Source organism: Kiritimatiellaceae bacterium, from assembly GCA_013141415.1.
Taxonomy (GTDB): domain Bacteria; phylum Verrucomicrobiota; class Kiritimatiellia; order Kiritimatiellales; family Tichowtungiaceae; genus Tichowtungia.
Genome location: JABFQY010000003.1, coordinates 1 through 57,671 on the forward strand (window position 1 = coordinate 1; position 57,671 = coordinate 57,671).

The window sequence follows — 57,671 nt, forward strand, 5'->3', positions numbered from 1 at the left end:
TGTTGCTCAGCTCCATCGCCACCAGTAACGTATCGCTGTTATGTGAGTTGTCCGTCATGCTGTCCTCCTTTTGTTGTTCCACTAAGGATTATAGCGATTGCGGCAACTCACATAGCATCTACAGTTTTTCTGATTCCGGTTTTGTAGGCCGGGGGCCCTCCTTGTCCGCCGAAGGAGTAACCCGGCGGATACGGTTAAATACCGAATTTCTTACGGAAATGGTATGATACATAAACCGCATAACATTCGGTTTATAAGCAAGGCAACCGGGACGGTTGCGATACGTACCGCCGCCGTCCCGGCGGCCTTGAATAAATGCCGAACCGGTATGATCCGGAAAATAAAAAAGCCCGTCGAGTGACGGGCTTTTCGTGGAAGCGGTGACCGCTTATTCCACGGTGACCTTGTAGTAGATCACCGGCAGATTTGCCCGTTCCGCATCGGTATCTGTGTAACTGGAGAAGTTGTCATCGCGGTACAGCAACGTCCAGCCGCTTAACAGATCTGTGGTGTACAAGACCGTGTAGGTACGGGGAAGATTATCGTCGGCTTTCGGCCACGAGATCGTTCTGGAACCGTCCGGGCTTTGCACAACACTCATTCCGAAAACGGAATCCGCACTGGCTTCATCGGTTCCTGCCAGCACCTCCGCTACATCGCTCATGCCGTCTTCGTCGCTGTCCAGCGAGGAAAACACGCTTTCCACACTGTTGGTGGCGATAAAGAGAACTGAAACGGGAGTGCTTGTGGTTTTAATAACAAGATTCGTTGTGATATTCGTTACTCCGCCGACCACATTGGTTGTGATATTCGTACCGGGAAGCAGACCCAGATGATAAATATCGAACGTGGTGTTAACAGGAACATTATTTGATCCGTCTGGAGATAGACTACGGGCATCACCGAAAATCTCAATCACCTGTGTGCCGCCGACTGGAAGAGCTCCGGATGTTGGATCCGCAGTGATTACAACCCGGTTGGACGGCTGGAGATAGAGCGCCTGTTCGCCTATTGTTTTGCGGTACAATGTTACAAAGTTGGTTGCAATAACATTGGTAACGATCGTGTCATACACATTGGTGACCGTGTAGGTGTATACCTTAAAGAGGGCGGTTGTGGTGTCATTACTCAGCGAGGCAGGCTGTGTAAAGGTGGACGTATTACGAACACCGATTACCGTGGAGGGCCAGATATCGCCCGTCAGATACTGGTATTGGAAACGAATCGACCCATCCCGGTTCAGGATAGCTTGAAAGGTGAGATTGCTTCCGCCGCCGGACTGGTTCATGTTTTCCCATGTAACCACGAGTTGACTCGAGTTACCCCAATAACGAACAGACGTACTGGTCGCAAGAAACAGGTCGCCCCAGTATGGTGCAATGAAATTATTGGGAACCGGATTGGTGAAGGTCGTACTGTTGGAATACCCTCTGAACAAAAACGAACGATCCGCTGTCGCAAGTGTATTGGTGAAGGCAATTGTATTTGTGATGCCTCCGGTTGTGTTCGTCTGGTATTCAATCTGGTGAACCTCCATCGGGCGGGCTTCGCCCAGCGAAATTCCGCCATTCACACCGATTGAAAAATTGGTATAGACCTGGCCGTAGAACGGGAAGGAGAACCCGATCGGAAGCAACTGACTGTAGCCTTCATCGGTTCCGCCGGTCCACACGATGGCCGGATTGGCGTCCAACGGAAGCCTCGTATTCCAGACATAATTGGTTCCGCGCCATTTGTATCCGCCCGTTTGAGCGCCGGTATCGGTGATCGTATAGTCCAGCGCAACATCGCCGGTATTCGTGATCGTCATGGATGTTTTGGTGATGGCTCCGGCCGGCCCGGCAAATGTGACAGAAGGCGGGGCTCCAAGGCTCGGATGAGATAATTCAACCACGACCGTCATCGCAACGACACTGGTCGATCCGTCGCCCCAGGTGACGGTCACGTTATAGGTATTCGTCCCGGCAGTCTGTCCGGTTGCGTCCGCTGTGTAGGTAATCGTTTGATAACTTATCGCGCTCAGGGTTCCGTTGGTTGCGTTGGAGGTAACCCACGGCCGACTTTGAGGCGTCAGAAGGAGGCTTTCAGTTTCACTGCCGGACGGGGTATAGGCGGTATTTAGCGCGTTTGAGCCGCTTTGGATACCCATCGCGCTGCCGCTCCATGAACCGTACTCATAAACATACCGGATGGCTCCATTGGTATAGAGCCAAGCCTGAAATTCATGTCCGGTCCGGTTGCCCCATGAAACAACCAGTTTGTCGGCCTGTTTCATGTAACGCACGCTGTTGGTGCTTACCGCAGTTCCCCAGAAGGGGGCGACGATCGGGTAAACGTAATGATTTGTCACATTTGCGACGATTACAGTGTTTGTAGAGGGCAGGGCAGGCGGGGTATTTGCGTTGGCACCGGCGGACGCACCGAATCCAATATTGCCAAACCGGCTGACTGAAAAGTTGGTATAGACCGTTCCGTAAAGCGGGAAACTGAAGCCGATATTCATTGCGATCGTGTCGTTACTGCCCCAGTTGGTAAACGTGGTGCTTGGATCCGGCGCATCATAGAGATTAAAGGAGACCAGCGAAGCGGTCTGAGTCGAAACCGAATAGGTGACCGGCCACGAGCCGTTGTCGCTCAGCGCGAAGGTCGTACTCTGATTGCCGGCGTTGGTCAGCGTGATGCTTCCCGACGCGGTTCCGTCCGCGGGTACGGTAATCGTCAGCGAGGAGGACACCGACGGCACCGCCCGGTTGAAGACCTGCAGACTGAACGAAGCCGTCCACGGGCCGCTTCCGCTACCCGTGTTCGTTGCAGTAAACGTATAACTGCCATCCGGTGTTCCGGCGGCAATCACCACCTGATAAGTTGTTGAGGTGGCCGAGCCGACCGTCATGGAGTTATAGTTCGCCGCGTTGCTCACTGCGGTAATAGTGAAATAGGCCGGATTGGCCGACAGAGTATGCAAGATGTTGGTGGCGGTAATGGCCCCGTTGTTGGTGCTGGGGATTGTGATATAGAGTGTTTCATTCGGTTCATACGCACCGGGGAGAATCCCGCCGCTGATTTCGGCGATGACCATTCCGTTGGTTAACGGCGTTACTCTCGGACCGACATCCAACGTAACAGCGAACGAGGTTCCATTGGTCACCGGCAGACTGTACGTCGCGCTGACCGTTCCCGAAAGCTGCCCTTGCGTGGCAACCGGTCCGGCAATCAGGCTGATGTTGCTGGCGCTGTGCGGCGCAATCGTAATCGAAGCGGGCGAAACGCTCAGCCAGCTGGCGTTATCGGTGAAAGAGGCATAGAGAGGAATCGTTGCGCTGTTGGAGACCACCAGCGAAGAATTGGTTGTTACCTGGTTCACATCCGCCGCCAGAGAAAAACTGGCAGGCGCGGCAAATACCGCTTGATAGACCTGAACCGTAAAGGAACCACTGGTTGCCACGGACGGCCCGTTGGTGACGGTAATGTTCGTCACGCTAAAGGTATAGTTTCCAACCGGTGTATTGGTTGCAACGGTAAGCACGAAAGGCGTGCTATTGCTTCCGCTGGCGGCTCCGGCAATGGTGCCGAAGGTGCTGTTTGTTACTCGGGAAAAATAAGACGCGGCGGCACCCGTTGGGATAATCACCGCCTGCACTCCCTGAGCAACCGTTCCGCTGTTATTCAGTGTCACAAACGCATTCAGCGTTTCTCCGGGTTCGGCTTTAGCATCTCCATCAGCATCCAGAACGGTTGAAGAAACGTAGGCTAAAATCGGGTTGGTTATGGCTGACGCAAATGTTCCCAGAACAATAAATTCCTGAAGTCCATTGCCGAATCCGGGGATACCGTCGTCAGCTAGATTAGATCCGCTGACAGTGCTCATGAACCCCATAGCCACAAAGTTTTCTACCAGAGTCGATCTCCAGCCGTAGATGCGGTAATAAACCGTGCTGCTGTTTACGCCATTGCCTGCCAGATCACAAGTTATGATCGGGAAAAGTGAGGGGCCTGCCTGAGCTGAAACCACAGGAGATTGCCAGGCTGTTAAGAATGCCGTATCCGTATTTACCGAGCTGACTTTGACGACCCAGTTGGTCGGGACATTCCCATTATTGCCAGTTGCGCGGAACAGAATGTTGGTCAGATTTACAGTGCCGTTTGTTGAAGAGACAAAGCCCGCAAAATAGTCATTCGAGTTCACGGCACCGTTTAAGGTGAAGTCCGAGTTATTCCAGTGGGTAGAATAAAATCTGTTGGTTACTCCATTGACGTTAAGTCCTGATCCGCGAGTCAGGTTGTTTGAGGTAACTCCTGCTGACTGAGTGGAAAAAGAATAACTTTCTGTCGGCGGAGTCGGGTTCCCCGGCGCGCCAAACCAGTTATATGAGACAAGCACATCTGCACTCGCCGTGCCAGCCAGCAAGAGGGCTGTCGTCAAAATCAAAATCAGTTTTTTCATAAATCACCCCAGTCGTTCTCAATCCGCATAAAAGCTATGCATCTATGACTTCCCGAAAAAAGGGAGGGGCCGGATTAACAGCGCCCTCCCTTGGATTAAGCACAGTATCAGCTTATTCGAAGGAGCGGGCGGTGTTAATCCGTCCCGAAGGCGTCACCTTTTTGGCGGTCACGAAGATCATCAGATTACGCTTAACCGCACGTTCCCCTTCGTTGCGGAAGAGCCGTCCGATCAGCGGAATGCTGCCGAGCACCGGCACCTTGTCTTCGTAGGATTCGACCTTTTCGTTGATCAGGCCGCCCATACCGATGGTGGCGCCGTCGGCAATGGTGACTTCGGTTTTAATTTCACGCTTCCGGAAAATCGGCAGTTGCGCCGTGATGGGATCGTGCGTAAAAGCCAGACCAATGCGGTACTGATACCAGGTATAAGCCGAATCTGCTGGCGCGATGTCGTAAGACTGCATGCCTTCGAGTTCGAGCAGTTTCGGGTTCAATCCCAGCTCGATCTGGTCGCCGTCAACCGTCGGGGTTACATCCAGCTCAACACCCAGCAGACGCTCGTTCCAGTCTGCGTATTTTACATGGACAATGTTACCGCCGCTTGCACCGGTTTCGTACACATCGGGATAATAGTGAAGCTGACCGACGCGGATGGTAGCTTTCTTGCCGCTCTTAGTGACAACGCGGGGAGCAGACAGCATGTCAGCGCCTGAGCTCTGATCCAGCGCGCTGATCAGGATGTCTAGCGGGGTGGATCCGCCTTTGCTTACTCTCATGTTGGCAGGGGTTGTGCTGAATGTATCTTCCATCCGGAAGGCAGTCCAGTCGCCGGAAGCAGGGGTGACACCTTGGCCTGCTGCATTATTGAATGGAAGACCGGGGGTCGCATTGCCTGGTCCGCCGCGCAGGGCGTCGTCAAATAGATATTGTCCGGCGGGGATGTTGACTCCGCCAACGGTGGAAATGGGCTGACCGACGATACTACGCCATTCAAAGCCGAGCTGTTCCAGTGTGCCTTCGGACACTTCGATAAACTTGGCTTCGATTTCAACCTGAGCCACCTCGGAGGAAACTTTGGAGACATCCATCGCAACCAGAATTTCTTCGATCACGGCCAGATTTTCACGGGTATTGCGAACGAAGAGCTTTTCAAGTTTCGGCTGGTAAACAGCCGAAGCGCCCTTCGGGAACGTCACTTCCGGGAACTTGCCGGTCACGTCCATGGCTTTGGCTGCATTTTTCATCTCCATCTTTTCAGCCGCTTCGGCGGAGATGGGGTAGGAGCGGAGGATCAGATCGGTCTTCCATGCGCCGGTCACATCTTTTATCGCGGAAACTTCCGTCTTGCGGGCATCGCGTTCCAGCAATTTACGCAGATACATCCGTGCAATCAGATTTTCCGGGTCTTTCTTGATGACGGCTTCAAATCCGCGCTGAGCGCGTTCGAATTCGCCGCCGACATACAGATCGCGGCTTTCTTCAACCATTGCTTTAACGTCAGCCGGATTGGCGGCAGGAGCTTCTTTGACGGCTTCCACTGCTGCAGGTGTTTCGGCGGGAGCGGCTGCTGCAGGTACTTCAGCAACTACCGGCTTTTTATCGGCTTTGTGCCAGAATTTCCATCCTTTGGATTCTTTGGCAACGACCGGTTTGGCTTCTACTGCGGGAATTTCTGCAACCACCACCGGAGCGGGGGCCACAACGGCAGGAACAGGTTCAACAACGACCGGGGCAGTTACCGCCGGAGCGGCAACAACCGGAGCCGCCTTGTAACCGCCGAGTTCTTTAACGATACCTTCAACGCTCTCAGACTTGTCCTGAGCGAACGCCGCGCACGCGGTCAGCGCGCCGACCATTAAAATTTTCAGTACATTTCGCATGATTTTACTCCTTAACTTAAAGATTACTTGTTCAGGGCCAGATCCGAGGCTTTGCGACCGTTTACATCCACCTGTGTGGCAGTTACAAAGATCATCAGGTTGCGCTTGACGCTCTTTTCGCCTTCCGACCGGAAGAGGCGACCGATCAGCGGGATGCTGCCCAGCACCGGAACTTTATCTTTAAAGGTTTCCAGTTTGTCGAAGATCAGGCCGCCCATGGCGACCGTGCTGCCGTCCGCTACCGTGACCTGTGTATTAATTTCACGCAGACGGTAATAGGGAATCTTGGCTGTGAGGGGCAGGAGGGGTATTTGGATTGGGCTGTCAACAAAGCCGCTAGGAAACCATGACAGGGGAAGCCACGATCCAATTGTAGAGCCCGATGCGACAGAACCGCTTACACCAGCGCCCTGCACCGGAATAATTTTTGCATCGGTCGGTGTGGACTGGTAGGGATCGTAGCCAACCAGATCAACCACTTTGGGTTTCAGGTCGAGGTCGATCAGCTTGTCAGCGCGGATTTTCGGGGTCACTTCAAGCTGAACGCCCATCAGCATTTTTTCGAGGTCGTTCTGAACATAGAGACTGCTGTCGGAGCTTTTTACATCGTAACCCTTCGCAATAACACGGTCTTCGCCGACCATGATCGTCGCTTTGTTGCCGTCGCGGGTGGTGATGCTTGGAGCGGAGAGAACATCGGTGTCATCCGACTGTTCCAATGCGTTAACAACGAGCGTCCAGTCTAGTCTTCCATCCCGGACAAATGTGAGAGTGTCTGAGGCTACGCCGGAACCGATGGCACCAGCCGTTGTGCGAAGGCCGGAACTCAAGAGGGGCTGACCCGCTGGGATGGAAATTGCATCCATAATGTGAAGATCGCCACCTTTGAAATTATCAAACGTCCACTTAAAGCCCAGTTCGTTAAGGGTGCTCTGGTTGACTTCCACAAATTTTGTTTCGATCTGAACCTGTTTGCCCATCAATTCGCGTACGGCACTGCTTTGTTCGGCCAGTACGTCTTCCATGGAAAGAACATTGCCAAGAGTCTGGCGGACGAAGAGGCGGTTGAATTCGGGGCGGAAGAAAGCGGAGGTTCCTTTTTTAAACTCGATGCCGCTGAAAAAACCGCTTACGTCAACGACGGTACCAGGGGCAGCTTCTGCGCCGCCGGTCAGTTCTTTGCCGACTTTGTCGGATACCTTATAGGAGCGGAAGACGATGTCGTTCGAAGAATCCCAGGCGCTGGCGATTTCAAGTGCGGCGGTTTTTTCCGTCTTATCAATCGGATTGGATTTGAATACGGCTTTAACGCCGTTGACGGCGGTTATCGTCTCATCGGAGACGAACTTAACTGTATCGCCGACCACGTTTACGGTGTCGCGCGGAGCGGATTTGATTTCTCTTACCGCGCTTTCCAGAACGACATCGCTGTCGACTGCGTAATCCTGAGCGGTGATGATCGTTTCAGCCGGAGCGCTCTGAATGAGCAATAGGGCTGTGATTCCTGCCATTACCTTTCGCATGCCTGACTCTCCTGTTTGTTTTTTCTGTTCCGAACCCCTAACACGACACAGTTAGCTGTAGCCCCCAGGCCACCCTAATCAAAAACTGTTGAATAATCCAGACAACCGGCGTTCCTGTCAAAGCAATAAGATGAATTGTTAAAATTCAGCATAATCCTGCCGGATTGACAGGCGAAATCATGATTTTTAAGGAATGACTTGTTCTGCCGGAGCCGTTTCTCCATCTTTACCGGCATGCTTGATTTGATTTATCCGCGCAACTGTGTGCACTGCGGGGCTTCCGCTCCGGAACCGATGAGGCATATCTGCTGGGATTGTCTGTCGGACACACCCAAAGTCGAACCGCCGTTCTGCACTCTTTGCGGCGATCCGGTGGCAGGCGACATCCAGCACGACTACACCTGCTTCGCCTGTTCCCGCGAAACACCGTCATTTGATCGCGCCCGTTCCGCCGTCCGCTATGAAGGCGGCATAGGCACTGCTCTTCGGGAGCTTAAATATAAAAACTCACTTTGGGTTGTTCAGGATTTAACCGACCTGCTGCTTGCCTGTGTGCAGGCCGAATATCCCGAAGCCGAATTCGACTGGATCACTTCCGTACCGCTTCATCCGCCGCGCCGCCGCGAACGGGGGTTTAATCAGGCGGCCTTGATCGGCGGGGCGCTGGCCCGCCGGATGCACCTTCCTTTCCGCGAAAACCTGCTCCGGCGCGTCCGTCCGACTGTTACCCAAACAGGTTTGACAGCTCCCCAGCGTGCCGCTAACGTGTGCGGCGCTTTTCGGGTCGGGTTTTTTGCCCGGCCGACCGGCAAAAGGATTTTACTGGTTGATGATGTGATGACGACCGGTGCCACCGTAAATGCCTGCGCGGGTGTTCTGAAAAAAGGCGGGGCGGCTTCGGTGTATGTGGTGACGGTCGCGAGAGGATGAGAACAACGATGGAGTGATGGAATGATGGAGTAATGGAATTCTGCTTTTCCAAATACTCCAATACTCCAATACTCCAATTATTCCAAAGGATGTTCCTATGGCTTTACGATTCGGTAAGAAAAAATATTCGACGGTTCAGGTGCGCAAACGGGATGTTCCGGACGGCTTGTGGGAAAAATGCCCCGGCTGCAATGAAATCCTTTACGCCAAACAGCTCGAAGAGAGCCTTCAGGTCTGTCCGAAATGCAGTTTCCATTTCACCCTTGGCCGCCAGAAGCGCATCGAAATGTTTGCCGATGAAGGTACGTTCGTTGAATGGGATGCAGATATTACCTCCGCCGACCCGCTTGGGTTTACCGGCAAGGATTCTTACGTCGCCAAGCTCGAAGCCAACCGGAAAAAGACCGGCTTCAAAGACGCTGTCACCTGCGGTGCCGCTCAACTCAATGGACGCGACATCGGACTTGGCGTAATGGACTTTTCTTTTCTCGGCGCCAGCATGGGCAGCGTGGTTGGTGAGAAAATCACCCGCCTCATTGAGCGCTGCACCGCCGAAAAGCGGCCGTGCATCATCGTTTGCGCTTCCGGCGGCGCCCGCATGTATGAAGGACTTTACAGCCTTATGCAGATGGCCAAAACCAGCGCCGCGCTGGCCCGCCACGCCAAAGCCGGTCTGCCGTACATTCCGGTGCTCACCCATCCGACGATGGCCGGCGTCATGGCCAGTTTCGCCACGCTTGGTGATGTCATCGTTGCCGAACCCGGCGCACTGATCGGCTTTGCCGGACCACGCGTTATTAAGGAAACCACCCAGCAGGATCTGCCGGAAGGCTTCCAGCGCGCCGAGTTCCTTGAAAAGCACGGGCTCATTGACATGGTCGTTCCGCGCCCGCAACTCAAGGCGCGTCTGGCTCTGGTTCTCGACTACATGGCCGATAATGCTCAATGAGCAATATTCAATACGCAATGCTCAAGGACTTTGAAAATGGGAATTGAACATTGAATATTGAAAATTCTCTCTCGTCCCTGTTTGCGCGGACAGTGCACGGCATCCAGCCTGAGCTTGATGTGACGGTTGCGCTGCTTGAAAAGCTCGGCAATCCTCACAAGAGCCTGAAATGCATCCACGTCGCCGGAACCAACGGTAAAGGTTCGGTCTGCGCCATGATGGAATCGGTTCTGCGCGCTTCCGGATTTAAAACCGGACTCTACACCTCGCCGCATTTGTTCCGCTTCAACGAACGCTTCCGCGTCAACGGGCGTGAAATTCCCGATCCGGCTTTGGCTCAGCTTATTGCCGACGTCGAAGCCGCCGCGCAAAGCCTGACAACGCGCCCGGCCACTTTTTTTGAAATCTCCACTGCCATGGCGTTTGAATATTTTAAACGCGAAAAGGTGGACTATGCTGTCATCGAAACCGGTATGGGCGGACGCTGGGACGCCACCAATGTTATTCAGCCGCTTCTTTCTGTTATCACCCGTATTGATTTCGACCACGCCGAATATCTCGGAACCGAAATCGAAAAAATCGCCGGGGAAAAAGCCGGTATCATCAAATCCGGCGCGCCGGTGATCTGCGGCCCGATGCCGGTCGAGGCCGAAGCGGTTATCTATAAAGAAGCCAAAGAGAAAAAAGTTCCAATCCTTGGAAGCGACGAAGCGGTCTTTTTCCAAATTCTGGAAGCCCGCCGTGACGATCAGCTTCTACATATCGAAGCCAGCGGCCACGAATACCCGAACGTCCGCCTGCCGCTCGCCGGAAATTTTCAGATGGAAAACTGCGGCATCGCCGTCGCCGCGCTCGAAGATCTGGCCGACATTGAAGGCATCCGCCTTCAAATGAAACGGGGGCTCGAAGCCGTCAAATGGCCAGGCCGCTTTCAGCTTCTTCAACAGAAGCCGCCGGTGCTTTATGACGGCGCGCATAATGTCTGCGGTGCCCGTGCGCTGTTCCAAACTCTGGGTGAAATTTTTCCAGGTTTTGGAAACGGATTCTTTTTCGGCTTCATGAAGGATAAAGACGTCGAAGGAATTCTGAAAACGCTCAAACCTGCCGTCGAAAAAGCCTGGGCATTTACATTACCCGGCGACCGCGCGATGCCTGCGGAGCAGATTGCCGCCATCGGAACAAAAATCGGAATGGACATTCAGCCCGTCAGCGGCATACAACCGGCGATCGAGTGGCTGGACGCCGGTAAAAAGCGGCTCGTTTGTTTTACCGGTTCACTGTATCTTCCCGCAGAACTAAAAAAACATGGATTTTTCAAATGAGTGAAAAACTGCATATCGCCATCGCCTGCGGTGGAACCGGCGGACATATTTTCCCCGGACTCGCCACCGCCCGTGTTCTGAGAGAGCGCGGACACCACGTCACCCTCTGGCTCGCCGGTAAAGACGGCGAAGACACCGCCGTCAAAGGCTGGGAAGGGCGGATCGTTACGATTCCGTCGGAAGGATTTCAGTTTGGCGCTTTCCGGTCGGTGCTGACCGCGTTGCGGATTGCCGGCGCGGTGCTCCGCTGCTGGTTCATCATGCTGCGTCACCGGCCCGATGTCGTGCTGGCCATGGGCAGTTACGCTTCCATCGGCCCGTGTCTGGCGGCCCGTCTGCATGGAATTCCGTACATTCTGCACGAAGCCAACGCCATACCGGGCCGGGCGGTCCGGCTACTCGCCCCGAAGGCGCGTGCCATTGCCATTTGTTTTGAGGAAACCCGCTTTCATCTTAAAGGAATGAATGCCGTTTCTGCCGGAATGCCGCTGAGACCGGAGATTCAGGGGACAGGAGTCAGGAATCAGGAGTCAGGATTCAATCTCCTCGTCATGGGTGGATCACTCGGCGCTCATGCCATCAACGAAATGGTTTCTGAGGCCGTTTGCGCGCTGGCCGACAGCCGGATCAGCGTGACGCATTTAACCGGCGTGGCGGACGAGCAGAAAATTGCCGGGCGCTACCGCGCCGCCGGGGTGAATGCCGAAGTGCGCGCTTTCACTCAGGATATGGTGTCGCTTTATGAAAAAGCCGCGCTGGCCATCTGCCGCTCCGGCGCGTCCACCTGCGCCGAGCTCGGCGTGTTTGCTTTACCGGCGCTGCTGATTCCGTATCCGCATGCCGCCAGCGACCACCAGACCGCCAATGCCCGCGCCCTTGAAAAATTCGGCGCGGCGGATGTGATTCAGCAGAGCGTCATGACGGTCGAGTGGCTCAAAGGCTATCTGGCCGAACAGATCAGCGATTCGTCCCGGCTTGAAAAAATGCGTACGCGTTCCGCTGCACGCAATGTTCCGTTGAACGCAGCCGCAATCCTTGCCGGGGTGGTGGAAGAATGCGCCCGCAAATAGACAACCTGCTCTCAACCTCGCGCCGCATTCACATGATCGGCATCGGCGGAATCGGTATGGCGGGACTTGCTCTGCTGCTTAACGAGCGCGGGCACCGTGTCAGCGGTTGCGATGAACAGGAAAACCGGCAGACCGACTGGCTGCGCGGGAAAGGAATTTCCGTTTTGATCGGTCATGACCGGTCGCATCTGGACGGCGCCGAATGGATTATCCGTACCACCGCCGTGCCGGACGATCATCCCGAAGTGGCGAACGCGACCGTGCCGGTCAGCCGTCGCGGGGAAGTGCTACCTGCGCTGTTGCGCGACCGGTTCACCATTGCGGTCAGCGGAACCCACGGCAAAACGACGACGACGTCAATGATCGCGCAGATTCTCGGTTGCGGCTACTGCATCGGCGGCGAGGTGCCCGGTTTTGACGGCGTTGCCAAAGACGGCGAAATCATGGTGGTCGAAGCTGACGAAAGCGACGGCACGATCGTCAATTATCATCCCGACATCGCGGTTATCACGAACATCGAATACGACCACATGGAGCATCACGCCAGTGTCGAAGCGTTTGAGGCGTGCTTCAAAACCTTCATCGCCAACACAAAGCAGAAGGTTGTTTATTGCGCCGAAGATCCGGCTGCTGCGAGGCTTTGTGCCGGAAACCCGAAAGCGATTCCTTATGGCGTGGCGAGTGGCGAGTGGCGAGTGGCGTTACCGGGCCGGCATAATCGGCTGAATGCTTGCGCCGCGCTGGAAGTGTCTAAACAATGGAAAACCGGAACGGAAATTTTCCAAGCGTTGGAAGCCATCAGACCCGTTCGGCGCAGGTTTGAAAAAGTTTTTCAGGGCGAGTACACGGTCATTTCCGACTACGCGCACCATCCGACGGAAATCCGTACGCTGGTTCAGACGGTGCTGGAAACGCTCAAACCGAAACGGCTGCTTGGCGTTTTTCAGCCGCATCGCTACACGCGCACCAAGGCGCTGATGGACGATTTTCCGCCCGCGTTTCAGGGGTTGGATAAACTGTGGCTGCTGCCGGTTTATGCCGCATCGGAAAAACCGCTGGCGGGCGGAACGACGGCTGACCTTTTCAAAAAATTTCCGGCGTCCGGAAAGCCGGAAGTAAAAAGTTTGCCCGCATTGGAAAAAGCATGGCAGGAAATTCAATGCGAACTACGTGCTGGAGATGTGTTACTAATCATTGGTGCGGGCGATGTGGATAAAATTATGGAGTGCGGCGGGAAACGAAATGCCACGCCGCTTTAGCTTCAAGAGAGCGGTGTCGCCCGTTGCTTGCCACCGCACCCCAAAAGGCTGTTTATGAGATTTGTTTTATACAACATCCGGTACGGCACGGGCGGGAGAAAACTTTTTTCTCCGCTGAACGGCTATCTGCGCCGTACCGGCAAAAACTTTGAACGCATTGCAGACTTTCTGCACGATCTGAATCCCGATGTCGCCGGACTGATCGAAGTCGATGCCGGTTCGTACCGTTCGGGGAAAAGTAATCAGGCCGAAATGATTGCCGACCGGCTGGGGCACTATCACGTTTACCGCTCAAAATACGGCGAAGAATCGCTGACAAACCATTTCCCGATTCTGAATCAGCAGGGTAACGCTTTCGTGGTGCGTGACAGCGGTCATAAGGAAACCTTTCATTATTTTGATCGCGGCGTGAAGCGGCTGGTGATTGAGTTGGAGATGGAGAATGTCACCTTTTTTCTGATTCATCTGGCTCTCAGTTCACGTCTGCGCCACCGCCAGCTCGGCGATCTGTATGATCTGCTCCAGACGGTTAAAAAACCGCACATCGTCGCCGGTGATTTTAACGCGTTGTGGGGCGAGCAGGAGGTGCGGCTGTTTCTGGCGGCGACGGGACTTAAAAATGCCCATGCGGCCGACTCGCCGACATTTCCAAGCTGGAAACCGAAACGCCATCTCGATTTTATTCTGCATAGCCCCGGGATCATCGTGGAGCAATGCTGGATGCCGGACGTTCAGTTTTCCGATCACCTGCCGATTGTCTGTGATTTCACTGTGGAACAAAAAGCGAATTAGGAAGCGTTGTGAAAAAGAAACTGGCGGGTCGAAAGAATCTGATCATTATTCTTGCCGACCAATTGCGGCGGCAGGCTCTCGCTTGCTACGGCGATCCCAATGTGAGCACACCGAACATTGACCGTCTGGCCGCAAAAGGCGTGCGCTTTAATGCGGCCTGCAGTACTTATCCGGTTTGTGTTCCTTTCCGGTTTTCTCTGATGACCGGCGAGTACGGCCACGCGAGGAATGTGCCGACCATCGACTGGCAGATGGATCCGGGCGAGCGCAGTCTGGCTGATCCGTTTAACGAAGCGGGTTATCACACGGTCTATCTCGGCAAATGGCATCTTGACGGAATTCCGTATCCGCATTTTGATGTTCCTGTGCCGCGCGAGCGGCAGGCGCGCTGGCAGAAGTGGTACGGCTTTGAACTCTGCAATAACCATTTTAACAGCTTCTATTTCGAGGATGATGATCCCGAGAAGAAGCTCATTGAGGGGTATCAGACCGACGGATTTTTCGATCTCACCATTCATCATCTTGCTGAAAAACGACCGAAGGACAAACCGTTCTGCTGCCTTCTTTCGGTTGAGCCGCCGCATTTTCCCTATGAAGCGCCGGAAGAGGATATCGCCCGCTGGCGCGACCGCGAACTGATCCTTCCCGCGACGTTTCAGCAGCGGGAAAATTATTTCTGTCCTGAGAGTACATGGGATCCGCCGATAGAGGCCGATGTTAACGACCGGCTCCGGCGTTTGCGCATCTATTACGCTATGATCGAGAATCTGGATCGTAACGTCGGTAAACTTCTGGACTGGCTCGATCACGAAGGTCTCGCCGAAAACACGATTGTCTCGCTCATTGCCGACCACGGCGAAATGGGCGGCGCGCACGGTTTCCCGACCGCAATGAAGGAGAGCAGTTTTGAAGAGGCGATTGCTATACCGTTTATTGTCTGCGATCCCTCTGTCGCGCAGACCAAAGTGATTGATGATGTTCTCTGCACAGAAGATTTTTTTCCGACTTTCTGCGGCATCGCCGGAGTTAAGGTTCCTGCCGGACTCCCCGGTCTTGACTGCTCGCCGCTGATCCGCGGCGAAAGCCGTGGCCTTGAGCGTGAGAGTGTGCTGATTGAAATGGTCGAGGAGCGTCGTCCGAAAGGAACTTTCTACGGACACAGCATGCGCGGTTTGCGCGGGCCGCGTTACAAATACACCGTCTTAAGAGGGCCGCAGGGCGGTGTCTATTCACCCGGTCATATCGCTCCGTGGCAGTTATTTGACCGGGAGAAAGATTCGCTGGAACAGCGCAACCTGTTGCTCGACCCTGAACAGGATACGGCAGAGCTTGCGCAGCGCTTGCACTGCGAGCTGGTGGAAAAACTTGAAGCGGCCAACGACGGCGAATGGATTAAGGGCTGCGCTCTTCCGTTTGCATAAGTGGTTTCTGAAACCCATCCGTTCTGAAAATAAAAACACTAAATCATGGAATGGATCCGTTCTCTGCCGCAACATGCACACCTACACCAGTCAAAGGATTAGCAATATGAAAAACTTTCTTTGCAGAAAATGGATATTGTTTGCCAGTACCGCGCTGTTCTTTTGTTCGTTCTCAGCGGAAATTTTTGCGTCGTCACTTTCGGATAGTGTGCTGGCGTTAACGCCGCGCCGCGCCGGAATTCTTGTTCTCGTGCATGGCGATGAAGCAACAGCCAAAGGTTTTGCCGCGAACAGCCGGTTTATAATTCATGTTCTGGCTGCGGATGACACGAAAGCTCAGGCTTTGCGCACGGCCTTGGTGCCGACCGGACTTCTCGGTCGCCGCATCTATGTCGATAGCATCACACTTCCAAAACTTCCATACGCCGATTATTCAATCGATTTGCTTGTTCATGCCGACAGCACCGCCGCCGATCTGACGCCTGCGTACTCCGCCGAGCTGCGGCGTGTGATTGCTCCGTATGTCGGCGTAGCGGTTGTCGGAAACGCCGCGAATCTTACACCGGCTCAGGTTGCCGCGTGGGCCGGGAAAGACGCCGCAGTGCCAGCCATTTCCGGCGCATGGGCCGCAATCAGCGTTCCGCCTCCGGCCGGCTGGGATCCTTGGTCGTACAAATTTCACGGGCCGGACAATCATCCTGTTTCGAAAGACACCCTTCAGCGTCCGCTCATTACCAAGTGGACGGCAAAACCGTTCGGACTCACTCAGCGCGGATGCAGTGAACTGATTGCTGGCGGGCGCATCGTTATTGCCGCGCGGGATACAAAAGCATACCAGCCCGGAAATGAACGCAACGATATTTTCTGCGCCTTCAATTCGGCCAATGGCGCGCTTCTTTGGAAAAAACATCTGCCGCAAAAATTTGTCACCGGACAGAATAATATGGTGCTGACTCCCGACACGCTGTTTATGGCGCTCGGTCCGGCAGTTGCTCTTATTGATCCTGAAACCGGAACAGAACGCGGGAAGGTGACATTTGAAGGAACGAGCGGCCACATCAAGTGGATCGCGCTCTCTTCCAATTATGTTTTCGCCCTTTTCGGTGCAGCCGACCAAAGCGATACCCTGCCGCCCGATTCCTATGTCTGGGGGAAAAAGGAAATCACCGTTGCGAACGCCAATATCTCCGACACCGGGACAACCCTTGCGGCATACGATACCGTGAAAAAGACGACGGTATGGGTGCATAAAGCGCCAGGCCCGATTTCTGCACGGATGATTGCGCTGGATGGGAAGACCGTTTTTTACAACGCCGAGAAAACTGCGATTGCCGCGCTGGATATGAAAAGCGGTGAAGTCCGCTGGCAGAACAGCAGTCCCGATATTCTGGCCGCAACGACGGAGAACCGTGAGCTTTTCGACGGATTCGTTGGCATCAATGATCGCGGCCTGACATCACTTCTGCAGGCGATTATTATCGGCAATAACGGAACGACGCACATGGTTGCTCTCAATCCGGACACCGGAAAAGAGCTGTGGCGGAATCAAACCAAGAAAACCGGCCGCGTAGCCCGGTGGGTTGCGATGGGCAGTAAAATTCTTTTCATGCAAAAAGGTGCGGACATTCAAACCGGAGCGGAGGTTGATGGTCTTTCATTCAAAACGGAAGGTTGCGGGATGATCACCGCCTCGCCAATGGGTATCTTTGGCACCTGCGGCCAGGCCTATGACACGCCGTCCGGCTCCGCGACGCCTTCACTTTCCGGACAGCACAAGACGCCGTGTGACGTGAGCACCTTCGTTGCCGAGGGAATGTATTTTCTCACGTCCGGACCGTGTACCTGCGGCGTTATCAGTCGCGGGATGATGGCACAGCAGGCGGCCGGAAATTTTGATTTTCATGCGAAAGCTCAGAGCGAGGAGAGGCTTCGCCGTTCCAGTGTGTCTTCGCCTGTGACCGGAAAAGTCTCCGATAGTAACGATTGGCCGACCGCGCGGCATGACTATATCCGTTCTGCCGCGACCCCGGTTGCGGTGGGGTCAAATCCGGCATTGGTTTGGAAATATCAGCCCGCCGTGCCGTTCAATGAAACAGAACAGGAACGCCGCTACGGTGTTGAAAACCGTCCCGCTCCGCCGGTGACGGCCGCCGGGATTGTTGTCGTCGGCGCGAGCGACGGCTCGCTCCGTGCCTGCGAAGAAGATGGCGGCAAGGAACTGTGGACGAGGTTCCTCGGCGGTTCGATTCTGGCATCTCCGACACTCGACAGCGGTCGTGTCTATGTCGGTTGCGGTGACGGCTATGTCTATTGCCTTTCTGCCTCCACCGGCGACGAACTCTGGCGGTTCCGCGCCGCGCCGACGGAACGGCGGATTATGATATTTGGACAGTTGTCGAGCGCCTGGCCGGTTCATAGCGGCATTCTGGTTCATGACGGGCTTGCCTACGCCGCCGCCGGAATGCTGCCCGAAGACGGATCTTTCGTTTACGCCCTCGATGCGAAGACAGGGGAAATCGTCTGGCAGAAAACCGACTTAGGTCATCAGCCCGGTCAGTCGGATTTTGGCCGCGCACCGTGCGGCGGTTTTGCTCTGGGTGCAGGCCGGTTGTGGCTTCAATGCGCCAACAGCGCGTACACATCGTTTGATTGCAAAACCGGTGAAGTCCTGCCGCTTCCGGAGCGGTACCAGAAACCCGGAATCAATCAAGGTACATTGGGTTCCGACATCGGTGTTTTCGACGACCGGTTCATCGTTTCCGGCGGCCAGCGTTTCTTTTCCGATCAGTACGAGCGAACCGGCAGCGAGTTTAAAATCGGGCGCTGGGTGCGGTTCTCGTTTCTTCCTCTCGGAAAAAATGGAACTCCCGACTTTCCGGAAGTCAGCCCGCTTCCTTTCGGCATCGTCGCGCCCGCCTTCGACAAGGATCTTATGGTCATGCCGCTTTTTTACCGGCAGAAACTTTGCGGGTGGAATGCGCCCGAAGTGGCCAAGTCCCTCACTGAGATTTATCAGGAAAACCGCGGGAAAAAGTTCCCGAATTATTCCGCCGAGCGCGTGTCCAGCAAAGGTGAATACAGCGCAAACGGCAGTAAGATTCCCGTTCTTCCGTATAATCGCTTTGGCCCGCTTGAACTGAATGTGAATGCGGTGGCACTTGCTTCTGACATGGTGATTGTCACCCACGGTAAAACCCTAGGGAAGGGCGATAACCCCTCAAAGTGGTTTGTAAGCGGGCTTGATCGCACAACAGGAAAGACGCTTTTTGAAACCGAACTTCCCTCCGAACCGCTGTTCGGCGGGCTGGCGATCAGCCGCAACAAGACGATTATTGTCGCGCTCCGGAACGGCGGACTGCTTTGCTTCCGCGGGAAGTAGAACGGGTTTTCAGGCCGGGCGGCAGGCGCTGGGCGGTTTGTTCCAAAACCGTTTAAAGGTTTTTGAAAGGTGGAACGCGTCGCAGAAGCCCAGTTTCTCGGCGGTTTCCTGAACGCTCCGCCCGTTTTCGAGCATGGCTTTGGCTTCTTCCATCCGGCGTTTCAGGATGTACTGCCGTGGTGTCTGTCCAAATTCGCGTTCGAAATGATGCGCCACAAATGAAGCCGACCGGCCCACTGTCGAGGCAAGTTGTCCGGTGGTGATTTTTTTATGCAAACGGGTTTCAATGTGATCTTCCAGTTTTTCAACCCAGGCCTTATTGCGGTAGCGGATCAACTCATTATCAATGATTGATTCGCTGACACACTTTAACAGGTGGCCGATATCAAGAGCCTTTTCAACTGTGCAGGTCGGCAGTTTGCTGTAGAGAGTTGTTAAAAATCCCGGCAGGTCGGAACCGGGAGGTCGGGTCGGATCGCGCAATTGTCCGAAGACGATGGCTCCGAGGTAAATGCCCCGCCGGTTGTAAAGCGGAACCATGCCTTCGATGAGTCCGCTGTGGCAGTGGTAGATATACACATCGCGCAGTTTTTTCGCTTCTGCCAGATGTGCTTTATCACAAGCGGCGCATTGTGCGGCCCGCTCTTTTTTTCGCCGGAAGGCCGCGCAGAACGGTGCCATGGGTTTGACGTGAAAATATTCAAGCTCATGCTCCTGCATGTCAAAGAAGGTGATACGGATATCAAAGAGCCGGTGCAGGCGGCTCATGATCTGATCCATTTCTTTCGTTGCAACGGCATATTCGATCATACGGGCTTCCTGAGTTGAGCATGTAATATCGGTTGCAGGATAATACATGAAATAGTTTTCCTGTCCATTCTCCGCCTTGGCGTTTCGCGGCAGGCTGAATCCCAACAAAAGGATTTTATATGCCGTATGTCTCAACACAAACGTTAGTCCAGCGTGCCTGCAAGGCCGGGGTCGTGATTCCAGCATTCAACATTCCCTATCTGCCGATGGTGGAGCCCGTCGTGAAGGCGCTGAAAGACTGCAACAGTGTCGGCATGCTGGTGGTCGCCCGTCTGGAATGGGAAAAATTTGAATCCCGAAGTCTCGAAGCGGTGCGCGATGAATATGAAAAGTTCAAGCTGCCCCGCCATACCCGCCTGCATCTTGACCATGTGCCGGTTATTGATGAAGACGATCTTCGCGTTGATTTCGGCGAAATCATCGGGCGGGCGATTGCGGCAGGTTATGAATCGGTCATGGTGGACGGTTCGCGCCTGCCGCTTGATGAGAATATCGCCTGCACAAAGAAAATTGTGGATATGGCGCATGCGGCAGGAATTCCGGTGGAAGCCGAACTGGGCGCGGTGATGGGACACGAAGCCGGGCCGCTCCCGCCGTACGAAGAGCTTTTTGCATCCGGAAAAGGATTTACCGATCCGGACGAGGCCAGACAATTTGTTAATGCGACCGGCGTTGACTGGCTGTCCGTGGCAATCGGCAATATCCATGGGGCGATTTCCGCCGCCGCCAAAGGGAAGCAGAAGGTCGCCGCCCGCCTCAATATCGAACACCTCGACCGGATTCATAAGAGCACCGGAATTCCGCTGGTGCTCCACGGCGGCACGGGCATCCGCAAAGAATACATTATGGATTCCATTCGGCACGGCATCGCCAAAATTAATGTGGCGACCGCGATCCGCCAGCCGTATGAGCAGATGATTGGGCAGGGCGTTGCGGCGGCGCAAAATGCAGTTTATGACGCGATGTTGACCGTGATTCGTGAAGATATAGAAACAGAGGACTCTGCAAAAATTCTTAACCCGGAAGGCTGATCATGATGAAAACTAAAACCGTTACATTCGCACTCTATTTCGGCAACCGGGGTTTTTTCCCGGAAAAACTGGTTTCCGGCGCCCGCGCTGAAATGTCCGCTGTTCTCAAAAAACTGGGCTACGGCTCGTTGCTGATGGACGAATCGCTCACAAAGTTCGGGGCAATCGAAGGCGCTGATGACGGCATTAAATATGCGCAATTCCTGAAAGATAACCGCGGCCGGTATGACGGCGTCATTCTCTGCCTCCCGAACTTCGGCGATGAAACCGGCGCCATTGCCGCTCTTCAGGACTGCGGTGTGCCGATTCTGATTCAGGCGTATCCCGACGAGTTGAATAAGATGGGCTTTGCCGACCGGCGCGACGCCTTCTGCGGAAAATTTTCTGTGATGGATGTTTTCTGCCAGTACGGTCTGCCGTTTACCACCTTTCAGCCGCACACCGTGGCACCGTCCAGCAAAACCTTTGAAATGCAAATTCATCAGTTTGCGGCGGTTTGCCGCGTGACGAACAACATGAAACGGATGACGGTCGGCGCCATCGGCGCACGCACAACTGCTTTCAAGACCGTTCGCTTCGATGAGCTGACACTTCAGCGTTACGGAATCACCACGGAAGCTCTCGATCTTTCCGAAGTGTTTCTGCGGGTTCGTGACATTAAAACAACGAGCGACTCATTTGCCGCTAAAGCCGAGCGGTTGAAAAACTATACCAACTGGAACGGTGTCCCGGCCGCAAAGTTTGAAATGCTCACCAAGGTGAATGTCGTTCTTGACGACATTATTGCCGACTACAAACTGGATTGCATGGCGCTGCGGTGCTGGATTGAAATCGAAAAAGAGCTGGGCATTTCTCCCTGCGTTTTGCTCAGTGAGCTGAACGATCGCGGAATTGTTTCGGCGTGCGAGCTGGATGTCTGTAATGCGGTGCCGATGTACGCATTGCACCTCGCTTCACAGCGTCCAGCCACCTGCCTCGACTGGAATAATAACTACGGAGACGATCCGGATAAGTGCATCCTCTTCCACTGCGGGCCCGTGCCGCAGGGTCTCATGACCGCCAAAGGGCAGGTCATTGACCACCCGATGTTTGCCAAGGCAATGGGTGCCGGTTGCGGCTGGGGTTGCAATGTCGGGCGCATTGCTCCAACACCGATGACCTTCGCCAGCTCAAAAACCGCTGACGGAAAACTGTACTGTTATCTTGGAGAAGGTGAGTTTACGCAGGACAAAATTGCAGACGACTTTTTCGGTTGCGCCGGCGTTGCCCATATCAAAAATCTGCAAAACGCGCTGGAGTATGTCGGTCATGAAGGCTACCGCCATCATGTCGGCGTCACGGCCGGACATGTTGCCCCGGCGGTTCGCGAAGCGTTCACAAAATATCTCGGCTACGAGCTCAAAAATCTATGAGTCTGCTCGGCATAGACTTGGGGACAACCGGCTGTAAGGCCGGTGTGTTCGGTCTGGACGGCACCTGTATGGCGCAGGCCTACCGTGAATACAATATGCTCCATCCGCAGCCCGGCTGGTCGGAACTCGACAGCGAACAGGTTTGGCGGCAAACCAGAACCGTCATCGCTGAAGTGGTTGCAAAGAGCGCCGCGGATCCGGTTACTGCACTTTCTATCAGTGCCTTCGGCGAGGCCTTTGTTCCGGTTTCGAAGTCCCGCAAGCTGCTTGATAACAGCATTCTCTGCGTGGACAACCGGGGTGAGGAACACGTTGACCGGCTGGTCGAACATTTTGGACGGGAAAATTTGTACCGGATCAATCCGAACCTGCTTGGGCCGAACTATTCGCTGCCTAAGCTGCTTTGGCTGCGCGAAAACCGTCCGGAAGTTTACCGCCAGGCTGACCATTTCCTGCTTTGGTCCGACCTGATTGCTTTTATGCTCGGTTGCGAGCCGGTTACCAATAACTCGCACGCCAACCGCACGCTGCTGTTTGATCTCGATAAAAATGATTGGTCGGACGAATTGCTCGCGTGGAGCGGAATTCCGCGCGGGAAATTAGGACGCGTCGTTTCTGGCGGTACAGTAATCGGTACGGTTTCTGACTGCATGGCAGCCGAGTTAGGTTTGTCTAAAGGAGTCCGGGTTATTGCTGGCGGTCACGATCAATGTTGCAACGCGCTTGGGTGCGGCGGCATTACGGCGGGACGTGCAGTTTACGGAATGGGATCGTTTGATTGCATCACGCCGGTGTATGCAAAACCCGCCGATCCGCTCTGTATGTTCCGTGAGAATTTGAACATCGAGCATCACGTCCTGCCGGATTTATACGTTTCCTTCCTTTATAACCAGAGCGGCCTGCTGGTGAAATGGTTCCGCGACACGTTTGCGTCCGCCGACATTCCTCCTGCCGGAGTAAATATTTATGACTACCTTGATATGGAGCTTCCGGAAGACCCGACCCGTTTGCTGGTGCTGCCGCATTTTGATATTCCTCCGCACCATGCCGGTAAAACGTCCGGCGTGATCGTCGGGCTGAAAACCGACACCGCTCGCGGTGAAATTTTGAAAGCCATTCGCGAAGGAGCTGTACTGTATTTCATGAAGAGCATCGATTCGTTGCGGCGGATTGGAATGGATACCACGGAGTTTATTGCGTCAGGCGGCGGCGCAACGTCCAATTCAGGCTTGCAGATCAAGGCAGACATTCTGGGGATTCCGTTTGTCCGGCCCCGCATTACGGAGGCCGGCGTGCTTGGCGCGGCCATGCTGGCCGGGTTGTCCACCGATGTGTTTAAAACGGCGGAAGAGGCCGTGCATCTTTTTGTGAAGCGGGATCGTGTTTTTGAGCCGAACGCACGGCGGCACGCCATGTATCTTGAAAAGCACGCGCTCTACGAACAGCTTTATCCGTCGCTTAAACCGGTTTTACAAACGCTGTAACCGTCCTGTGATTTTTATTCCGGAGGTGCTGAAATGAAAATGAATGAAAAAAGCCCGAACCCGTACATAGGCACCATGGATCAGCTCGCTCGCATTCGCACTTCGGTTCTCGACGATGGACGCGGACGCGGCATCCGGATGGCGGATGTTGATAACGGAAGCGGTCTGCGCTTCACGGTTCTGCTGGATCGCGGCATGGATATCGGCGACGCCTCATTTAATGGCGTTCCGTTCGCGTATCAAACGCCGGTCGGACTGGTTCATCCGGCGTATTTCGAACCCGATGGACTCCGCTGGCTGCGCAGTTTTGGCGGCGGGCTGATGACCGGTTGCGGACTGCGTAATGTCGGCTCGCCGGAAGCGGAAAATGAAATGCGGGCGGACGGGCCGCTCGGACTGCATGGCCGGCTGTCCAATACGCCCGCGGAAGAGGTCAGTGTTTCCAAAGGCTGGAAAAACGACCGTTATGAACTCAGCGTGACCGGAACGGTCTGCGAAGTCAGTTTCTTCGGAGAAAATCTAAAGCTGCGCCGGACCGTTTCGACAGCGATGGGCGACAATTCGATTTCCATCTGCGACTCCGTCACCAATTGCGGTGTTCGTTCCTCTCCGCTGATGATCCTTTATCACATTAACGCCGGATTTCCGCTTTTGGACGAATCATCCGTTGTCGAAGGAAAAGTGAAAAGCACTGTGCCTCGTACGGAGAACGCCGCCGCGGGCATCGGCGAGTGGGGTGTTTGCCAGCCGCCGACGGAGGGCTATGCTGAGCAGTGTTTTTTCCATGACGTGGAAACTGATGCAGACGGATTTGCCCGGATGTCCCTGCGTAACTCGAAATCCGGTCTGGCCATGGAAGTGGCGTATCGCAAGGCTGAGTTGCCGTATTTCACCCAGTGGAAAATGATGGGACGGCAGGAATATGTTATGGGTCTTGAGCCGTCAAACTGCCATCCCGACGGGCAGACAGCGGAAAAAGACGGTGGCACATTAAAAACGATTCAGCCGGATGAAACCGTCGAGTTTCGTGTCAGAATTTCTTTTGCCGCACAGAGATTGTGACGAATCTCAGGATTCGGCGTTTTTGGATTGAGTCGCCGGGCCGGGCAGGTAGATTGTTGACCGTCTTCAAACTCAGGATTCATTGGGGTCAACACTATGCCAAAACATTTTCAAAACGTGGCCGTCCTTAAGGGCGGCTTTTCTGCAGAGCGCGACGTATCGCTCGAATCGGGCGGTGCCATTGCCGCCGGTTTGCGTAAAGCCGGTTACACGGTGACTGAAATTGATGTGACCTCACCGGATTTCACGGTTCCGGCGGGAATCGAAGCGGTGTTTATCGCACTGCACGGCACGTTTGGCGAGGATGGCGGCGTTCAGGCGCGGTTGACAGAACTCGGACTTCCGTATGTCGGTGCCGACGCAGAATCCAGCCGCCGGTCATTCGACAAGCTTCTCACGGAAATCTGTCTGCGCGAAGCAGGCGTTCCGGTTCCGGAAAGCGAAACCCTGCGGCGCGGTGACAAACGTACTCTTTCGCTGCCGGTCGCGGTAAAACCGCCCCGGCAGGGTTCCAGCGTTGGCTGTTCGCTGGTTTTCCAGGAATCGGAATGGGCGGCGGCGATGGCGGATGCTCTGAAATATGACGATGAAGTCCTCGTTCAGCGCTTTATTCCGGGTCGCGAGTTCACGGTCGGTGTCGTGGACGGTCAGGTTCTGCCGATTGTCGAGATCGTGACGGCGGCGGGCTGGTACGACTACACCGCCAAATACAAAGTGGACACCACCCGCTACGTTATTCCCGCCGAACTCGACGCCGCCACCGCCGCGCGGATGCAGAAGACCGCCATGGAAACCTTTGAAGCGCTCGGTGCGCGCGGTTTCGGACGCGTCGATTTCCGCATGACCCCGGAAGGCGGGCAGTTCGTTCTGGAACTGAATACCATTCCCGGATTCACCTCGCACAGCCTGCTTCCCAAGGCCGCCGCCGCCGCCGGAATTGAGTTTCCAGTGCTTTGTGATCGAATCATGAAAACCGCTTCGCTATAAAGGCCCCACGCACATCGACGGAGAATCGCTATGGTCGCAAGAAGACGGACGCCACCGAAAATTTATTACAGCAAAACCAAAAGTAAAACCGCGAAGAAGATGGTCGTTCGCCGCGGATTTGTGATTCTTTTGCTGGCCGCGACCGCGCTGGCTCTGCTGTTCGGGATTTTTGCCGGTCTTAAGTACACCGGATCGCTTTTTCTCTCCCGCAACCCGAAGTTTGAACTCAAGGTGATTAACATCACGACCGACGGACGGCTTCTTCCGGAGCAGCTCCGCGAATACGCCGGACTTCAGATCGGCGCAAATCTGTTTTCAGTCGATTTTGATAAACTGCGGCGGAAGCTGGAAGAAGTTCCGCTGGTCGAGTCGGTTACCATTGACCGGAAACTGCCTGATACTCTGAACATCAACGTGATTGAACGCGTGGCGATGGCGCAGATTCGCTGGAACACGCGCGGCCTGCCGTTCCTGGTTGATCGGTATGGCGTTGTCCTGCCGATGACTCGCAGCGGACAGGCGCTTCCGCTGATCGAGGGGCTGAATCTGAAAAGTTTGCGGCCCGGTGACCGGGTCGAAAAACCCGGCATCAGCCAATGTCTGGAGCTTCTTGCCGCCGCCGACCAGCTCAGTCTCGGTTCGCAGGTTGCGTTCGGAAGTTTTGACATTCGCTATCCAGATTTTGTTACAGCCATTGTGAACAACGACACGACAGTTCGCTTTCCGCAGCATTCGGCGCGCGAAAAACTGATCCGGCTGGTCAGCGTCCTGCAACTGTCGAACGAGCAGGGCCGCCGCGTACGAACGATTGATTTGACGCCGGACGGGCGGAATGTCCCGGTAACATTTTATGATTTGGTGCCGGCACCGGCACCGGCGAAATAATAAGGAATTTTTATGGCAGCACCTTTTATTACTGCGCTTGAAATCGGCACCACCACCATCAAGGTGTTGATGGCGGAAGTCCGCGAAGACGGTGGACTGATGGTGGCCGGACTTGGCGAATGTGAGTCACGCGGCGTGCGCAAAGGCGAGATTGTTGACTTTGAACTGGCGCTCGACGCAGTACGCCGCGCTATGGAAGCCGCCGAAGCGGTGGCGCACAAATCCATCGGCGAAAGTGTCTATCTGGTCGCTTCCGGCGGGCGGGTCGAAAGCTTGCTGCACATCGGCGGAATTCCGGTGCTGAACGAATACGATGAACCGGGCGGCGAAATTACCCGCGACGATATTGATCAGGCACTTGAGGTGGCTCGAAAAATTCCGCTACCCGACGAACGGATTCGTTTGCATACACTGCAACAGAATTTTGAAGTCGATGGCCGCGGCGGCGTCGTCAATCCGGAACGGATGCTGGCCGAAGAACTGCGCGTCGGCATGCTCCTCATTCACGGCCAGCGTTCTGTAGTCGAAAATCTGAAAAAGCTGACCGAAAATGTGCCGGTCGTTTGCGCCGATGCCGCCTTCGGCGGCTTCTGCTCTGCGCTGTCGGTTCTTACGCCGGAACAAAAACGCGCCGGTGTCGTGGTGATTGACCTCGGCGGCGGCACCACCGACTTCATCGTTTACAACGCCGGTCTCGTTAAGCTGGCCGGATCCATCGCCGTCGGTGGCGACCACATCACCTCCGATATCTGTAGCGGCCTCAACCTCAACCGCCGGCAGGCTGAAGCCCTTAAGAAAGAATCCGGCAGTGCGCTGATCAACCGGCTTCAAAATGATCAGCAAATTTCTATTCCTGCCGAGGGCGGTTTCAGCGGACGGATGGTGCGCGCTGCGACATTGCACACCATTATCAACGCCCGCATGGAAGAAATTTTTAAACTGATCGCCGAAAAGATTGAAGACGACGGACTTTCCGGCCAGCTCAGTGCTGGCGTCATCCTGACCGGTGGCGGCTCGGCCATGGAAGGCATCACCGATCTGGCTCAGCAGATTTTCAATGCGCCCTGTCAGGTCGGGCGCATTCACGACTGTGTCGGCCTTTCCACCAAACAGGAAGGGGCACGTTTCGCCGCCGCCATCGGTTGCGTACGCTATGCCGCCAGTCAGATGAAACCGGAACTGCCGATCCGCGCCGCGTGGCGCACATGGCTTTCAAAACTTTGGGGAGGCGCAAGCCATGAATAATTTGAAAAAGAGAATACTGATACTCGGATTAGGCGGAGCGGGATGCAACACCGTTGCCCGTATTGCGCCGCGCGCTCCGGAAGGAATGGAATTCGCCGTCATGGACTGCGATGTCCAAACGCTGGAAACCTGCGCGAATATGGAAAACCGTATTGCCGTCGGCAAGGCGTTGACCGACGGGATGAGTACCGGCGGCGATCTCGAAGTCGGCCGCCGTTGCGCGGAAAATTCTGCCAGCCAGATTGAAACGCTGTTGAGCGGCGTCGATCTGCTCATCGTCATCACCGGACTTGGCGGAGGTTTTGGTACCGGCGCTTCGCCGGTCATCGCCCGTATGGCCCGCAACTTTGGTGCGGCCACTCTGTTTTTTACTATCACGCCGTTTCCGTTTGAAGGACTGGTGGCGCAGGGTAAGGCCCATGGTGCAATCCGCAAACTGCGCACCTATGCCGACGCCATTGTGCAAATGCCCAACGCGCTGATTCAGCCGGACGGCGACGTTCTGCTCGAAGACAGTCTGGAACGCGGCAGTCGTACGCTGGCGGCTGGCGTCATTGGACTCTGGCGGATGCTGGCTTATACCGGCGTCTGCAATCTCGACTTCACCTCGCTGCAAACCATGCTCAGCTATTGCGATGCGTTCTGCCGTTTCGCTTGCGCCACGGCAACCGGAGAAGGACGCGCCGACGCGCTGATCGATTCTCTGCGCAACCATCCGCTGGTCAAAGACAGTGAGATATTTGAAAAAGCGCCCGGCATCATCATCGGCATTACCGGTGGCGAAGATATGAAACTTTCCGAAGTTCAGCAGATTGTCGAAGCCCTCACGCCGCACGGCGAAGAGTGCTGGGTCAAGCTGGGTATCGCGACCGATCCGGCTTTCGCGGGACGGCTTTCCGCCATCGTGCTGGCCGCCGAAGCGTGGAAAGAACCGCTGGTGGACGACGGACGCGGCGGACTCAAACCGCTTTCCGGCGACGGAAAACAGGGCGAGCTTCCGGGGCTTAAACGCTCACGTACCTTCGGCGGTGCGGAGCGCACCATCTGGAACGGCGAAGACCTCGACGTGCCCACCTACATCCGCCGTAAAATCAAACTTCCGCGCTGATTTTTTCCACGACGATGCGGCTGCCGGATGTTTCGATCACGCGGACGGCGGTGCCTTTCTCAATGAACTCGCCGCGGGTGATGACGTTGACGCGGTCATCGCCGAACAGTGCGCGGCCTGCCGGATGCAGGTTCATTTCCGCTACACCTTCTTTACCGAGCAGATCGCTTTGGTCGTGCGCCGCCGTGAAGCCTTCGTCTTTGTCGGTGCGCTGTTGGAGCACCATCGAACGAAAGAGCTTTGATTGCGGCAGATATTTCCCGGCGAAAAATCCGACGAGGGCTGTGCCGGTCATGCCCAGCACAAGATTTCCGATCGCCAGTTGCAGTGTGCTGTCGTTGAAGGCCGGCCAGAAGTGGCCCGGAACTTTCCATGTCATGGCGTTGAGCAGAGAAATAAGAATCAACGCGATACCGCTGATCCCGAGCACCCCGAAGCCTGGTGTGACAAACACCTCAATGAAAAGCAGGGTGAAGCCGATGATGAAGATGATAACATCTTCCATGCCCGCCAGTCCGGCGATGTGGTGTCCGAAGAAAAAGAGTACCAGCGCCGCGGTGCCGAGTATGCCCGGCAGGCCGAAGCCCGGCGTTTTGATTTCAATGTAGATGCCGCCGAGTCCGATCATCAGCAGGATCGGCGCGAATGCGGCGATGAAGCGGGCGATCCGTTCTGCCGGTGTCACTTCGAGCGTTTTTATTTCAGCGTCCGGCAGTCCGGCCTTTTCCAGCATGGCCGTAACGTCTTTGACGGTGCCTTCGGAAAGAATTCCTTCGGCTTCGCTGGCGGTCAGCGTAAGCAGTTCGCCCGCTTTGCTGAATACATTGGTGCCGACGGTGTAGCCGAGTTCGCGGCGCACCATCGCTTCGCCAAGCTGCGGATCGTGTCCGCCCTGTTCGGCGGCGGCGCGTACCATCGCGGCGACGGCGGAGGTCATTTTTTCTTCCACGGCGTCCGGCATTTTTTCGACGCCGCCGAACGGACTCATCACCAGCGGCGTGGCCGCGCCGATGACTCCGCCGGGGGCCATGTAGATGTGTTTTGTGGCCAGCGCGATGATGGCTCCGGCGGAGTAAGCGTCTTTTTCGACGAAGGTATAAACCGGTACGTCAATCTGTCCGATCAGGCTAATGATTTCGCGCGCCTCTTTGACGCCGCCGCCGGGGGTGTTCATGACGAAGACAATCGCATCGGCCTTTTCTTTTTTGGCTTCCGTGACGCCGCGCCGGACGACGTAGAGCAGGGCGGGCTCGATCTGCTCTTTGATCGGAATCTGGTAAACGAGCGGTTTTTTAGGAGGCTCTACGGCAGTTCCGAACATCGGCGCAATCAGAACGGCGAGCAGGATGACAAGGAATGGCTTATATGCTTTCATAGCGCGGATTCTATTTCGCCGCTGTGTTGAAAGAAAGAAGAAAGCCCATGCCGACCATGACCGAACTCGAAAAGCTTGTTGTGCCGCAAACGAAGCGGCCCGATTTTGACGCGTTCTGGGCTGAAACGATCCGGCGGTGCGAAACCATTCCGCTGAACGTCAAAGGCGACACGAAGACGGAGGTTCGTGACCTGACGTTTGAAGGGCTCGACGGAACTCCAATTCATGCCTGGCTGCTGCTTCCGCCGGAAGCGAAGGAGCGGAAAGTTCCGGTACTGATTCATTGCCACGGCGCAAACCGCAGTCGCGGGAAGCCGGAAAATTTCTCCGCCTGGCTGGCGGCAGGTTGTGCGGTGATCTCTCCGGACTTCCGCTTACAGGGCGGCACGACCGGATCGAATACGCAGTTTGACGGCGACGGGAAATCCGGCTGGTGGACACCGAACCTTAACGATCTGATGAACAGTTATTTGTTCTGCGTCTGGACCGATTTTCTGCGCGCCGTCCGGCTGGCCCGCGAAACGCCGGAGATCGATTCGAAGCGGATTGCGGTTTCCGGCCACAGTCAGGGCGGCGGACTGGCGTTAGGTCTGGCGGCGCTCGACCGGTCGGTGGCGCTTTGCATGGCCGATGTTCCGAGTAGCTGCTGGATGGAACAGCGGATTGCAACCCGCAGCGGCGGCGGAGCCGGAATTGCTGATTACCTGCTGGCATTTCCGGAGCGGGCTGAAACCGTCCGCCGGAATATTTCATACTTCGACAACATCAACCTCGCGCCGCAGATCACCTGTCCGGTGCTGGTTTCTATCGGCATGCAGGATACGGTTTCTCCGCCGGAATGCACGTTTGCGGCTTACAACAAAATCCGGTCGCCGAAAGAGATAGTGGTTTACCCGCAGGCCGGACACGAAGGCGGCGGGAAGATTCATCTGGAACGGAAACTGGCGTTTTTAACCGCGAATGGACACGGATGACAGAGGACGGGGGCAAAGGCTGTTCTGTAGGCCCAGTCCCCGACCGGGCGATGATTGAACGAAAGATTTTGACCGCTAGCCGACCTTAGGGAGACGGGCTTGAGCTTGCGAAAGCAATGAACGAAGAGAATGGCAACACGCTAAGACGCCAAGACGCACGGCAGGAAGGCGGGATTGGCCACCAAAAACACGAAAAGCCACAAAAGGATTCTGTAAACAGGGTGATTCCGGTGTAAGAAAAGTTTGAATGTTGGGCTGGCCTCCGTTCTCCGACTTCTGACCCCTGACTCCTGCTCACTGACCCCTGACTCCTGCTCACTGACTCCTGTTCACTGACTCCTGATTATCGCTTGGCTTGAAAGATTTGTCTGATAAGCTCGCGCCTTATTGAAGGGGCATTTTTTACGAGATTGTTTGGTGGGTTCTAAAATTGCCACTTTTTTGTCCTGTATTCGCGGAGTTTTTTTTCGTCTGTCGGTTCAGGTTATCGGTTGATCCATTTTTTTCTGACCTCTTCTCTTTTCTTTTCCCTATGTCGGGAGATTTTCCTCTGTTAAAATAAATTTTTCTCCGAACAACTTACGATATGTTTCCAAAAACTCTTTAGATTCTCGGAAAAATTTAAAAAGTGGCCATGTTGAATAGTCTTCGCGGTTCACTGGCCCTTTAGCTCCCATACTCTCCATAAGCGAAGATGCGTGATCAAATTTATCTTTAAGCACAGCCACCGCCATTCGGAGTTCTGGGCTACAGGAGCTCCAATCCTCAGAGTCTAGTGTCTCCTGACATTTTTTTTCATCGCCGGAAAATTTATGAGCAATGCATAAATTTATTAGATTAACGCGACGTATTTGATCGGAGGATACATTTTTCAATGTGTCTGTCGAAAAAAGTAAAATTATTTTTGCTAAGTCGTAACGCTCCTCTGAAAGGAGGTCAAAGCCGGTACTGTGAAGAGCATCATCAGCCTCGGCCATGTCGTCAGGTTGTAGTTTTCTCCAAAGCACATGGCCGAGTTTTATGCCGATTTCTAAGAAGCAATCTGATGTTTTGCTGAAATAGTCGGGGGTCACATGTAGCTGGTCACCAACTTTTATGTTTTTATCCAATTCGACTCCGTGCTGACGGCAGACACGCAAATATTGAGTCGAAACAATGCCATCACAGTGAACAAATAAGTTTCGTCTTTCAGTGATCTCAACGAATTGTGGCCAAATTTTTAATCCTTTTCTCAGCGGAAGAGCAAAGCGTTCTTCCATCCACTTAAAATGGTCGCTATGGCTGTCTCGAAGCACTGACTCGACTTCTTTTTCTATTAAGGAGTCGCGGGCAGCTTCAAGTGACCCAAAGGATGCGAGGTCAGTGTAAGTTAATGTTTTTTGTGACGATGCCAAAATATCGGGCTTTACTGAAAATGCTACACGAAGGAGTCGGCCAAGATAGGCGTCATATTTGTGGACCAACGCACATAGAAATATTGGAGGGATGTTGAATACTGCAAGCGATGCAGATGTAATTTTTTTTATTTTTTTAGAGAACTGGTGAAAATCTGCAGGCTTGATTTCAAAAGCTTCGGTTCCGTCTTCAGTTGTTCTCTGGACGCTCCTTTTTTTAATGAATGAATCCATTTCTTCTGTTGTTTTTTTGCAGGAGTCGCCCATTGCCTGCATCGTTGGCCCGAGTGCTTTAGATAAGCTCTCAATGTGAGAAACAAAACTGTCAATTTCGTCTTTGAATACTGGTTTCTTTTGGACGGGCTTCTCTTGTCTCGTTCTAGGTTTTTTAGTCGCCGACTTTTTTGATTCTATTGTGATGCTGGATGCTTGTTTCTTTTGGACGGGCTTCTCTTGTCTCGTTCTAGGTTTTTTGGTCGCCAGCTTTTTTGATTCAATTGTGGTGCTGGATGCTTGTTTATTATTCAAGCGCTTAGTGGGCAGAGATTTCTTTTTCGGTGTAGCTTTTTTTATTTGCTTAGTTGGCATACCAGCTCCTAACCCCGTTGAAATGTGAAGTGAATATATGTCCTTTGTAACAAGGTTCGGAGAAGAGATCAATTTTTCAATGGGTGAAAAAGTCTGGCATGAAATTCCAAATATTGGAAACGGCCGGATTTGTCGAGTTGGGTCACCCGAAAAACGAGAAAACGGATCATGAAAACGGATCCTTGCATTGACGGGGTCCAGCCTTCGCGCAGTGTTACGGCTTAGCAGGCAGTCCTTGAATATTGATGTCCGAACATTAGAAAACCTCTGTGTCCCGGTGACCTCTGTGGTTAATCTCAATCAAATAGCTGGATTAAACAGTCCTATCTAAATATTAACTCTGTATAATCGGCGTCGATTCAGAGAGGAGTTTGTATGTTGTCCATTGAAGAAAACCAAAACAGCCCGCTGCATGGTTTAAGAGCCGGGGTCAGTCCGATAAAGTGACAACGCTGGTTAATCCTAATCAAATAGCTGGATTAAACAGGCCGATCTAAACAAGAACTCTGTATAATCGGCGGCCGATTCAGAGAGGAGTTCGTATGTTGTCGATTGAAGAAAATCAGAATAACCCGCTGCATGGGTTGAGCGCCGAGGCGATGGTGACTGAACTCGTGGAGTTTTACGGGTGGGAGATTTTATACGCCGCGCTGGGTCTCAATTGTTTTCGCATGAATCCGTCCGTTCCCAGTGCTGTGAAGTTTTTACGGAAGACGGAGTGGGCCCGGCACAAGGTCGAGAATTTTTATTTATACCGCTTCAAACGGATGCCGAAAGCCCGCGGGGTGGAATTTGATTTGGATCCGCGTGATCGCGGCTTCGCGAACGGGATTGTTCCGAAAGATCCAATGCCGCTGACCGTTGAAATGATCGAAGAGATGAAGGCGGAAGCCGCAGAGAACTACCAGAACCGCCGCTCGGATTCGCGCTACTGATCGATAATGGGATTTTATAGCCACCAAAAACACAAAAAGGTTGTGTAGGAGGGCTCCATTTTCGTGCTTCTCGTGGCCATTTCTCTTTGAGCTGATTGCGGAGATGAAAGCGGAAGCCGAAGAGAACTACCAAAACCGCCGTTCGGATTCCCGCTATTAATGCCAACCAACGGAATGAGTATTTTTTGACGCTTTGCTTCTTTTCGAAAATACGAAAAGCACGTTCGGAATACCTCAGGTCACCACCCATTCACTCCGTTCATTAGAGCAAACAGCCGAGGAAGGCAGAGACCTGAGGCCAAAGGCCGAAAGAGGCTGGCCTGCCGCAGGAAGGCCGGCAATGACGAAAGGAATGGCAACTTCCGGCAATAAACGGAACAGATTCGGAATAGAGGTCTCAGGTGAAAACGAGCTTTCATTTGAGACCTCTGTTCCGAATCAAGCCCTGTGATGACAGGGCTACCCCGAAACTCCGGGGTGCCGTTTATTCTAAAATATTGCCACTCTCTACTCCTCTGACTTCCTCTAGCGCAGCGGGTGGTAAAATCTTCTCATCCGTGTTTTGCCACTTCGTTGCTGTCGCACTGGCTCCAGCCTGTCTCGCTTTGCTCGGCGCCGTGTAATCCGTGGTAAAAAACTCTTCCAGTATTCCGCGATCGAGGATCGCAGTTGCAATACTCCCACACTCCAATACTCCACCACTCCCTTACTTGAATATATCCTGCCAGTTTCCCGTCGTTGACGCCTTGGCATATTCGGTGGAGCGGTTTTCAAAGAAGTTGGTGTGTTCGACGCCGTTGAGCATGTAGTCAAGCCACGGAAGCGGATTCTCCGGCACGGTGTAGATGCTTTTCATGCCGATGCCGATCAGACGGCGGTTGGCGATGTAGCGGATGTAGGCTTTCACTTCGTCGGCTGTGAGCCCTTCGACGGAGCCCAGCTCGAAGGCGAGGTCGATGAAGCGGTCTTCCAGTTCCACGGAGCGTTCGGCGGCGCAGTAGATTTCGTATTTCAGTTTGTCGGTCCAGAGCTCTGGATGCTCTTTGATGAACGTTTTGAAAAGCAGCGCCATCGATTCGACGTGCAGGCTTTCGTCGCGGATGCTCCAGGTGACGATCTGGCCCATCCCTTTCATTTTGTTGAAGCGCGGGAAGTTCATCAGGATGGCGAAGCTGCTGAAAAGCTGAATGCCTTCGGTGAAGGCGCTGTAAACCGCCATGGTTTTCGCCATATCGAACGGCGTTTCCATGTTGAAGTTGAGCAGGTATTCATGCTTTTCCGCCATCGCGGCGATTTCCATGAAAACGGTGTACTCATCGTCGCCGAGGCCGAGCGTTTCCAGCAGTAGCGAATAGGCGTCCTGATGAACGGCTTCCATGGCGGCGAAGGCGCTGAGCATCATGCGGACTTCCGGCACCTTGAAGGTCGGCAGGAAAAGGGTGGAGTAACCGCCTGCGACATCGACGTCGGCCTGCGTGAAAAATTTAAAAATATTCAGCAGAAGGTTTTTGTCCTTCTGCGAAATATTCTCGTTAAAATCTTTCAGGTCGTCGGCCAGATTAATCTCACTCGGCATCCAATGCATCTGTTGTTGCATCTTGTAGGCTTCAAACGCCCAGTCGTACTCAAACGGTTTGTAATAAGTTCTCTCTTCTAAAAGCGGCATGGGTCAACTCCGTTGAAATGTCGAATAATGAACAAGGAACTCCGAATGCAGAAGTGCAGTCAAATCCTGTTCATATCCGATCATGTTTCAGTTCCTTCTAAATTCATTATTCGCGGTTCGATATTCGACATTTTCTAGCCTTCACACGAAAGGCACGTGCTTTCCTTGTTGTAATCGAGCATGACTTCGCGCGGTTTCTGTTCGGAGACGACGTCGGCGCGCTTGATCGCTTCGCTGCGGACATAGTAGAGGCTCTTGAGTCCTTTTTTCCAAGCCAGCATGTGGGTGTTGTGCAATTCCTGTTTGCTGACCAGCGCGGGAAAGAAAAGGTTAACGCTCTGCGACTGGCAGACATACTGCTGACGGTCGGCGGCAAACTCGATTACCCAGCGCTGGTCAATTTCCAGTGCCGTTTTGAACACGTCGCGCTCCCAGTCGCTCAGGAAATCAAGGTGCTGTGCACTGCCGCCCTGTGTGATGACGGACTTCCAGACTTCGGAATTATTCTGTCCGTAGCGTTCGAGCACTTCTTCGAGATATTTATTTTTCATCAGCGCCGAGCCGCTCTTGGTTTTCTGTGTGAAAGCGTTGGCGCGGAACGGTTCAATCGACGGACTGGTATTGCCGCAGATGATGGAACTGCTGGCGTTCGGCGCAATCGAAAGCAAGTGGGCGTTACGCACGCCGTAGCCTAAGCCGTCCGGGCATTCGCCGCGTTCGATGGCGAGTTGCCGGGTCGCCGCGACGGCCTGTTCTTTAATGAGCCGGAACATCTGCATGTTGAGACCTTTGGCGATGGCGCTTTCGAACGGAATGCTGTGCGCCTGCAAATAGGCGTGGAAGCCCATTGCGCCGAGGCCGATACTACGCTCGCGCTCCGCGCTGAAGCGGGCTCGGCCAATGCTGTCGGGCGCGTTGTCGATAAACGACTGAATGACGTTATCGAGAAAACGAATCAGATCGGGAATAAACTGCGGATGATCTTTCCACTCGTCGTAGGTTTCCAGATTGACCGAACTGAGACAGCAGACCGCCGTACGCTCTTCGTTGGTCGGCAGGGTGATTTCGCTGCACAAGTTCGACTGGTGAACTTTCAGTCCGAGCTTTTTCTGGAACTCGGGCAGGGCGTCGTTGGTGGCCTTGTCGAACAGAATGTAGGGCTCGCCGGTTTCAATGCGGTTCTGAATCAGCTTCACCCAGATGGTTTTGGCCGACACGGTTTTCTTCACCTCTTTGGTGTGCGGGTCGATCAGTTTAAAGCTGTCGTCGAAGCCGGGAATGCGCGTCGCCTGATCGATCAGGTTCATAAACTCTTCGGTCAGCACCACGCCGTGGTGCAGATTGGTGGACTTACGGTTCACATCTCCGCCGGTCGGTTTGCGAACGTCGAGAAATTCTTCGATCTCTGGGTGATTGACCGGCAGGTAGGCGGCGTAGGAGCCGCGCCGCGTTACGCCTTGGCTGAACGCCAGCATTTCGGCATCGACCACTTTCAGGAAAGGAATCACGCCGGTCGATTCGGAACCGTGCGACGTTTTGGAGCCGCAGGCGCGCACGTCGCCCCAGTAGCCGCCGACACCGCCGCCGAACGACGAAAGCCACGCCGTTTCGGTGTAGTGACCGGTAATGCCGCCCCGGCTGTCGGGAACGTAATTCAGAAAGCAGGAGATCGGCAGGCCGCGATTGGTGCCGCCGTTGGTCAGAATCGGGGTGGAAAACATAAACCAGAGCATGCTGGCGTAATCATAAATCCGCTGGGCCATGGCATCGTCGTCCGAAAAAGCGGCGGCGGCGCGGGCAAAGGCCTCTTGCGGGCTTTTTTCGCCGGGGAGCATATAGCGGTCTTCGAGAGTTTTACGTCCGAACTCGGTCATCAAACTGTCGCGGGAAAAATCAATTTTAACACTCATCAGCACCTCGTGGTTGTTATCGATTCGTTAAACCTACTAGAACGGTCATATTAATCGCGCGTACCCGGCGGATCGGCAAGCACAAAAGCACAATATGTGGTGTGACACCTTAAAAACCGGTACAAAATAAGGGATTGATCCGGCACTTGCCAGAGTTGATGGCGACCTGTACTTTCAGTGTCATGAAGCTATTCGACAGCCATTGCCACCTTCAGTCGCCAGAGCTGATTTTAATGATTGGCGACGTGATAAATCGCGCAGAGTCGGCAGGTGTTGAGCGGATGGCTTGTTGCGGTACCAGTTCCACGGATTGGAATGAAGTATTCCAGTTGTCGGCAGAATATCCATCGGTGATTCCAATGATCGGGATTCATCCGTGGTTTGTAGGTTGTAGGGCGGGGGCCGTGACCCCGCCGGAGTCCGCGATCACGGATCGCGGCTACACATGGGAACAAGAGTTCCAAACCTTGGAAAAACTATTGCGCGAACATCCGGAAGCGGGAATCGGCGAGACGGGGCTGGATTTTCAAAAGCGTTTTGCCAATCGTGCGGAGCAGGAGGCGAGTTTTGCGGCGCACCTTGATCTGGCGCGCGAATTGAACCGTCCGGTGGCGGTTCACTGCGTTCAAGCATGGGGGCGACTAATTGAAATTCTGCGCCGGCATCCAGCGCCGCGCGTTTTACTGCACGCTTTCGGCGGCGCGGCGGAACTGATTCCAGAGCTGGTCGAACTGAATTGCTGGTTTTCTTTCTGCGGATCGGTGACGAACCCGACCGCCAAGCGGGTCAGGGTGGCGGTCGCCGCCGTTCCGGCAGATCGTCTGCTGATCGAAACCGATTCGCCGGATTTTGTGCCGCCGGGCTATCTGTCACCCAACGAACCGGCTAATTTGATGCAGGTCGCCAAAGGCGTTGCCGAATTGCTTGGTATTTCTCCTGACCAATTAGCCGACCTGACTTTTACCAATGCCACACGTTTTTTTACATCTGTCTAGTTGCAGGCGGTTGCAAATTTCGCATATAGTGCGCCCCCTTATCCGGAGAAGCCTGTATGAGCCATGAGATCATGACGATTGAAGAGGTTGCTGAATATCTGCGCGTGTCGGAACGAACGGTCTATGACTGGGCGCAGAAAGGGCAGCTTCCCGGCGGAAAACTCGGTACGACTTGGCGATTCAAACGCAGTGATATCGAAGTCTGGGTGAACCGTCGGATCGGAAATTCTGCCGCACCTGTCGCTCCGGTTTCTCCGGGCATGGAAATACTAAGCCGGGCTCTTTCGCCGGAACGGGTTGTTTTCTTTGACACAAACCAAAAAGACGCCGCGCTGAAAACACTGTGTGCCGCGATTGGAACTTCGGTGCTGGTTCATAACGAAGCCGCGCTGGAACAGGCGATTTTCCAGCGCGAGGAACTGATGAGCACCGGAATCGGTTTTGGTGTTGGTGTGCCGCATGTGCGGCTGGCATCGGTGGACGATCTGGTGATGGCGCTCGGCATCGCCCGTAAACCACTGGATGACTATTCATCGCTCGACCAGACTCCGATTCAAATTGTCTGTATGGTGGCGGCTGGCGGAACGCAGCATCCGCAGTATATCCGCGCGCTTTCGTCGATCAGTTCCCGCCTCAAAGACGAAGCGGTACGTAAGGCTCTGATCGCGGCGCCGGACGCTGTTTCGGCTTTTAAAATTTTCATCGGCGAAGAGTCTGTCTGACCTTTTCCGTCCGGTATTTTTTCAATATTCCGGAAAAAATCAAATCGGGGTGGACATCCATTTTTTTTTGGTTATGGTATCCGTTCTCTTTTGCGCTGTGGTGGGGTACCGAAGTGGCCAAACGGGGCAGACTGTAAATCTGCTGGCTCTGCCTTCGAAGGTTCGAATCCTTCCCCCACCACCATTCGACGCGACAGCGGCGAATGCCCTGAGAGAGCATGCGAGTCGAAGGGCCGCTGTCTTGCTCATGGCTGGCCGTTTCCATCCGGAAATGAAAAATCCAGCCGATTGATAATCAAATTCCCCGTTCGTAAGGAGCGGGTTTTTTTGTTAGACTTCCAGCGATGAAAAATGATCCACAGTTTGATTTCTGGTATGCGGTCAACAACACCGAGGTGATTTCGGTGCCGGAACGCCGCCTTGAAACGTTTGGCACTACGATGGTGAACTATCATCTGGTGACAGAGCTGATGGACTCGGTCAATAAAGTCCGGGTGCGTGAAGGAAAGTTGAAAGCGTTCCGCCCCGAAATCATCACACCGCAGTCGATTGACGAAATGATGCTCGAAGGCTTTGGCAGCGAAGCCCGTAACTACGCCGACTGGCTGCATAAAAACGCGCAGGAAATGCAAATCCTCAAGTACGGCTTTAAAGTTCAGAAACAGGAAGTGAATGACTACATCCTGACCGATCCGCTACAGATCGTCGTCGATCGCGTTAAAGATGAAGTCGCTGGACGCGCCGACCCGCTGGGTGCCGTGCTCGTCGGCGTAGATCGTCCATGGGAAGTCTGTTTGCTGAAGCTGATGGTGGAACTGGTACAACATTCCGCGCCGGGCAATATTCAGGACATCCGCCAGCAGCAGCGCGATCACAAAGCACAGTTTCATCAGAACATCGAAAAGGCATTTTTGGCTGCTTCGCGCGATGCGACCAAGGTGCCGGAACTGGCCGATCTGCTCCGTCGCAACGGCCTTTTCGAACGCTACGAAGACCGCTTTTTCGCCGCCGTGCGCGCTTCGAAGTGAAACGTCCCCAAGCTATGGAGAGTTTCACTTTTCTGATAGAATCCGTGGTATGCAGTGGCCTGAAAATATACGAAAAAAGCTAAGGGAACTGCCGGATGAGCCGGGCGTTTACCTGATGCGCGGACGAACCGGCGGCATTATCTATGTCGGCAAGGCGGCTTCGCTTCGCAAGCGAGTCCGGAGTTATTTCCGCGACAGTACGTATCATAAAGCGGAGCCGAAACTGCGCGGACTGATCCGTTCGATTACTGATTTCGACGTGCTGGTTCTCCGGACGGATGCCGAAGCGGTGCTGACCGAAGGCAAGCTGATTAAAGAATACAAGCCGCGCTACAACACGCTGTTTAAAGACGATAAACGGTTTCCGCTTTTGCGCGTTTATCTAAACCGTCCGTTTCCAAAGTTTGAACTCTGCCGGATTGATAAGAATGACGGCGGAACCTGTTTTGGTCCGTACACATCCGGACTGGCGGCGCGTGCGGCGCTGGAATTTGTCGAACGGCGTTTCGGTATCCGGCAGTGCCGACCGGAACATCCGGATGCAGAAACCTATCAGCATTGTCATAACGACATTATCCGGCAGTGCGCCGCGCCGTGCGTTGGCAAGGTGACACCGGAAGACTATATGGAGCGCGTTCAGACGGCTTGCGCGTTTCTGCGCGGCGAACGTCCGGAGTTTATCAAAGAGGTGCGGGCGCAAATGGAAGCCGCCGCGGAAAAACACCGGTTCGAAGAAGCCGCCGCGCTGCGCGATATGATGTTTCTGCTGACCCGCGCCGTGAAGGAGCGGGCACTGGTACGCAAGACCGACCGGATGCTGATCGACGATGCAGATCGCGGCATTCAGGAGCTGGGTGAAGCACTGGGACTTGCCAGACCACCGCGCGTGATTGAGTGCTTTGATATTTCTAATATTTCCGGGACTTATGCCGTAGCGAGTATGGTGGCGGCGGTGGACGGCGTTCCGGCACCGCAGCGCTACCGCCGGTTCCGTATCAAAACTGTCGAAGGCAGCGACGATCCGCGCATGATGGCCGAAGCGGTGCGCCGCCGTTACGGACGGCTCAAAGAAGAGCAGGGCGCGATGCCCGACTTGATTGTGGTGGACGGCGGAATTACCCAGTTGCGTGCCGCCGGTGCGGCGCTGGCGGAACTCGGCGTTAAGCTTCCAATCGTTGGACTGACGAAACAGTTTGAGGAAATTGTCCGCGACAACCGGCCCGGACTGCAGCTGCCGCGCGATTCCAACGCGCTGAGGGTAATAACCGGTCTGCGCGATGAAGCGCACCGGTTTGCGATTTCGTATCACCGGCGGCTGCGTTCACAACGCATCCGCGAATCGGCGCTCGATGAAATTCCAACCATTGGGAAAAAGAAAAAAGAACTTTTGCTGAAGCACTTTGGCTCATTCGAGCGTCTTCGAAAAGCGAGTCTTGATGAGCTTTGCGCTGCCCCTGGCATCGGCCCGAAAACTGCCAGACTTGTTAGCGACCACCTTGGCCGTTAATAAGGGAAAAAATCTTTATTATTCTCATTGCCACGCCGTTTTTTATCATGTAAGACACCACCCCACAAACTAGACGGGGTTAACCCTACTTTCTTGTAATGGTTAAAGTGGGGTCAATCGCTTCGGAGTTGTAGGCAGGTATTTGGTTATAAACGACTTATGGAAATAAAACGGCTGTATTATATTTTAGCGCTGAATGCGACCGTTTTTTCCGGTTATGCAGAAGTCGTCAACGGTTCGGTCGATAGCCCCACTATCTATGACGCGAACAGTATTAGTGTTTCTTCAGACTTAGATCAGGGATGGCATGCCCGGTCGGCGTCGTTTTACGACCTTTCAATAAACGACATCTGGTTTGGCGGGTTGACATATCAGCCCGGTTACTGGTTCGGACAGATTTACACCGACAACTCCGCCACAACGAACACCATAGAGCTCAGCTTTGATGTGACCTATATGGGGGCCAATATACAAACTCCGAAACTCCAATATACGATTTTCGGGGCGAACGTGACCGACATCTCACAGACCGCGCTTGCCCTCAATGTGGATGATGCGCCCGCGGGATCGGCGTGGACTTTAATCGGTAACGGTTCCGTCACGACTCCATCGATCGGCAGTTATGCAACAGAAGTTGATTTCGGGGCCGAAGGGTACAAGTATATCGGCGTCCGGTTCCGGTTCAGCGGGACAACCAAGGGACGCGGAATAGACTATGCCACCGCAGTGGATAATATCTCTTTAGCACCAAACTCCGTAATTCCCGAGCCGGCAGTAATCGGACTTCTCGGAATCGGCGGCATCGTCACACTGGTCGCTCGCCGCATTGCCCGGAAATAATTTTACCGGCTTTTCTTTTTCTCAAGTTTGGCGGCTTTTTTTTCCTTCATGGTCATGGCGGGTTTCTTTTTAGTCTCTTTTTTTGAGTCCTGTGATTTTGACATGTTCTGATCTCCTTTAGTTAAAACTCGTCACAAGCAGGTCGTAGGTGGCTTCCAGCGCCTCCGGCATGACACGCGGCCCGCCGAGCACCGGCATAAAATTGGTATCGCCGATCCAGCGCGGCACAATGTGCTGGTGCAGGTGATCCTTAAGGCCAGCACCGGCCGCTTCGCCGAGATTGATGCCCATATTGAAACCCTGTGGCGCCATCACTTCGCCAAGTACGGCGACGGTGCGGGCGGCAAGTTCAGCCATTTCGAGATTCTCTTCCGGCGTGAGGTCAGCGAGTCCGGCGGTGTGGCGGTACGGGGCGATCAGTAGGTGTCCGCTGTTGTAGGGATAACGGTTCATCAGAACCGCGCAGGTTTTTCCACGAACGAGCAGCAGATTTTTTCGGTCATTCTGTTCCGCGAAGATCCGGCAAAGGAAACAGTCGCCTTCCTTTTCGCCGCGGATATAGTCAATCCGCCACGGAGCCCAAAGCGGGCGCTTCATTCCATTGTCCTGCGTGTTGCTCATGGACGGGGATTATGATTAAGATGCCTCGTCAACGCAAATAAGGAATTCAGCCCGTGGCCGTAAAACTGATACATGGAACCGACGAATATCTGGTGAGTCACAACGCCCGCAAGGTTGTTAACGCTCTTTGCCCGGAAAGCGAACAAACCCTCAGCCTCGAAACGGTTGACGGCGACGTCAAAACGATTGACGAGGCCGTAACCGCTCTCAAGACCTGTATCGGCGCACTGCGCACAATAGGGCTGTTCGGCGGACAGAAAACCGTCTGGCTTCGCGACGTTTCCATTTTTAAAGACGCCGTGATCAGTAAAAACGAAACGGTCAAAGATTTGCTCGGCAAACTGGCCGACGACATAAAGAAAGGTCTGCCGTCCGGACAGAACCTGATTATTTCGGCTCCCGGTGTGGATCGCCGATCCGCCTTTTACAAAGTCTGCGAATCCGCTGGCGCCGTTGAAGCTTTCGACCTGCCGGAACAGGACTACAAAAAGAAACCGGTTATCCGCGAACGGGCGCAGGCTCTGTTTGCCAAAGTGCCGTGCCGTATCAGTCCGGCGGCACTTGATTTGTTTCTGGAAAAAGTCGGTACCGACACCCGCCAGCTGATGATGGAAGCCGAAAAACTGATGATCTACATCGGCGACCGCAAAGAAATCGCCGTTGAGGATGTCAAAGCGATTACGTCGTCGTCGGCAGAAGCTGTAGCGTGGGACTTCACCGATGCACTCGGCGAAAGGCGGCTGGACGAAGCACTCAAGATTTTACGCCAGCTGATTTTTCAGGGCGAAGCACCCATCGGTATTATGTTTGCCGTCGAGAGCCTTTACCAGAATCTGATGCAGTATCGCGCCTACATCGACCAAGGTTGGCTGAAACTTTCCAGCGGCTTCGGCGCAAATGCGGTTCAATGGAGTACCGATCCGGAAATGGACAAAATGTTCGCCCAGCTTCCGGCTGATCCGCGCGAAACGCACTGGTTCCGTACATCCAAACTTGGCCAGCAGGCGAAAAACTACAGTGCCGACGAACTCCGCCGCTGTCAGAAACGTCTGCTGGAAACTCATGAACAGCTCGTCTCCAGCGGCGTTCCGCAGGAACTGATTCTTGAAATGCTCGTCATCAAGCTGATCGCCAAAGTATGAGTATTCGCGACAACCTCGAAGCGGTCGAAGCACGCATTACCGCCGCCTGCGAAAAGGCCGGACGCAAACGCGCTGATATAAAGCTGGTCGCCGTTTCAAAAACAAAGCCCGCCGATGCGGTGATCGAAGCCGCCGAAGCCGGACAGATTTTGTTTGGCGAAAACCGGATACAGGAAGCGCAGGCGAAAATTCCGCTGTGTCCGGGACATTTGCAATGGCACTTGATCGGCCACCTGCAAAGCAATAAAGCGCGCATCGCTGCTTCCGGAATGTTCCGCATGATTCATTCCGTGGATTCAGAAAAACTTCTCCGTGCACTCGATGAATACGCGGCGGTGCCGTTGCCGGTACTGATTCAGGTTAACGTGTCCGGCGAAGGCTCTAAGGAAGGTTGCGCGCCGGAAGAAGCCGCCGCACTGATCGAAGCCGCCAATCGGTGCGGTAAAATTGAAGTACATGGACTGATGACGATTCCGCCATTCACGCCTGATCCGGAAAAGGCGCGGGTTCACTTTTCCAATTTGCGGAAACTTCGCGATCGGCTTCAGCAGGAAACCGGTACGCCACTACCGGAGCTTTCAATGGGAATGTCGCATGACTTTGAAATCGCGATCAGCGAAGGCGCGACCTATATTCGCGTCGGTTCGGACATCTTTGGAGGACGATCATGAGTGTAATGGAGTCGAAGGTAGTTTTCGTCGGCGCGGGAAATATGGCGGAAGCCATCGTCAGCGGTATGGTGACAGCACAGTTTTGTGCGCCGGAAAAAATCATCATGACGGACGTCCGCCCGGAACGGCTGGCCAATCTCGAAGACGAATACGGTGTTTCAATTTCTACCGACAACAGCGTGGTTAAAAACGCGGAGATTGTTGTGCTGGCGGTGAAACCGCAGGTCATGGCGGACGTGCTCAAAGGCATTGCGCCGGTGCTTCGTTCCGAAACACTTGTTATCAGTATTGCCGCCGGAATTCCGACGGCGAAAATTGAAGCTGCGCTCGGCGGGAAACGCCGTGTCGTGCGTGTCATGCCGAATACACCGGCGCTGGTCGGGCAGGGGGCTTCCGCGATTGCCGCCGGAACCAATGCCGACGAAGCTGATCTGGAAGTGACTGAAACGATTCTCGGTTGTGTCGGACTGACCGTACGGGTTAAAGAAAACGAACTGGATGCCGTCACCGCGCTGAGCGGTTCCGGTCCGGCTTATGTTTTTTATCTGATTGAAGGCATGCTGGCAGCGGCGGAAAAGATGGGACTGGATAAAGAAACGGCCCGCCGGCTGGCGCTCAAGACGGTCGAAGGTTCGGCGCGACTGATGGCTGATTCCGGCGAAGCCGCCGATGCATTGCGCGCCAAAGTGACTTCCAAAGGCGGAACCACCGAGGCGGCCATCCGTTCGCTCGACGGCGCGGGTGTGAAAGCCGCCGTTGTTCAAGCGCTGCTGGCCGCGCAAATACGCTCTGTTGAGTTATCAAAATAAAAAAAAGACCCCGGCGGTGAAAAACAGCCGGGGCCTTTTTTCTATTAGACAGCTGTTACGTTGGAAGCTTGGAGACCTTTAGCTCCCTGAGTCACTTCCATCGTTACACTCTGACCATCAGCCAGCGTGGTGTTTCCTTTAATAGCGGAGTGGTGGACAAAAACGTCCTTGCCGCCTTCCTGCGAAATAAAACCAAAACCTTTTTCGGCGTTGAACCACTTAACTGTACCATTTACTACTTCTGACATATTTACCTCATTACTCACCACCCGTCAGGGCTGGCGTTACTAAACCCCTGCTTCACTGTGAAGCAGAGCAAAACAACCCGGGGGAAAGCCGCGCTTTCTTCCGCAGAAACAAAGGTTCTAGGCCAACTGGCGCAGAAAACAAGGTTTATATTTTTCAGGTGGAGCTTTATGACGCTGAAACTTGACTCACACAAAAAGCTCTGACTTAATACGCGCTCTTTCCGGCCAATGTAGCTCAGTTGGTAGAGCAGCTCATTCGTAATGAGCAGGTCATCGGTTCGATTCCGATCATTGGCTCCATTCGACTCGTTCGATTCGTTCACTCGCTCATGGCGGGCCAGCCACCGGGCGAACGGAGTGAGTCGAAGGGCTTGTGGCAGGCCGGCCCTACGATTGCGACCAGTTAGATACAGTTTATGATGATGAGGCAGATGTACAGATGGCAAAACCAATCACTCCCTATTATCTGATCGACGAAAAAAAGCTGCTGCGGAATCTGAAGATCATCCAGCAGGTGCGCGAGTTGTCGGGGGCAAAATCGGTTCTGGCGCTGAAGTGCTTTTCAACCTGGTCCGTGTTTCCCCTGATGAGCAAGTACATGGACGGCACCACGAGCAGTTCTCTTCCCGAGGCGCGGCTGGGGTATGAGAAGTTCGGTAAGGAAGTTCACGCCTACAGCGTCGGTTTTTCGCGGGCGGAAGTCCGGGAAGTCAGCACGTTTGCCAATATGGTAATTTTCAACTCTATCTCACAGTTGAAGCAGCTTGCCCGTGAGACGCGCGGCCTGCCGCTGGGCTTGCGGATTAATCCGGGAGTCAGTCACTCCCATTATGATCTCGCGAATCCGGCCAGACGCTTTTCCCGACTGGGAGTGATTAATCTGAAGGATGTCATGGAGGTTGCTCCACTGATCAGCGGCGTGATGTTCCATTTCAACTGCGAAAACGATGCGTTTGAAAGCTTTTCTTCGGCACTTGATACGATTGGGAAAAAATACGGTTCGCTTCTGAAGAAAATGGAGTGGGTCAGTCTGGGCGGCGGTTTGTCTTTCACGAAAAAAGGCTATCCCGTCCGGAAGTTTTGCCGACGCCTGAAACAGTTCAGCGAGGAATTCGGCGTACAGGTGTATCTGGAGCCCGGCGAAGCCGCCATTACCGGATGTGCCGAGCTGGTGACAACGGTGCTGGATGTCGTGCATAACGAAATGGACACCGCAATTCTTGATGCTTCGATGGAAGCGCACATGCTGGATCATTTGATCTACCGCACCAGTCCGAAAGTCAATGCACCCGGACCGGGGCGCTATCCCGTCATGATCGCCGGACGCTCCTGTCTGGCAGGTGATGTTTTCGGGACCTATAAGCTCAAAAAGAAACTGACGGTCGGCGCGGAGGTTCATCTGGCCGACGCCGCCGGATATACCATGGTGAAAAAGAACTGGTTCAATGGTCTGCCGATGCCGTCCATCTGTGTAAAAAGGCTGAACGGAAAACTGGAAACTGTCCGGCATTTTAGTTACAAGGATTACCTCGAAGGGCTTTCATAAGAATAAAGGAACGTTGATGAAAAAGAATCTATTGATTATTGGTGCTGGCGGCGTGGCGCATGTAACGGCTCACAAAGCGGCAATGAACAACGATGTGCTCGGCGATATCTGCATCGCATCGCGCACTCAGGCTAAGTGCGACGAGATTATCGAGAGCGTCCGGCGGCTGAAGCACCTCAAGGATCCGTCCAAGAAACTGTATTCACGGCAGATTGACGCCCTCGACATCCCGGCAACCGTAAAACTGATTCAGGAAACTCAGTCCGAGATGGTGATCAACCTCGGCAATGCCTTCATCAACATGTCCGTTCTGGAAGCCTGCCTTCAGACCGGCGCGGTTTACATGGATACGGCGATTCACGAAGATCCGGACAAAGTTTGCGAGCAACCACCGTGGTATGCCAATTATGAGTGGAAGCGCAAAGACCGTTGCCGTGATGCCGGACTGACAGCCATCCTCGGCGTCGGGTTCGACCCCGGCGTAGTCAATGCGTACTGCGCGTTAGCTCAGAAAAAGTATTTCGATAAGATCGATACCATCGACATCATGGACGTCAACGCTGGCAGTCACGGCAAATACTTCGCCACCAATTTTGACCCGGAAATTAATTTCCGCGAATTCATCAAGGTGTGGACCTGGATTGACCGGAAATGGGCGGAATACCCGACACATTCCGTCAAGCGCATGTACGACTTCCCGGTGGCCGGGCTTTGCCCGATCTACTTGAACGGACATGATGAGCTGCACTCACTGTCGAAAAACATTGATGCGAACAGCATCCGGTTCTGGATGGGCTTCGGCAATCATTACATCAACGTATTCACCGTACTGCGGACGCTAGGCTTCCTTGATCATCTGCCGGTAAAGCTTACCACCGGACAGGAAGTCGTTCCGCTGAAAGTTGTGAAGGCTCTTCTGCCCGACCCCAAGACGCTGGCGCCCGGCTACACGGGAAAGACCTGCATCGGCAATTTCGTAAAAGGCTGGAAAAACGGCAAGAAGCGCGAGGTCTTCATCTATCAGGTTTCCGACCATCACGCCTGCTACGAAGAAATCGAATCGCAGGGCATCAGCTACACAGCAGGCGTTCCGCCGGTGGCGGCGGCCATGCTGGTGGCTCAGGGCGTCTGGGATCCGAAGACCATGGTGAATGTGGAAGAACTCGATCCCGAGCCGTTCATCGCGATCCTCGACCGGATCGGTCTGCCCACGGACGTTAAGGAAATCAAGCCCGGCAGCAAATTCTCATTTGACGGCACGGTGCGGGATCTGGCGGTTGAGCTCGCAGAATCCACGGCGACGGTCACCGTTTCGGCGGCTACCCCCATCATCGCGATCGACAAGAAGTTTCAGGCAGATGCCCTTAAAAAACTGGCGGCAGAGGCGAAGAAGAAACCCGCGTCAGCTCCGGTTAAGAAAGCCAAAGCTAAAAAACCGGTGAAGGCAAAAGCCAAAAAGATCGTCGTAAAAAAAGCCGTTTTCAAAAAAACGAAGAAGACTGCTCCGAAAAAAGTCGTCGCGAAAAAAGGCACAGCCAAGAAGGTGAAGAAAGCCGGCAAGAAGAAATAAACTTCCAGCCGAACGACTGAAAGGCCGCCATGCGATAAGCATGACGGCCTTTTTGTTTGTAGTGTCAGGTCATTAATGAACTATCGGATAGAACTTGTAGGACATGCTTCCCGTATTCGGGAGCATGTGTTCTCCGATGTTGACAGGCAGACACAAGCTCTCTGAATACAGAGAAGCTCGTCCTACAACACGACAGGTTGACTTGACGGCAAAGCGGAAATGGATGGAAGGGCTTCGACCGTTCCAGCCCTGCAATAATTTCCGACATCTCAATCGCTACATGTTCTACTGATTGATATGGACGATTTTGGCGGGAGAAAACCCGTTAAAGCTCGTCGCTGAAGCGTTGCTGTAGGCGCCGATATTCCGGCTGTACACGAGGTCGCCCAGTTCAAGATTAGTCGGCAGTTCTTCCGACATAGAAAGCACGTCGAGAGCATCGCAAGTGGGGCCGAACACGGTGCAAATCTCAATCGGCCCGCGCTTAAACGCTTTCAGCGGATACTTGCAATGGTCAAAGATAATTCCTGAGAACGTATTGTAAACGCCGTCGTCAATGTAGTAGCAGAGTTTCCCGTTGCGAACGGCTTTGCCAATGATTTGCGAAACAGCGGTACCCGCCGTCGCGACCATAAACCGGCCCGGCTCGGCTAGAATCTGAATGTCCTTGGGGAACAACCGGTTAAGCTCAGCGTTGATCTTGCGGGCGAGTTCGCTGAAGGGTTTCACGGTCGAGTCGTAGGGTGCGGGGAATCCGCCGCCGATATCCAGGAGATTCATCTTTGTGTAGCCGCGGCTTTTTGCTTCCTCAAAAACACTGGCCGCCAGATTAATGGCCTGAACAAAATTCTCGAAGTTGGTGGTCTGACTGCCTACATGGAAGCTCAGGCCTTCCACGACCAGTCCGGCCTTGACCGCCGCCAGAATCAGATCCACCGCTTCACCCGATGCCGCGCCGCATTTTGAAGAAAGCTCGCACATGGCACCGGTATTGGGAACGCTCAGACGCAGGGCAAGCCCCGAGTTGGGCGCGTACTTTTTGATCTTCTTGATCTCTTCGTAATTGTCGTACGTGACCAGCGCTTTGTACTGATCCAGTTCCTGCAACGCCTCATTGACCTTGATGGGATTGGCATAGATGATCTTGTCCCAGATCCATTCCTGCCGCTGCTTGGCGGGCATGTGTTTGATCAGGTCATACACAATGTTGAATTCCGGCATCGAGGCTACGTCGAAGCTGGCACCCGCATCAAACAGCGTTTTAACAATGGCAGGATCCGGATTGGCCTTCACCGCAAAGTACGCCTGAACGCGGGGCAGGTATTTTCTGAATGTGGCGTAATTTTTACGAAGAACATTATGGTCGACCACAAAGAGCGGCGTTCCGTGAGTTTTACCGAGTTGTTTAAGCACGTTCAAATTATTCATGCCGGTGACCATATTGGTTTTTTCCGGATTTGTGTACCCAAGATTTCAAAAAGTTGACGGGTTTCCGTTTTTTACCCGATTGAGCGTCTGTATTTGATGAAAAGTAGGACAGGCATCTTGCCTGTCCAGACAGGCTGGAAGCCTGTCCTACGTTTGATTTATACCGACGAATTTATTCGGCTGGCATGACTGCGGATGCTTCACCCGGAACCGCATTGGTTGATTCCTCGACAGTCGCTTTATCCTTTTTGCCCTTTTTCTTCTTCCAGTCGTCTTTCGGCGGCTCGTCGTTGCGGAGCGGGCTCTGCGACCAGCCGCGCGGCCAAAGGGTGTCCTTGGAATCAGATGCTTTATAAATCCTCTTGGCTTCATTTTGAGCCTGTTCCGGCGTGGTCAATACATACGGCGTCAGCAGAACTACCAGTTCTGTGCGAGCGTCTGAGTTATTGTGGGTGCTAAAGAGCCAGCCGAGCAAGGGGATGTCACCGAGAATCGGAATTTTACTGGCACTCTTTGAGTTCGATTTTCTAACCAGTCCGCCTAACACGACCGTAGAGCGATCTTGCACGGCAACCGTTGCGCTGATTTCACGTTTAGCGACAATCGGAACTTTATTACCGTCAATTGTTACTTCACCGCCAACATCATCAGCGGTTTGCGTTATTTCCATCACAACGAATCCTTGCGGGTTAATGTTGGGAGTGACGGTGAGTGTAATGCCGATATTGCGATATTGGTAGGTGGAGCGGGCGCTGTAACCATCGTTAACATTTCCACCTGTTCCACTGTTGATTGACGAGGAGATGACCGGGCGTTCTTCGCCGACCGTAATTTTCGCTTCCGTATTATCCGTCGTCAGCACGACCGGTGTGGATAGAATGCGGGCATTATTGTCCGACTTAGTAGCATTGATTAGGGCTGTCATGTTTACCGAAGGGAAAATGCCATAGTAGCTCAGTCCGCTACCCAATGCCCCAACAACCGAATTAGATGCGCCCGTGTTGAGACTGCTACCATTCCAGCCCACGAGTTGTTGGATCGGATTAGTGGGGCTGTTTTTTTTCTGCGTATCATAAACCCACTGAACTCCTGTCGATAAATCGTCACCAAGATTAACACTGAGGATGACGGCTTCGATCATGACCTGTTCGAGCATGACGTCGAGGCTGGCGATCACTTGCTTGATCGCTTCGAGATCGGATTTGCGGCCCATCAGGAGCAGGGAGTTGGAGCGTTCGTCGGAGAGAATTTTGGTGTCAGCGGAGAGGCGACCGATTGCACTTTTAGCCGCCGGGCTGATTTCCCGTCCGGTCGGCTCGACGGCGCGTTGGATAATTTCGTCAACGGTTTTACTGCCTTCCGCTTTGCCGGTGTCACCGCCCGGTGCTTTGCTTTTTTCGGTGGCCTTGGCCGCGCCGACAAATTCATTCAGGATGCCGGAAATTTCTTTAGCTTTGGCAAATTCCAGATTAATGACTTCCACGATAACGGCTGGATCAACCGGTACGTCCAGCACCTTGATGATGTTGTCGAAGAAACCGAAGTTGGCGGCTTTCGAGAAGATGATGAGAATGTTGGTACGGTCGTCAGCGACCATTTTTACTTCGCCCTGAATCATTTCCGTCTGTGTTTCCGTTGCATCACCCGATTCGCCAGCGTCCATTTTCGGCGCGCGGATTACGCCGGGAATGGTGCGCACATCGCCGACAACGGTCTGCTCGCCTTTTTTGGTTTTAGCGGCTTCGACCAGTTCTTTCAGTTTGCCGGCGATGGTGGCGGCTTCGGCATATTTAAGCTGATAGATGCGCGGTTCAATTTTTTCAGCGGGTTGATCCACCATGCTGACGAGTTCGACGATGCGGGCAATGTTGGCGGATGTATCGGTGACAAGGACGCTGTTGATCCGATCCATCGGTATGATTTTTCCATACCCGTGAACAAGATGCTGAATCAGCGGCTGAACGTCAGAGAAAACCACAAAGCGCAGGGGGATTACTTGAGTGATCAGCTGGTCGGCTTCGGTATATTTTTTTTCCGCATCAAACGGCTTAATTTCCATTCCTTCCTGCCGGGCGTTGGCAATCGGGACGACTTTCAGGAATTTATCGCCCATCGGAACCAGCGCAACGCCGTTCATCGAAAGAACCGTTTCAATCGCCTGCTTCGCTTCGTTCTGCGTGAGCTGGCGGCCTTTCAAGGTGATGCGGGCGCTGAGGTCGGCCTGTTTGATGACGGTGCGGCCTGTCCATTCGCGGTAAAGTTCAACGGCTTGTTCCAGCGGAGCATCCTCGAAGCTAAGCGAGATGAGCTGTTCCTGCGCCTGCGCCGGAAATACAATAGCGAGCAGGGCGGCGGTCAGAAGGGTAATCCATGTTGTTTTCATAACGGTCATCCTTTTTAAATTTTCTTGCGGTAGGCGCAGTCAATAGTCATGGATCCTTTAATAATCCGGTCGCGCTGGGCATCCGGCTGGGCGTTGAGCTGAAGCACATCGAAACGAACGCCCTGTTTCTGTAAATCATAAAGGAACCGCACCAGCGCGTCGAGAGAACCTTCCCAGCTACAGCTGACTCCGAGCTCGTAGAGCGAACCGGTCTGTTCCTCGCGGTAGGGCTGAGTGCGAACCAGATCGAGCCCGTGCTCATCCGCCATGCGTTTAATGAGTTTAAGCAGTTCAGCGGTGATGGCGGTTTTTTCATCGTAAAGCGGAAGCTGTCCCTGCAATTCTTCAAGCCGTTTGTACCAGACATCTTTTTCCGCCAGAATGCGCTTATGCACTTCGATCTGGTGCAGCAAACGGGTCTTCTCGGCTTTCATCTGCCGTTGCGCTTCGATGCGCGATCCGGCCAGCCAGTAGGTAAGACCAAAGAGAATCGCGGTGAGCGCGGTCAGCCCAAGCAATGTTTCGCGTTTGGAAATTTTCATGGCTTGGCCGCCTTTCCGTCTTTCGGAAGTTCAGCCGTGATGGAGAAGGTGGATACACGCTTGTCCTTGACCGTGCGGGTACTGACCGGCTGGTCTTTAACGCCGGAAAAAATTCCTGAAGCGCCCAGTTTCTGGAAAAAGTCATAGACAGATTCCGCCTGCGCGCTGGAGCCGCGCAGACTGACAGCCTCGCCTTTTTTATAGGTGAACGAAGCAATTTCGACGCCGTCGGGCAGGGCGGTGGAAACTTCGCGCAGACATTCGAGCGCGGAGTGCGAGCGGTCGGCATATTTTTCAAGTGAAAGCATTTCTTCGCGGGCGGCCTGCGCGGCGCGCGCCGGTCCTTCGTATTTGGCGGCTTCCTTCCGCACCCGGTTATAGGAAGCCTGTTGAAGCGAAAAGACGGCTCCGGTAATCGTGATGACCGCCAGCCAGACACTGAGTACCGTGATGGCGGCAATCGTTCCGACTTTGATCAGCCGGTTGCGGCGCTGCAGTTCGATCCATTCACGCGGCACCAGTTCGGCATGGTGCAACCGGCGTTCCGCTGTGCGCAGCGCCAGTCCTTCGGAGACGGGCGGGATAGAATTCAACTCGTGCAAATTGACCGAACCGCCGCAGTGTTCTTTGAGCAGGTTGATAAGCTGTTCCGGAAATTTCGTTTCGCTCCAGACTTCCAGCGCACAGCCGTCGCGGTGGCCGTATTCGGCTTCGAGGGAAAGCAGCGTGTAGTGCATCTCCTCGACGATTTCGTGCATGACGGTTTCGTCGGTAAAATCATGGAAAAGCTCCAGCGACCGGAAACAAACCGGCACGCCGTCATCCACCACAATCATTGAGAACTCGGTGTGCTCCTCGAGGATGAGTACAACGCGTCCCTGACAGGGCACCTGACCGTATGCAATCAGCAGGCTCCACCACGCCAGCACTTCGGCGTCGAGACTGCGGATATAAACATTCTGCGCTTTGAAAAGGTCGCCGAGCGTGTCCACTGTTTTGCGCTGCGCGGCGACAGCCAGAACCCGCGAATGGTTTTCGGTCTGCTTGAGTACTTCGTAGGAAACAGTCAGTTGATCGACCGGAAAGGGCGATATCTGATCCATCTGAAGTTCCACCATGCTCCGGAGTTCCTGCGCGCTGGTTGACGGCAGTTCGAGAATACGCATCAGCAGTTGCGAAGAAGGCAGAGAGACGGTGACCACACCGCGAAAGTTGCGGCGGATTCCGGAAAGAACCTCGGACGGGAAAAGCGGCGCGTTCTTCTGCTGAAAAAACCCTTCCGGAACCGGCAGAGAACCCTCGCGGATTTTTTCCGTTCCTTTGCGGCTTCTACGCAACACGGCCCACTCGACGATTTCGTCGGTGTAGTGAATGCCGGTTGTATGATTAAAAAGGAGCATAACTTGAACGGTTAACGCCTTGTTTCTTCCTGTTTTCCTTCCAGCCAGAATAGAGGAACCGCCGCCTTTTCGCCCAGCTTAAAAGAGAAGATACAGGAGATTTTACTCTGAATCCCGCCGACCTCTCCGATGGCGGTGATCGAAACATATTCCGGCTGAACGGTAAAAATACCGCCGTGTCCCAGCGCGGCCAGATCGGCCTGAGTGATTCCATCGTCCGCCGTGCCTTCTTTGCCGTCCGGGCCGAGGCGCATTTCCATGATGGCATCAATCGTGTCATCGGGAATACTGAGACTGTTGAGTACTTCACGGCTGGCGCTGTTCGGGTTGATTTTTCCGCTGCCCCAGGTTGTGAGCTGGCTGGCAATGCCGGTGATCGGCTCGTCGGTTTTTTCGCCGTCCGGCGTGCCGTAAAGAACCTCTTCGCCCCAGTTTTTAATCAACAGTAATTCGTCCACGGTATCCACCGGCGCATTCTTGCATTCATAGCCGCGTTTTTTATAAAACGGATCGTCCGACTCTGCGCCGTTGAGTGTGTGCAGATCATCTGGGTCTTGCCAGTCGGCGAGACAGGAGAGCATAGCATCCCAGCGGGTATTCGGAATCCCGGCCTGCTCGAACAACATTCGCCAGTCTTCGGGCTTCAGCTTGCTGATGTTGCGGCGGCCTTCTTCGTAATCAATGTGCAGCGTCACTTTGCCGTCACCAAAATTTTCGCTGAAGTTGACCGGAACGCCGGCGGCAATTTTAACCGCCTCAGTCATATACGGATCGTCGTAAACGGTCTTTTCGCCGGTCGTGCTTTTTTCTTCCTGCACCGCAAGCATAGATCTGGCCAGCTCTACGCCAGCCAGCGCCAGCTGATCCGCTTTAAATCGCTGGCGCTGTAACGTGATCATCCTGGCTTCCAGCCGCATTTCAAAAGCAAACATGCTGACAATCAGTGAAATGATGATGAGAATCCACAGCACCACCACCAGCGCCGAACCGCGCTTCATTTCAGATTTATGATTTCCGATTGCCGATTGCATAATTTACCGCGCTTCCGAAACATCGTTGGTGACGGGCGGGCCGAGCGGGATTTCGAGAAGCTGGCGGAATTTTACCGGGTCAGAATCTTTTTTTGCCGGTTCGGCATAGAGCGTAATTTCAACCAGTCCCGGAATCGCATTGCTGTATTCCCAGCGGTCCGTCCAGCCTTCCTGGCCTTCTTTGGTGTCATATACTTTACAGCTCAGCCCTTTGATGTTTTCGCTGACGAACCAGTGTTTCTTTTCCACTTTTTCTTCATCGGCGAGATAGGGCCAGGCCGTGACGACCAATCCTTCGACCCCGTCTTCATCTTCGCCGGCGCCGACTTCGATGCGGTGCCGTCCGCGTGCATAGGCATCGCCGGGCGGAATAAACGCACTACTGTCCGTTACCCAGCTGATGGAGTGTTCGCCTTCGCCCGCCGGATTGTCGATGATCCGGAAAGCGTATTTCTCCGGTGAATTACTTGAAAAAGCCATTGAACGGAGCGAGGCGGTCAACTGACCGAGTACAAAATCGCCGTGATGTGCTTTATCCATCACCGTCCGGGCACCGGACCAAGCCTTCGTCACGGACGAAAAAAGCTGGCCCGCCACGGTCAGGGCAATCGCGAGGATCACGATGGCGATCATGACTTCAAGAAGGGTGAACCCGCAGCACCGCTTTGGAGTGCGGCGGGAAACGAAGTGCCACGCCGCTTTTTCACCGGCAGCACCGAGCGAAAGCGCAGTCGTGCCTTCGGCTTGCCTGCGCACTCCAGAAGGATATTTCACTTTTCGTCCTCCGGCGGGATATAGAACCAGGTTACGGTTTCTTCAAAGCTGTCACGTCCGCGGTCAGACCAGCTGACACGGGTGCGGACGGTGTATAATCCCTTGCGGTTTTCACCTTCCGGCACCGCAATCTCGCGCTCCCAGCGGTACCCGTTTCCATGATCAAACGTTCCGGACTGAACTCCGGCGTCAACTTTTGATCGCGTCAGCGGATGTTCCGCGCCGACCTGCTGAATAAGACGCTGTGCGGTGCTGTAGCGCTGCGACTTGGTGATAATGGCCAGACAGCGCGCCGTCGCCAGCAACAGCACACCGGAACCGATGCCGAGGATTACCACAGCCAGCATGACTTCGATCAGCGTCAGTCCGCTGGAAAATTTTTGATTTTTGATTTTTGATTTTTGATTTCTGGCAGGAGCTTTTCCAAATACCGTCAAAGTGTATCTCTTTTTCAAATCAGCAATCGACAATCTGAAATCACAAATACTCACCGTCCTTCCTCCACGACGGTTACTTTTCCGGAGATTGGATTGCAGACAACCGTTGAGCGCCGGTCGTTGCCGGTGCTGAATGTTAC

General features: G+C 54.0%; 45 protein-coding genes, 2 tRNA genes and 1 pseudogene (1 of these 48 running past the window's edge). 30 read left to right on the top strand and 18 right to left on the bottom strand.

Going from position 1 to position 57,671, the window contains the following annotated elements:
* Window positions 1–388: 388 nt before the first annotated feature.
* From HOO88_04305 to HOO88_04315, 3 genes are all read right to left on the bottom strand, one after another.
* The gene (locus HOO88_04305; protein NOU35972.1) at window positions 389–4,444 is read right to left on the bottom strand and encodes a hypothetical protein; all 4,056 of its coding nucleotides are present in this window, start codon (window positions 4,442–4,444) and stop codon (window positions 389–391) included.
* A gap of 112 nt (window positions 4,445–4,556) precedes the next feature.
* Window positions 4,557–6,326 (bottom strand): type II secretion system protein GspD, encoded by a 1,770-nt coding sequence (locus HOO88_04310; GenBank protein ID NOU35973.1) that lies wholly within the window; start codon window positions 6,324–6,326, stop codon window positions 4,557–4,559.
* A 23-nt stretch (window positions 6,327–6,349) separates the two neighbouring features.
* The gene (locus HOO88_04315; protein ID NOU35974.1) at window positions 6,350–7,849 is read right to left on the bottom strand and encodes a hypothetical protein; all 1,500 of its coding nucleotides are present in this window, start codon (window positions 7,847–7,849) and stop codon (window positions 6,350–6,352) included.
* Window positions 7,850–8,047: 198 nt separating this feature from the next.
* Between HOO88_04315 and HOO88_04320 the strand changes: the two genes are divergently transcribed.
* The 8 genes from HOO88_04320 to HOO88_04355 all read left to right on the top strand — a co-directional run bounded on the left by HOO88_04320 (window position 8,048) and on the right by HOO88_04355 (window position 18,971).
* Window positions 8,048–8,779, top strand: coding sequence for a ComF family protein (locus tag HOO88_04320; GenBank protein ID NOU35975.1), 732 nt, complete (start codon window positions 8,048–8,050; stop codon window positions 8,777–8,779).
* A 97-nt stretch (window positions 8,780–8,876) separates the two neighbouring features.
* Window positions 8,877–9,728: an acetyl-CoA carboxylase carboxyltransferase subunit beta gene (locus HOO88_04325; protein NOU35976.1), complete on the top strand. Its 852-nt coding sequence runs from the start codon at window positions 8,877–8,879 to the stop codon at window positions 9,726–9,728.
* A gap of 50 nt (window positions 9,729–9,778) precedes the next feature.
* The gene (locus HOO88_04330) at window positions 9,779–11,050 is read left to right on the top strand and encodes a bifunctional folylpolyglutamate synthase/dihydrofolate synthase (GenBank protein NOU35977.1); all 1,272 of its coding nucleotides are present in this window, start codon (window positions 9,779–9,781) and stop codon (window positions 11,048–11,050) included.
* A complete protein-coding gene (locus HOO88_04335) occupies window positions 11,047–12,120 on the top strand; it encodes a UDP-N-acetylglucosamine--N-acetylmuramyl-(pentapeptide) pyrophosphoryl-undecaprenol N-acetylglucosamine transferase (protein NOU35978.1) in 1,074 nt (357 codons plus the stop codon). Before HOO88_04330 ends, HOO88_04335 begins: the two co-directional genes overlap by 4 nt.
* Window positions 12,105–13,379, top strand: a complete 1,275-nt coding sequence (locus HOO88_04340; protein ID NOU35979.1) for a hypothetical protein — start codon at window positions 12,105–12,107, stop codon at window positions 13,377–13,379. Before HOO88_04335 ends, HOO88_04340 begins: the two co-directional genes overlap by 16 nt.
* Window positions 13,380–13,433: 54 nt before the next feature.
* Complete coding sequence (locus HOO88_04345; protein NOU35980.1) at window positions 13,434–14,171, top strand: endonuclease; 738 nt, start codon at window positions 13,434–13,436, stop codon at window positions 14,169–14,171.
* An 8-nt stretch (window positions 14,172–14,179) separates the two neighbouring features.
* Window positions 14,180–15,592, top strand: a complete 1,413-nt coding sequence (locus HOO88_04350; GenBank protein NOU35981.1) for a sulfatase — start codon at window positions 14,180–14,182, stop codon at window positions 15,590–15,592.
* Between the two features lie 106 nt (window positions 15,593–15,698).
* A complete protein-coding gene (locus HOO88_04355; protein NOU35982.1) occupies window positions 15,699–18,971 on the top strand; it encodes a PQQ-binding-like beta-propeller repeat protein in 3,273 nt (1,090 codons plus the stop codon).
* Window positions 18,972–18,980: 9 nt separating this feature from the next.
* On the opposite strand, the gene HOO88_04360 is transcribed toward HOO88_04355, so the two are convergent.
* Window positions 18,981–19,781, bottom strand: a complete 801-nt coding sequence (locus HOO88_04360) for a helix-turn-helix domain-containing protein (GenBank protein NOU35983.1) — start codon at window positions 19,779–19,781, stop codon at window positions 18,981–18,983.
* A 119-nt stretch (window positions 19,782–19,900) separates the two neighbouring features.
* Between HOO88_04360 and HOO88_04365 the strand changes: the two genes are divergently transcribed.
* The 8 genes from HOO88_04365 to HOO88_04400 all read left to right on the top strand — a co-directional run bounded on the left by HOO88_04365 (window position 19,901) and on the right by HOO88_04400 (window position 28,995).
* Window positions 19,901–20,812 (top strand): class II fructose-bisphosphate aldolase, encoded by a 912-nt coding sequence (locus HOO88_04365; GenBank protein NOU35984.1) that lies wholly within the window; start codon window positions 19,901–19,903, stop codon window positions 20,810–20,812.
* Between the two features lie 5 nt (window positions 20,813–20,817).
* Window positions 20,818–22,224 (top strand): hypothetical protein, encoded by a 1,407-nt coding sequence (locus HOO88_04370; protein ID NOU35985.1) that lies wholly within the window; start codon window positions 20,818–20,820, stop codon window positions 22,222–22,224.
* Window positions 22,221–23,708: a hypothetical protein gene (locus HOO88_04375; GenBank protein ID NOU35986.1), complete on the top strand. Its 1,488-nt coding sequence runs from the start codon at window positions 22,221–22,223 to the stop codon at window positions 23,706–23,708. Before HOO88_04370 ends, HOO88_04375 begins: the two co-directional genes overlap by 4 nt.
* Before the next feature lie 33 nt (window positions 23,709–23,741).
* Complete coding sequence (locus HOO88_04380) at window positions 23,742–24,770, top strand: aldose 1-epimerase family protein (protein ID NOU35987.1); 1,029 nt, start codon at window positions 23,742–23,744, stop codon at window positions 24,768–24,770.
* A gap of 96 nt (window positions 24,771–24,866) precedes the next feature.
* A complete protein-coding gene (locus HOO88_04385) occupies window positions 24,867–25,757 on the top strand; it encodes a D-alanine--D-alanine ligase (GenBank protein NOU35988.1) in 891 nt (296 codons plus the stop codon).
* Window positions 25,758–25,787: 30 nt separating this feature from the next.
* Window positions 25,788–26,642 (top strand): FtsQ-type POTRA domain-containing protein, encoded by an 855-nt coding sequence (locus HOO88_04390; protein ID NOU35989.1) that lies wholly within the window; start codon window positions 25,788–25,790, stop codon window positions 26,640–26,642.
* Between the two features lie 12 nt (window positions 26,643–26,654).
* Window positions 26,655–27,887, top strand: coding sequence for a cell division protein FtsA (ftsA, locus tag HOO88_04395; GenBank protein ID NOU35990.1), 1,233 nt, complete (start codon window positions 26,655–26,657; stop codon window positions 27,885–27,887).
* Entirely contained in the window at window positions 27,880–28,995 is a 1,116-nt protein-coding gene (locus tag HOO88_04400) for a hypothetical protein (protein NOU35991.1), read from the top strand. The genes ftsA and HOO88_04400 overlap by 8 nt, the downstream gene beginning before the upstream one ends.
* On the opposite strand, the gene HOO88_04405 is transcribed toward HOO88_04400, so the two are convergent.
* Window positions 28,979–30,370 (bottom strand): nodulation protein NfeD, encoded by a 1,392-nt coding sequence (locus tag HOO88_04405; protein ID NOU35992.1) that lies wholly within the window; start codon window positions 30,368–30,370, stop codon window positions 28,979–28,981. The genes HOO88_04400 and HOO88_04405 overlap by 17 nt on opposite strands.
* Before the next feature lie 47 nt (window positions 30,371–30,417).
* Between HOO88_04405 and HOO88_04410 the strand changes: the two genes are divergently transcribed.
* Window positions 30,418–31,344: an alpha/beta fold hydrolase gene (locus HOO88_04410; protein NOU35993.1), complete on the top strand. Its 927-nt coding sequence runs from the start codon at window positions 30,418–30,420 to the stop codon at window positions 31,342–31,344.
* 530 nt (window positions 31,345–31,874) lie between these two features.
* Here HOO88_04410 and HOO88_04415 read toward each other — a convergent pair.
* Window positions 31,875–33,326 carry a hypothetical protein gene (locus tag HOO88_04415; GenBank protein ID NOU35994.1) on the bottom strand — a complete coding sequence of 484 codons (1,452 nt, stop codon included), beginning with the start codon at window positions 33,324–33,326 and terminating at the stop codon, window positions 31,875–31,877.
* Between the two features lie 542 nt (window positions 33,327–33,868).
* Between HOO88_04415 and HOO88_04420 the strand changes: the two genes are divergently transcribed.
* On the top strand, window positions 33,869–34,261 hold the full coding sequence (locus tag HOO88_04420; GenBank protein NOU35995.1) for a DNA-binding protein VF530: 393 nt from the start codon (window positions 33,869–33,871) through the stop codon (window positions 34,259–34,261).
* A gap of 706 nt (window positions 34,262–34,967) precedes the next feature.
* Here the strand turns inward: HOO88_04420 and HOO88_04425 are convergent.
* The gene (locus tag HOO88_04425) at window positions 34,968–35,927 is read right to left on the bottom strand and encodes a ribonucleotide-diphosphate reductase subunit beta (GenBank protein ID NOU35996.1); all 960 of its coding nucleotides are present in this window, start codon (window positions 35,925–35,927) and stop codon (window positions 34,968–34,970) included.
* A gap of 134 nt (window positions 35,928–36,061) precedes the next feature.
* Window positions 36,062–37,837, bottom strand: coding sequence for a ribonucleoside-diphosphate reductase subunit alpha (locus HOO88_04430; protein NOU35997.1), 1,776 nt, complete (start codon window positions 37,835–37,837; stop codon window positions 36,062–36,064).
* 158 nt (window positions 37,838–37,995) lie between these two features.
* On the opposite strand from HOO88_04430, the gene HOO88_04435 reads away from it, so the two are divergent.
* The 6 genes from HOO88_04435 to HOO88_04460 all read left to right on the top strand — a co-directional run bounded on the left by HOO88_04435 (window position 37,996) and on the right by HOO88_04460 (window position 42,929).
* On the top strand, window positions 37,996–38,832 hold the full coding sequence (locus HOO88_04435) for a TatD family hydrolase (protein NOU35998.1): 837 nt from the start codon (window positions 37,996–37,998) through the stop codon (window positions 38,830–38,832).
* 56 nt (window positions 38,833–38,888) lie between these two features.
* Window positions 38,889–39,554, top strand: coding sequence for a PTS transporter subunit EIIA (locus HOO88_04440; GenBank protein ID NOU35999.1), 666 nt, complete (start codon window positions 38,889–38,891; stop codon window positions 39,552–39,554).
* Window positions 39,555–39,653: 99 nt separating this feature from the next.
* A tRNA-Tyr gene (locus HOO88_04445) sits at window positions 39,654–39,738 on the top strand.
* Window positions 39,739–39,898: 160 nt separating this feature from the next.
* On the top strand, window positions 39,899–40,582 hold the full coding sequence (locus HOO88_04450) for a hypothetical protein (GenBank protein NOU36000.1): 684 nt from the start codon (window positions 39,899–39,901) through the stop codon (window positions 40,580–40,582).
* 49 nt (window positions 40,583–40,631) lie between these two features.
* Complete coding sequence (locus HOO88_04455) at window positions 40,632–42,089, top strand: excinuclease ABC subunit UvrC (GenBank protein NOU36001.1); 1,458 nt, start codon at window positions 40,632–40,634, stop codon at window positions 42,087–42,089.
* Between the two features lie 159 nt (window positions 42,090–42,248).
* Window positions 42,249–42,929 (top strand): PEP-CTERM sorting domain-containing protein, encoded by a 681-nt coding sequence (locus HOO88_04460; protein ID NOU36002.1) that lies wholly within the window; start codon window positions 42,249–42,251, stop codon window positions 42,927–42,929.
* Window positions 42,930–43,046: 117 nt separating this feature from the next.
* Here HOO88_04460 and HOO88_04465 read toward each other — a convergent pair whose 3' ends face one another.
* On the bottom strand, window positions 43,047–43,526 hold the full coding sequence (locus HOO88_04465) for an HIT domain-containing protein (protein NOU36003.1): 480 nt from the start codon (window positions 43,524–43,526) through the stop codon (window positions 43,047–43,049).
* A gap of 77 nt (window positions 43,527–43,603) precedes the next feature.
* Here HOO88_04465 and holA point away from each other — a divergent pair, with 77 nt between their 5' ends.
* From holA to HOO88_04480, 3 genes are read left to right on the top strand one after another with little or no spacing between them, the layout of a single operon-like run.
* Window positions 43,604–44,692, top strand: a complete 1,089-nt coding sequence (gene holA, locus HOO88_04470) for a DNA polymerase III subunit delta (GenBank protein NOU36004.1) — start codon at window positions 43,604–43,606, stop codon at window positions 44,690–44,692.
* A complete protein-coding gene (locus HOO88_04475) occupies window positions 44,689–45,363 on the top strand; it encodes a YggS family pyridoxal phosphate-dependent enzyme (protein ID NOU36005.1) in 675 nt (224 codons plus the stop codon). The genes holA and HOO88_04475 overlap by 4 nt, the downstream gene beginning before the upstream one ends.
* Entirely contained in the window at window positions 45,360–46,172 is an 813-nt protein-coding gene (locus HOO88_04480) for a pyrroline-5-carboxylate reductase (protein ID NOU36006.1), read from the top strand. The genes HOO88_04475 and HOO88_04480 overlap by 4 nt, the downstream gene beginning before the upstream one ends.
* Window positions 46,173–46,216: 44 nt before the next feature.
* On the opposite strand, the gene HOO88_04485 is transcribed toward HOO88_04480, so the two are convergent.
* Window positions 46,217–46,420, bottom strand: coding sequence for a cold-shock protein (locus HOO88_04485; GenBank protein ID NOU36007.1), 204 nt, complete (start codon window positions 46,418–46,420; stop codon window positions 46,217–46,219).
* A gap of 224 nt (window positions 46,421–46,644) precedes the next feature.
* Between HOO88_04485 and HOO88_04490 the strand changes: the two genes are divergently transcribed.
* From HOO88_04490 to HOO88_04500, 3 genes and pseudogenes are all read left to right on the top strand, one after another.
* Window positions 46,645–46,720 (top strand) — tRNA-Thr (locus tag HOO88_04490).
* Between the two features lie 139 nt (window positions 46,721–46,859).
* On the top strand, window positions 46,860–47,966 hold the full coding sequence (gene nspC / locus HOO88_04495; protein ID NOU36008.1) for a carboxynorspermidine decarboxylase: 1,107 nt from the start codon (window positions 46,860–46,862) through the stop codon (window positions 47,964–47,966).
* A 16-nt stretch (window positions 47,967–47,982) separates the two neighbouring features.
* Window positions 47,983–49,191, top strand: a pseudogene (locus tag HOO88_04500) (saccharopine dehydrogenase family protein).
* A 630-nt stretch (window positions 49,192–49,821) separates the two neighbouring features.
* Here HOO88_04500 and HOO88_04505 read toward each other — a convergent pair.
* The 8 genes from HOO88_04505 to HOO88_04540 form a co-directional block, all read right to left on the bottom strand.
* Window positions 49,822–50,964: a type III PLP-dependent enzyme gene (locus HOO88_04505; GenBank protein NOU36009.1), complete on the bottom strand. Its 1,143-nt coding sequence runs from the start codon at window positions 50,962–50,964 to the stop codon at window positions 49,822–49,824.
* 172 nt (window positions 50,965–51,136) lie between these two features.
* Window positions 51,137–53,347, bottom strand: coding sequence for a type II secretion system secretin GspD (gspD, locus tag HOO88_04510; GenBank protein NOU36010.1), 2,211 nt, complete (start codon window positions 53,345–53,347; stop codon window positions 51,137–51,139).
* Window positions 53,348–53,361: 14 nt separating this feature from the next.
* The gene (locus HOO88_04515; GenBank protein ID NOU36011.1) at window positions 53,362–53,889 is read right to left on the bottom strand and encodes a hypothetical protein; all 528 of its coding nucleotides are present in this window, start codon (window positions 53,887–53,889) and stop codon (window positions 53,362–53,364) included.
* A complete protein-coding gene (gene pilM, locus HOO88_04520; GenBank protein NOU36012.1) occupies window positions 53,886–55,289 on the bottom strand; it encodes a pilus assembly protein PilM in 1,404 nt (467 codons plus the stop codon). Before pilM ends, HOO88_04515 begins: the two co-directional genes overlap by 4 nt.
* Window positions 55,290–55,300: 11 nt before the next feature.
* Complete coding sequence (locus tag HOO88_04525; GenBank protein ID NOU36013.1) at window positions 55,301–56,320, bottom strand: hypothetical protein; 1,020 nt, start codon at window positions 56,318–56,320, stop codon at window positions 55,301–55,303.
* Between the two features lie 3 nt (window positions 56,321–56,323).
* Window positions 56,324–57,094: a prepilin-type N-terminal cleavage/methylation domain-containing protein gene (locus tag HOO88_04530; protein ID NOU36014.1), complete on the bottom strand. Its 771-nt coding sequence runs from the start codon at window positions 57,092–57,094 to the stop codon at window positions 56,324–56,326.
* Entirely contained in the window at window positions 57,091–57,531 is a 441-nt protein-coding gene (locus HOO88_04535; GenBank protein NOU36015.1) for a prepilin-type N-terminal cleavage/methylation domain-containing protein, read from the bottom strand. The genes HOO88_04530 and HOO88_04535 overlap by 4 nt, the downstream gene beginning before the upstream one ends.
* A 50-nt stretch (window positions 57,532–57,581) precedes the next feature.
* Window positions 57,582–57,671, bottom strand: partial view of a type II secretion system protein gene (locus HOO88_04540; protein NOU36016.1) — the end only. The gene runs 414 nt beyond the window's last position; 90 of the gene's 504 nt are visible here — the last part of the coding sequence; its start codon lies off the right edge, out of view — the gene reads right to left on this strand; its stop codon occupies window positions 57,582–57,584.

What these genes read in the sequence shown, in the direction of transcription:
- HOO88_04305 (NOU35972.1), bottom strand. Translation starts at nt 4,444, where the DNA reads ATGAAAAAACTGATTTTGATTTTGACGACAGCCCTCTTGCTGGCTGGC.
- HOO88_04310 (NOU35973.1), bottom strand. Translation starts at nt 6,326, where the DNA reads ATGCGAAATGTACTGAAAATTTTAATGGTCGGCGCGCTGACCGCGTGC.
- HOO88_04315 (NOU35974.1), bottom strand. Translation starts at nt 7,849, where the DNA reads ATGCGAAAGGTAATGGCAGGAATCACAGCCCTATTGCTCATTCAGAGC.
- HOO88_04325 (NOU35976.1), top strand. Translation starts at nt 8,877, where the DNA reads ATGGCTTTACGATTCGGTAAGAAAAAATATTCGACGGTTCAGGTGCGC.
- HOO88_04335 (NOU35978.1), top strand. Translation starts at nt 11,047, where the DNA reads ATGAGTGAAAAACTGCATATCGCCATCGCCTGCGGTGGAACCGGCGGA.
- HOO88_04340 (NOU35979.1), top strand. Translation starts at nt 12,105, where the DNA reads ATGCGCCCGCAAATAGACAACCTGCTCTCAACCTCGCGCCGCATTCAC.
- HOO88_04345 (NOU35980.1), top strand. Translation starts at nt 13,434, where the DNA reads ATGAGATTTGTTTTATACAACATCCGGTACGGCACGGGCGGGAGAAAA.
- HOO88_04355 (NOU35982.1), top strand. Translation starts at nt 15,699, where the DNA reads ATGAAAAACTTTCTTTGCAGAAAATGGATATTGTTTGCCAGTACCGCG.
- HOO88_04360 (NOU35983.1), bottom strand. Translation starts at nt 19,781, where the DNA reads ATGATCGAATATGCCGTTGCAACGAAAGAAATGGATCAGATCATGAGC.
- HOO88_04365 (NOU35984.1), top strand. Translation starts at nt 19,901, where the DNA reads ATGCCGTATGTCTCAACACAAACGTTAGTCCAGCGTGCCTGCAAGGCC.
- HOO88_04370 (NOU35985.1), top strand. Translation starts at nt 20,818, where the DNA reads ATGAAAACTAAAACCGTTACATTCGCACTCTATTTCGGCAACCGGGGT.
- HOO88_04375 (NOU35986.1), top strand. Translation starts at nt 22,221, where the DNA reads ATGAGTCTGCTCGGCATAGACTTGGGGACAACCGGCTGTAAGGCCGGT.
- HOO88_04380 (NOU35987.1), top strand. Translation starts at nt 23,742, where the DNA reads ATGAAAATGAATGAAAAAAGCCCGAACCCGTACATAGGCACCATGGAT.
- HOO88_04385 (NOU35988.1), top strand. Translation starts at nt 24,867, where the DNA reads ATGCCAAAACATTTTCAAAACGTGGCCGTCCTTAAGGGCGGCTTTTCT.
- HOO88_04390 (NOU35989.1), top strand. Translation starts at nt 25,788, where the DNA reads ATGGTCGCAAGAAGACGGACGCCACCGAAAATTTATTACAGCAAAACC.
- ftsA (NOU35990.1), top strand. Translation starts at nt 26,655, where the DNA reads ATGGCAGCACCTTTTATTACTGCGCTTGAAATCGGCACCACCACCATC.
- HOO88_04400 (NOU35991.1), top strand. Translation starts at nt 27,880, where the DNA reads ATGAATAATTTGAAAAAGAGAATACTGATACTCGGATTAGGCGGAGCG.
- HOO88_04405 (NOU35992.1), bottom strand. Translation starts at nt 30,370, where the DNA reads ATGAAAGCATATAAGCCATTCCTTGTCATCCTGCTCGCCGTTCTGATT.
- HOO88_04410 (NOU35993.1), top strand. Translation starts at nt 30,418, where the DNA reads ATGCCGACCATGACCGAACTCGAAAAGCTTGTTGTGCCGCAAACGAAG.
- HOO88_04415 (NOU35994.1), bottom strand. Translation starts at nt 33,326, where the DNA reads ATGCCAACTAAGCAAATAAAAAAAGCTACACCGAAAAAGAAATCTCTG.
- HOO88_04420 (NOU35995.1), top strand. Translation starts at nt 33,869, where the DNA reads ATGTTGTCGATTGAAGAAAATCAGAATAACCCGCTGCATGGGTTGAGC.
- HOO88_04425 (NOU35996.1), bottom strand. Translation starts at nt 35,927, where the DNA reads ATGCCGCTTTTAGAAGAGAGAACTTATTACAAACCGTTTGAGTACGAC.
- HOO88_04430 (NOU35997.1), bottom strand. Translation starts at nt 37,837, where the DNA reads ATGAGTGTTAAAATTGATTTTTCCCGCGACAGTTTGATGACCGAGTTC.
- HOO88_04435 (NOU35998.1), top strand. Translation starts at nt 37,996, where the DNA reads ATGGCGACCTGTACTTTCAGTGTCATGAAGCTATTCGACAGCCATTGC.
- HOO88_04440 (NOU35999.1), top strand. Translation starts at nt 38,889, where the DNA reads ATGAGCCATGAGATCATGACGATTGAAGAGGTTGCTGAATATCTGCGC.
- HOO88_04450 (NOU36000.1), top strand. Translation starts at nt 39,899, where the DNA reads ATGAAAAATGATCCACAGTTTGATTTCTGGTATGCGGTCAACAACACC.
- HOO88_04455 (NOU36001.1), top strand. Translation starts at nt 40,632, where the DNA reads ATGCAGTGGCCTGAAAATATACGAAAAAAGCTAAGGGAACTGCCGGAT.
- HOO88_04460 (NOU36002.1), top strand. Translation starts at nt 42,249, where the DNA reads ATGGAAATAAAACGGCTGTATTATATTTTAGCGCTGAATGCGACCGTT.
- HOO88_04465 (NOU36003.1), bottom strand. Translation starts at nt 43,526, where the DNA reads ATGAAGCGCCCGCTTTGGGCTCCGTGGCGGATTGACTATATCCGCGGC.
- HOO88_04475 (NOU36005.1), top strand. Translation starts at nt 44,689, where the DNA reads ATGAGTATTCGCGACAACCTCGAAGCGGTCGAAGCACGCATTACCGCC.
- HOO88_04480 (NOU36006.1), top strand. Translation starts at nt 45,360, where the DNA reads ATGAGTGTAATGGAGTCGAAGGTAGTTTTCGTCGGCGCGGGAAATATG.
- HOO88_04485 (NOU36007.1), bottom strand. Translation starts at nt 46,420, where the DNA reads ATGTCAGAAGTAGTAAATGGTACAGTTAAGTGGTTCAACGCCGAAAAA.
- nspC (NOU36008.1), top strand. Translation starts at nt 46,860, where the DNA reads ATGGCAAAACCAATCACTCCCTATTATCTGATCGACGAAAAAAAGCTG.
- HOO88_04505 (NOU36009.1), bottom strand. Translation starts at nt 50,964, where the DNA reads ATGAATAATTTGAACGTGCTTAAACAACTCGGTAAAACTCACGGAACG.
- gspD (NOU36010.1), bottom strand. Translation starts at nt 53,347, where the DNA reads ATGAAAACAACATGGATTACCCTTCTGACCGCCGCCCTGCTCGCTATT.
- HOO88_04515 (NOU36011.1), bottom strand. Translation starts at nt 53,889, where the DNA reads ATGAAAATTTCCAAACGCGAAACATTGCTTGGGCTGACCGCGCTCACC.
- pilM (NOU36012.1), bottom strand. Translation starts at nt 55,289, where the DNA reads ATGCTCCTTTTTAATCATACAACCGGCATTCACTACACCGACGAAATC.
- HOO88_04525 (NOU36013.1), bottom strand. Translation starts at nt 56,320, where the DNA reads ATGCAATCGGCAATCGGAAATCATAAATCTGAAATGAAGCGCGGTTCG.